Origin of the sequence: Teichococcus vastitatis, from assembly GCF_003604215.1 — a bacterium.
Lineage (GTDB): Bacteria > Pseudomonadota > Alphaproteobacteria > Acetobacterales > Acetobacteraceae > Pseudoroseomonas > Pseudoroseomonas vastitatis.
This window is the reverse complement of the sequence record NZ_QXGS01000007.1, coordinates 56650-111444: the sequence shown is the minus strand read 5'-3', so window position 1 is coordinate 111444 and position 54795 is coordinate 56650. Positions and strand designations below refer to the sequence as shown.

Below are 54795 nucleotides of genomic sequence, written 5' to 3'. Positions count from 1 at the left end.
CGGTCTCGAACACCTTGAGGCCGGCCGCGCGCAGGCGGGCGGCGACGGCCTCGGGCGGCAACGGCGCGGCGACGTCGACGTCATGCACCGGCCGGCCAGCCAGCGCGTCCCGCACGGCGCCACCCACCGCCCGGCTGTTCGGCAGCGCCGCCAGCACGGCGGCCGGGGCGCCGGCGCGCAGCCAGGCGGGAGGATCGATGCGGGCGGCGGGCGGATCGGGCTCGAGGCTCATGGGCGGCGGCAAGCCAGCATGGGCGACGGCGCGACGCAACCACGCATCCAAACTGCGGCTGCGACGTTTGCCGGACATGCCGCCCGGAAGCCTGAGCGGCACTAAAGAACAGGAGAGATTCCGATGGACGAGAACCGCGTCACCGGCGCCGCGCGCGAAGGCCTTGGCAAGGCGCAGGAGGCCGCAGGCGTCCTGACCGACAATGACGACTACCGCGCCCGCGGCATGTACAACCAGGGCGCCGGCACGGCCGAGAACGTGGTCGGCCAGCTTTGCGACAACGTCCGGGAGCAGCCGCTGACCTCGCTCGCGATCGCGGCCGGCATCGGCTACATCCTGGGCCGCCTGCGCATCCTGTGAGGCTGTCAGGCGGGGCTGAGGCAGGCCCCGCCCCTGGATTTCGCGCGGCCGATCCTTACCTGCAATTCATCCGGAACCAGGCAGGAACCGCCACATGCGACCCTTCCCTCGCCGCCGCCGCGCCGGCTTCCTGGCCGCGGCGCTTGTTCTCGTCGCCTCCGGCGCCGCCGCCCATCACGGGTGGTCCTGGGCCGAGGCGGACCAAGTCGAACTGACCGGCACGATTCGCGAAGTGTATATCGGCCAGCCGCATCCGAGGCTGCAGGTCGAGGCGCAGGACGGCTTCTGGACCGTGGAGCTGGGCAACCCCTCGCAAACCCGCCGCGCCGGCTTCACCGAGGATTCCGCCAAGGCTGGGGATCCGGTGACGGCGCTGGGCAACCGCTCGCGCGACGCGGGCGAGAAGCGGATCAAGGCCGTCCGCATTTCCGTGCGCGGGCAGCGCTACGACATCTATCCCGACCGCATCCGCGGCGGCTGACGCCCTGTGTGGCAGGCACTGGCCGAGTGGCCGGTGGCGGCGCTGATCCGACGCTCCGCCATCGCCTATCCGTTGGTCAACGCCGCGCACATCCTGGGCCTCGGCATGCTGTTCGGCGCCATCGCGACGCTGGACCTGCGGATGCTGGGGATGTTCCGGGCGCAGCCGGTATCGCTTCTGGCGCCGCCGCTCCGGCGCATGGCGGCCGGCGGGCTGACGCTGGCGGCGGTGACCGGCTTCCTGTTGTTCAGCACGCGCCCGCAGGCCTATCTCGGCAATCCGGCTTTCTTGCTGAAGCTGGGCCTGGTGGCACTGGGCGCGCTGAACGCCCTGGCGCTGCACCGGGCCGCCGCGTGGCGGACCGCTATGGCCGGCGGCGCGGTCGACATGCGGCTGAAGGTCGCAGCCGTCCTGTCGCTGGCCTGCTGGGTGGGCGCCGTGCTGGCCGGCCGGTGGATTGGCTTCCTGCAGTAGCCGTTCAGAACAGCGACAATTGTTGCCGCGTTCCGGCCTCCGCCGGCACGGAGAACTGGCCGCAATCCAGCGCCACCTGCCCCCAGCGCTCGAAGCCGAGACGCCGCGCGGCCACGCGGAACCGGTTGGCCAGCACCTCGGCATAGGCACCGCTGCCGGTCATCCGCTGGGCGAAATCGCCATCATAAAGCTTGCCGCCGCGGGTCTGCCGCACCAGCGCCAGCACTCGCTGAGCCCGGTCCGGCATGTGCGTGCGGAGCCAGGCCTCGAACAGCCCGGCGATTTCCAGCGGAAGGCGCAGCAGCACGTAGCCGGCCCGGGTGGCGCCGGCGCTGGCGGCGCGCTCCAGGATGCGCTCCAGCTCCATGTCGTTGACGGCCGGGATCATCGGCGCGGCCAACACGGCGGTGGGCACGCCGGCGGCGGTCAGGTCGCGCACCGCCTGCAACCGCCGCTCGGGCGAGGCGGCGCGCGGCTCCAGGATGCGGGCCAGCTTCGGGTCCAGCGTGGTGATGGACAAGCAGACGCGGATGAGGTTGCGTGCCGCCATGCGCCGTAGAATATCGAGATCGCGCAGCACGCCGGCCGATTTGGTGACGATGGTGGCGGGATGGCCGAAACGCTCCAGCACCTCCAGCACGGCGCGGGTCAGCTTCAGCTGGCGTTCCACCGGCTGGTAGGGATCGGTGTTGGAGCCGATGGCGATGGGCCGCACCTCGTAACCGGGCTTGCGCAGTTCCTTCTCCAGCAGCGCCGCCGCTTCCGGCTTGAACATGAGCTGGGTTTCGAAATCGAGCCCCGGCGACAGGCCAAGATAGGCGTGGCTGGGCCGGGCATAGCAGTAGATGCAGCCATGCTCGCAGCCGCGATACGGGTTCACCGCGCGGTCGAAGCCAATGTCGGGGGATTTGTTCCAGGCGATGATGCTGCGCGCCGAATCCCGCGTCAGGGTGGTGGGCAGCGGCGGCAGGGCTGCGAAGCTGTCTTCCAGCGTCTGCCAGCCATCATCGAAGGCCTCGGCCGAGAGGCGGTCGAAGCGCACCGGGGGATTGGTTGTGGCGCCACGACCCTTGCGTGCGCCTTCCAACAGGGCGCAGGCGGTGGTGCTCAGGCTTCCATCCGGCATCGCTGTTCCCCCTTCGTTCAGGAGGACACTGCCGGGATCGACGGCTTCAAGTCAAGAACAGAGAAAGAACACCCAAGCTCAGGCCGCGACGGCCCGCGCTTGAAACGGACAGCCGCCGCCTTTGCGGCGCCGGCGCGCCTCGGCGGCATAGCGGCCGGGGCGATGTTCATGCTCCTGGTTCGGCACCACGATGTTGCGGTGATAATCGCTCCAATCAGCCGCGCTCAGTCCATCCAGCGAATCGGTGTGGGCGGCGCCGGACAGCACCGCGTCGGAATAGGCGATCTGCGGCACCGGCTGCGCCTGCAGCAACGGCTCGGCCCGGCGGAACCCAATCGGCAGGCCAGTGCGGGTCAGCCGGATATTGGTGAACAGCGGGCCGAACCAGTGATCGGCCTCCACCAGCCCTTCATAGGGCTCATAGGCCGGATGACGCGGCACATTGGCCAGGGGCCGCAGCAACAGGCTCCAGCCCGGCGCGGTGCGCGCGGCAAGGCCGGTCCACATCTGCACCACGCCCGGCTCCTGCAACGCCGTCAGGAAGGGCGGTGCGTAGCCGCGCACATTCTCCGGCGCGGCGCCGTCGAAGCGCGCGGCGAAATGCGGAAACTGCGCGGCGCCCAGCGGCATCCAGTTCTCCAGCCCCTCGCAATGCCACCAGATTTGCGCGCCATCCCAGAACAATTCGAAATCCATCGGTGCGTGAAGGTGCCAGCCATAGCCGGCGGCGCTCGCCACCGCGTCGCAATGCCGCATGGCACGGATCGGCAGGCTGCCCAGCCCGGCGCGGTCGGCCCGCACCGGTAACGGCGCGGTGTCGATCATGCGGTGAAAGGTGACGCAGGGGACAGCATTGGCCATGCGGGCGGTCCGAGCTGGAGGAAGCGGAAAGGCCGGGGTCGGCTGACCCCGGCCCTGGCACTCAGAAGCGGCGCATGCCGGCGCCGAAGCGGACGCGATCGGCATCCGTCACTGACGCCACCGGCAGCACCGCCACGGCTGGCAACGGAACCGGGGCGCCGCGCGGAACCGCTGGCACAGCGCCGGGCGGCACCGCCGGGCGCAGAGCGGGGGCCCGCATGCCGGCGCCGAAGCGCACCCGGCCTGGATCGGTGACGGCATCCTGCACCAGGCCCTCACGGGCGATGTTGGGGAACAGCATGGAAGCAACTCCGCGAAAGAACGCGGCCAAAGCACGATGCCCCGGCATCCTGGGCAGGATCCGGGGCATCTCGTGGCGCGCGGCGTTAGGGATATGGCCAGGGCACGGCTCCGCCCTTGGCCGAGCGGCTTTTAATCCTATTCTTGATGAATGCAAGGACTTTTTTCTTTCGACTAATGTTTCGGCAGGACGCTGGATTTAACGCAGCGTTGACGATGTCGGATCCGCGTTCACGCGAAAAGCGAATGATGCGCCGCTAAGCTGCAGCAACAGATTGGAAACCACAGTGAGACCGCCTGATGATGACCAGCACCCTGCAGAACCCGGCGCAGTCCCGCCAAGGGATGGACGGTTTGATGCAGGTCTATGCCGCGGCGCGGCGCCTGATGCTGCATCGCGAACGCGCCCGGGCCTTGCAGGCGCGGCTGGACCGGGCGCCGGACGATCTCGCCGAGGCGATCGACCGGGACTTCATCGAGTTCGACCTGATGCGCGCCGAACGCCGCCTGCGGGACGCGCTGCGCGCCGCCGAGCCGCTGCTCGGCAACGGTAACCTGCTGCTCGACGATGACCAGGATTGATGACGTTCGCCCCTGCCGCTTCGGCAGGTGACAGCGGCGTTGCATGAGCTAGGCTTGCTGCATGGTCGGAATGCAGTGGGTCGAGGTCGGGCCGGGGAAAATTCCCGGGCCCGAGGCACCGTGGGCGGAGGTTCCGCCCACGGGTCCGCTTCTTCGCCTGGGGCTGATCGGCCCGATGGAGGCCTGGGCGCTGTCGAGCCAGCCGGTGCTGCCGCGCTCGCGCAAGGCACGCGGCCTACTGGCGGTGCTGGCCCTGTCGCTCGGCCGGCCGGTGCCGCGCAGCGTTCTCGCCGATCTGCTCTGGTCGCGGCGGGGCGCCGAGCAGCAGCGCGGCTCGCTGCGCCAGGCGCTGCATGAATTGCAGGCAACACTGGCCCCCGCGGCGGCACCGGCGGGCGCACCGCTGCTGCAGGCGGGCCGGGACAGCCTGCTGCTGCAGGCCGGCCCGATCTGGGTGGACGCGGCGGCGGTGCGCCGCCCCGATGCTTCCGCCGCGGCGCTGGACCTGTTGTGCGCGCCCCTGCTGCCCGACCTCGAGGATCTGGACCCGGCCTTTGATGCCTGGCTGGCGGAACAGCGCGACGCCCTGCGCGACGCCGCCGCGGGCCGGGCCGCCGCGCTGCTGGACGCGGCCACAACCCCCGATACGGCGCTGGACGCGGCGGAGCGGCTGCTGCGGATCGATCCGGCGCGCGAGGCCGGCTGGCGCGCGCTGATCCGGCTGCGGCTCGACCGCGGCGACCGCGCCGGCGCCTATGCGGCCTACCAGGCCTGCCGCGACCTGATGAGCCGGCGCTTCGGCATCGCGCCCTCCGCCGAAACGGAAGCGCTGGCCGAGGCGCTGCGCAGCGAGGCCGCGCCACAGGCGCTTTCCACCCCCGCCCCGCCCCGGCCCGCGCAGCGCGGCACCCGCCTCGGCATCGTGTCCCTGGTGCCGCTGGGAGAGGGCGTGGCGCCGCATCTCGGCACCGGCCTGGCCGAGGAAACCGGCGCCGCCCTGGCCCGCTTCCGCTGGATGTTTGTGGCCGACACCACCTCGCTGGCCGGACTGGCCGAGCGCGACGGGGTGGAGGCGGCGGCGCGTGCCCTGCGCCTCGACTACCTGCTGAGCGGCACCGTGCAGCGCGGCGGCGACACGCTGCGGATCACGCTGCGGCTGGCGGATCTGCGCGAAGCCGGCGAACTGGTCTGGAGCCAGCGCTTCGATCGCCCGGCCGGCGACCTGCTGGCCCTGCAGGACGAGATCGCCGCCGCCGTGGTGGCGCGCATCGATCCCGAGATCCTGTTGATCGAGGCGCATCGCGCTGTGGCCCGCCCGGCGCAGAGCGGCGCCTACGACCTGCTGCTGCGCGCCATTCCGGCGATCCACCGCCTCGACCGCGGCAGCTTCCTGCAGGCCGGGCGGTGGCTGGCCGAGGCGACGGCGCTGGAGCCCGACTACGCCCAGGCGCATGCCTGGCACGCCTATTGGCACCTGTTCCTGGTGGGCCAGGGCTGGGCAACGGACGAGGCGGACAGCACGCGGGAGGCAGAGCGGCTGGCCCGCCATGCCAGCGCGCTGGACCCGCTGGATGCCCAGGCCCTTACCGTACACGGCCATGTGCGCGCCTTTCTGCACCATGAGGTGGAGGTGGCGGCGGCGCTGCATGCCCGTGCCCTGGCGCTGAACCCGAATCTGGCCATGGCATGGGTGTTCTCCGGCATGGCGGAGAGCTATCGTGGGAGGCACGAAGCGGCGCTGGCGCAACTCGACCGCTATGCCGCGCTGTCGCCATGCCACCCGCACGCCTTCTTCTTCGACGCGGCGCGCGGCATCCCGCTGCTGTCGCTGCGCCGGCACGAGGCCGCGGCGGCGGTGGGCCGCGCCAGCACGGCGCTGCGGCCGCAATTCAGTTATCCGTACAAGACCTATCTGTCCGCCCTCGGCCATCTCGGCGAAGCCGCGGAAGCCGCGGCGGTGCGGAGCCGGCTGCTGGCGGTGGAGCCGGATTTCAACATCGCCAAGGCGCTGCGCCGGACGCCGCTGCGGCTGGACGCCGACCGGGCGCATTATGCCGAAGGGCTGCGCCTGGCCGGGCTCGGCTGAACCGCGCCGTCCTCCGCTCCGGGTCGGCTCGCGACGCTCCAGGATGGCGCCGCTCAGCGCACCGGTGCCGCAGCCAACGTCGAGCCATCGCGCCCCAGCCGCGATGCCGAGCCGCGCCACGACCTCCGGTGCCACGCGGCGGCTCCGACGGCCGACACGGGGTTCGTACAGCTCGCCCGCTGGCCGGCCCGCGGCAAGCAGATCCGCCACCCAAGCAGGTGGATCAGACGCCCAGCTTGTCCGCCGCGCCGCGCAGGAAACCGCCCAGCGCCGCGTGGAATTCCGGCTCGTCCAGCAGAAAGGCGTCATGGCCCTTGTCGGAGGTGATCTCCACAAAGGACACGTTGGCCGCCGCTTGGTTCAACGCCCGCACCAGGGTGCGGCTTTCTTCCGTGGGAAACAGCCAGTCGGACGAAAAGGAGGCCACGAAGAACCGCGTCTGCGTGCCGCGGAACGCCGCCGCGAGGTCGCCGCCATGCTCCGCCGCCAGGTCGAAGTAATCCATGGCACGGGTGATGGTGAGGTAGGAATTGGCGTCGAAGCGGTGCACAAAGGTGCTGCCCTGGTGGCGCAGGTAGCTTTCCACCTCGAACACGTCTTCCAGGAACGTCAGCGCCGATGCGCCGCGCAGGCGGCGGCCGAATTTCCGTGTCAGCGCCTGTTCGGACAGGTAGGTGATGTGCGCCACCATGCGCGCCACGGACAGGCCCTTGGCCGGCACCAGCCCCGGCTCCTCCCAGTAGCGGCCGCCGCGCCAGTCGGGATCGGAATGGATGGCGGCGCGGCCCACCTCGTCGAAGGCGATGTTCTGTGCCGAATGATGCGGCGCGGTGGCGATGGGCGCCGCGGCGAACACCATTTCGGGAAAGGTCGCGGCCCATTCCAGCACCTGCATGCCGCCCATCGAGCCGCCTACCACCGCCAGCAGCCTGGCAATGCCCAGGTGCCCCACCAGCTTCTTCTGCGCCCGCACCATGTCGCGGATGGTGACCGACGGGAAATCCGTGCCCCAGGGGCGGCCTTCGCCCGGCATCTCCTCCCGCGGGCCGGTGGTGCCCATGCAGCCGCCCAGCACGTTGGAGCAGATCACGAAGAAGCGGTCGGTGTCGATCGGCTTGCCGGGCCCGACAATGGCCTCCCACCAGCCGCCGCGGCCGGTGACGGGATGGCGCTCGGCCAGGTACTGATCGCCGGTCAGGGCGTGGCAGACCAGCACGGCGTTGCTGCGCGCGGCATTCAGCGCGCCATAGGTGCGGAAGGCCACGTCGAGGGGTGCCAGCACCGCGCCGCAATCCAGCGCCAGCCCATCAGGAAAATGGGCGCTCTGGTGCCGCAGTTCGGCGGCAGCCCCGGGCAGGGCGGTGGGGGATTTCGCCTCGGTCATCGCGGGCTTCCTTTAAAGCAAGCGGCGGCATCCGGAAATGCGGTGCTTGGCGTGGCAGCCCTGCGGTTCTATTGCTGAGCCGCCGCCATGCCCGACCAACCCACCCCTCCGGCGCCCGCCGACCTGGCCTCCCTGCGCGTCGAGATCGACCGCATCGACGATGCCCTGCACGACCTGCTGATGCGGCGCTCCGACCTGGTGGCGCACATGGCCTCGGCGCGGCTGAAAGGCAGCGCCCCGACCTTTCGCCCGGGACGGGAGGCCCTGATCCTGCGCCGCCTGCTGCGGCGCAACCAGGGTGCGCTGGCGCGCGGCGCCGTGGTGCGGCTGTGGCGCGAGATCATCGCCGCCTCCCTGGCGCAGCAGGGCCAGTTCACCGTCGCCGTGTCCGCCATGGCCGGAGAGGACGGCGTGGCCACCCGCCTGGCGCGCGCGCATTTCGGCCTGCTGACGCCGCTCCGCGCGCAGGCCACGCCGTTCCGCGCCCTGGCCTGCGTCGCCGGGGGCGAGGCCGCCGTGGCCGTGCTGCCCGCACCCGACGAGGCGGAACGGCCTGAGCCCGCCTGGTGGATGCAGATGGAAGCGCCCCGGCTGCGCGTCGTGGCCGCCCTGCCCTTCCTGGCGCCGCCCGACGCGCCGGCAGAAGGCTATGCCGTTGCCACCCTCTCACCCGAGCCTACCGGGCGCGACCGCAGCCTGCTGCGCATCGAGCCCGGGCCCGATCACACCCGGCCACGCATCGCCGCCATCCTGGCCGCCGCCGGGCTGCCGCCGCTCTGGCTGATCCGCCGGGAATCCCCCGTGCCGATGGCGCTGGCCGAAGTGCCCGGCTTCCTGTCGGAAGACGAGCCGCGCCTGGCCAGCCTGCCATTTCCCCGCCTGCAGATCCTGGGCAGCTATGCCGAGCCCGAGCCGGAAGAATGAACCGCGATGAGTGTTGCGCCGCGCCCCTCCATCCTGTCGATCGACCCTTATGTCGGCGGCGAGTCCAAGATCCCCGGCGTCAACCGGATCATCAAACTCTCCTCCAATGAGGGTGCCTTCGGCCCGCCCCCCGCCGCCATCGAGGCAATTACGCGCGCGGCGCGGGAGGCGCATCGCTATCCCGATGGCAACGCCACGGCGCTGCGCGAGGCGCTGGGCGCCCGCTTCGGGCTCGACCCGGCCCGCATCGTCACCGGCAACGGCTCGGACGAGCTGATCTCGCTGCTCTGCCTGGCCTATGGCGGCGAGGGCACCGAGTTCATCATGTCGGCCTATGGCTTCATGATGTACGACATCTCCGGCCGCGCCATCGGCTCGCGCGTGCTGAAGGTGGCGGAGAAGCCGGCGCCGGAGGGGGGCGGCACGGTGGCCGACATCGACGCGATGATCGCGGCCGCCGGCCCGCGCACCCGCATCGTGTTCCTCACCAACCCGAACAACCCCACCGGCGCCCTATTGCCCAACAGCGAGGTGGCGCGGCTGCGCGCCGGGCTGCGCGACGACATCCTGCTGGTGCTGGACAGCGCCTATGCCGAATACGTTACCGAACCCAGCTACGATCCCGGCCACGGGCTGGTGGATGCGGCCGGCAACACGATCATGCTGCGCACCTTCTCCAAGGTGTTCGGGCTGGGCGGCATGCGCGTCGGCTGGGGCTACGCGCCCGCCGACGTCATCGATGTGCTGAACCGCGTGCGCGGCCCGTTCAACGTCGCCAGCGCCTCCATGGCCGCCGCCATCGGTGCCCTGGCGGAGCCGGGCTGGGTGGAGAAGTCGGTGGCCCACAACACCGAATGGCGCGGCCGGCTGGCCACCGCGCTGCGCGCCGCCGGCGGTGACGTCTGGCCGAGCCACGCCAACTTCCTGCTCGCCGATTTCGGCACGGCCGGCGCGGCCAGGGCGGTCGACGCGAAGCTGAAGACGCGCGGCCTGATCGTGCGCGGCATGGGCGGCTACGGCCTGCCCCAGGCGCTGCGCTTCACCGTGGGCAATGCCGAGGAATGCCAGCTGCTGATCGACGCGCTGGGCGCGCCATCCGATGGCTGAGCCGATCTTCGAGCGCCTCTGCCTGATCGGGCTGGGGCTGATCGGCTCCTCCATTGCCCGCGTGGCGCGCGAACGCGGCGACATCGCCCGCACGGTGGTCGCCTGCGACCACGGCGTCGGCGTCGCGGCCCGGGTGCGCGAACTGGACCTCGCCGACGTGGTCGAGGTGGACGCCGCAACCGCCGTGCAGGGCTGCGATGGCGTGATCCTGTGCACCCCGGTCGGCAGCTTCGCCGGGCTGATGCGGCAGATCGCGCCACACCTGGCGCCCGGCACGGTGCTTTCCGACACCGGCTCCACCAAGGGCTCGGTGCTGCGGGACGTGCTGCCGCTGCTACCCGGGGGCGTGCATCTGGCGCCGGCCCACCCGATGGCCGGCACCGAGCATTCCGGTCCCGATGCCGGCTTCAGCGCGCTGTTCCAGGGCCGCTACGTCATCCTGACGCCGCTGCCCGAAACGCCGGCCGACGCGCAGGAGAAGATCGCCGAGTTGTGGCGCCGCGCCGGGGCGATGCTGGAAACCATGGACCCCGCCACGCATGACAAGGTGGTGGCCATCGTATCCCACCTGCCACACCTGCTGGCCTTCACCATCTGCTCCACCGCCGACGACCTGGCGCAGGAAACCCGCGAGCAGGTGCTGAAATTCGCCGCCTCCGGCTTCCGCGACTTCACCCGCATCGCCTCCAGCGACGTCGACATGTGGCGCGACATCTTCGTCAACAACCGCGAGGCACTGCTGGAGATGCTGGCGCGCTTCTCGGAGGACGCACATGCCCTGGGCCGCGCGGTGCGCTGGAACGAGACGCAATTCATCGAGGACCGCATCCGGCGTGGCCGCAAGATCCGCCGCAGCCTGATCGAGATCAAGCAGGCCTGAGCGGCGGCCGGGTCCGGCCGTGCAATGCCGCGCCCGCTCAGCGCGGCGACGGCCGCGCTCCGGCAGTGTCGCCGGCGGCGCTGCACGCCACCGGCTCAATCTCCACCCGCCGGTCCAGCACGTCGGAGGCGTCGTCGGTACCGGTGCCCACCAGGGGATAGCGGGCGCCGAACCCGACGGCGTGGATGCGGTCCCGCAGTTCCGGCCGTGCCGCCACCAGCCGTGCCCTCAGCGCCTCGGCCCGGGCCAGGGACAGGCGTTCATTCGCCGCGGCGGAGCCGGTCGGGCTCGCATGCCCCGCCAACTCCAGGCAGGCGGTGTGCTCGACTGCCTGTTCCGCGATCTGGCGAATCCACATGCGGTTGGTGGCACGCGAGCCCACCGTGGGCAACAGTGCCGTCGAGCCGGGCGGAAACAGGAACCGGATCGACAGCCGCTGGTGCCGCAGGCCGAACTCCACCAGCCGGCCGAAGGCCGCTTCCGCATCCGCCGGCCGCCCCAGGGCGCGGGTGGCCAGATAAACGCCGTTGTAGACGCGCATCTGGTCCCCGGCCGGCAGTTGCGCGGCCGCGACATACCGGTTGAAGGCTTCGTCGTACTGGCCGGCCTCGTAGGCCACCATGCCGGAGGCGACAAGCGCCTGCACGGTCAGGCCCTGCAGATACAGCGGGTCCACCGGCTCGCCCGGTCCGGCCGCGGTGGTGCGCAGATAGGCCGCGGCGGCCGTGTCCGGCAGCCAGCCCGGGCTGTCGCGGAAGAACGGTGCCGGCGTGGTGTCGATGTCCTCGGCGCGGACCCAAGCGGTGGCGCTGTCCACCACCCGCCCCGAACGCAGGTCAGCCAGCACTGCCTGGATCTGGAAGCCGTCGGGATGCGCGCCGCCGGGCTGCTCGGCTGCGGCGGCGATGCTGCCCAGCAGGGTCAAGGGCCGTTCCGCCACCGCGTCGGGGGTGAAGGTATGCGGCGTGACGTTCGGATGATCGCGGCGCGTGCGCTCCACCATCTTCGCCACGATGCTGCGGGTGGCTTCCGTTTCCGTGCCGGTGCCCTGGTCGATGAAGGGGTCGATGGCGATCGCGGTGGCGCCCTCGCCGGAGCCGGCGCGGCCCTGTGCCGGCGCGGGGACGCGGGCCAGCAGGCGGTGGGTCAGGCTGGCAACCGCCTGATCCAGGGGCATCGCCTGCGGAGCTTCGGGTGGTGCGGCACGATTCGTGACCGGCGCCGTGTTGTTGATGCCGGTCACCCGTGGATCGGCGCTGCAGCCGGCGGCCAGCAGCCCACCCAACAACAGAGCGGCCGTGGCCCGGGCCGAGCCCGCGCGCCAGTGCCGGCGCCCGCCGCCCGCGGGTCCCATTTGACCAAGTTCCATGGCGCTTCCCCCTTGAGATGTTCGCGGTAAAGCCAGCTCCGCGACAGACGGCCTTGTTCAGCAACGACGGGTGCCGAATTCGGTTGGAGTTGAAAGCCACGGCCGCTTATGCGCCGACGGCGCGCAACGGCCGCTGTGAGGCTGGGGATGACCGGATCCGGCGTCCGTCGCCAAGCGGCGGTGCGGCTGCCGCGGCGCCCTTTGCTCCGCCAGGATCACGGCGTCGCGGCCGGTTCTGTCCGGGCATCGGGCCCTGCGGCCGGGCCAGGGTCGGAGCTTCCGCCCGAGGAAAGTGCGCCGCGAAGCGGCGTCAGGCCACCAGCCGGATATGGCGGCCTTCCATGGCCTCCACCCTCAGCACGCCGATGATCTGGCCGAGATTGCCGGCCACAAGATGCAGCATGTCCAGCGGCATGGCATCCAGCGCGATCTCGGTGCGCAGGTAATCGCCCTCGCGCTGGCTGCGCACCCGGTCGGGCACCAGGTCGCGCTTGGCGAAGGGCTCCAGCACGCGGGACAACAGGCCGGGATAAGCCTCGGCCAGCACGGTGAAGCGGGCGGAGGTCAGAGCGGATGGGGAGTTGGACATGGTGGATGAGCTTCCGGAGCGGCAGTGAGCGGACGCGCGGGGTTCCTCCCGGCCGCTGCCCCCCGCAGGGCGCTCAGGCGGCCGGGCCGCTAATCACGATGCGGATGGCCCGGATTCGATCCATGCTTTCGACGATAAGCGCGCCGCACGGCGGACACAAGCGCCCCGGCGGCCTCTTTATGCCACCGGGTTGACGCTCAGCCCTGCGCCGGCCGCGCGCCCTCCGGGCCGGGCGGCGCCGGTGTGGCGTGGCGCAGGGGGTGGGCGGAATCCTCGAACATCAAGCGCTGGCGGTGCGCCGGGATCTCGATGCCCAGCTCGTCGAAGCGGCGCTTGATGCGGCGGTTGGCCTCGCGCATCACCTCCCAACGCTTGATCGGCTCGGTCTTGATGCGGACCTTGATGACCGGGCCGTCGGGCATCAGCTTGTCGACGCCCAGCACCTCCATCTCGTCGCGGATCGCCAGGCCCCACCTCGCCTCGGACCGCATCTCGGAACACACGCCGGTCAGGGCCTCGACCACCCGGTCGATGTCTTCCCGGTAGGCGACCTGCACGTCCAGCACGGCGAAGGAGAAGTCGCGCGTCATGTTGGTGACGCTGTTGACCGTGGAGAACGGGATGATGTGCAGGCTGCCATCCAGGTCGCGCAGCTTGATGGAGCGGATCGACAGGTGCTCCACCACCCCCGCCTTGCCACCGAGGTTCACCACGTCGCCCACCGTCATGGCGTCCTCGAACAGGAGAAACACGCCGGTGATCACGTCCTGCACCAGCTTCTGCGAGCCGAAGCCCAGTGCCAGGCCGATCACGCCGGCACCGGCCAGCAGCGGCGCCACGTTGACGCCGATCTCGCTGAGCAGGGTGAAGCCGACAAACAACAGGATCACCACCATCAGGGTGGTGCGCAGCATCGGCACCAGGGTGCGGACGCGGGCGCTGCGCGCCGCCTCGGCATCGCGCGACAGGCGCTCGATGTGGCGCTGCAGGGCGGCGTTGGCGACTTCCCAGACCAGAAGCGCCAGCGCCACGGTCATGCCGAAGGACAGGCCGGAGCCGAGCAGCCGGCTGCCCAGCGCGCCGGGGGCGAACCAGGCGAAGGCGGCCACGCCCCAGACCTCCAGCAGCGTCATCAGGGTCAGCACCGTCAGCAGGGCGGAAACCGAACCCTTCAACAGCGGCACGTAGCGATTGGCCCGGCTTTCCAGTCCGGGATGGCGCCCGGCCAGCCCGCTGGTGGCGCTGAACAGCCGCCCGAGCAGCCGGCGCAGCCCGAGATCCAGCAGCCGCGCCACCGCCAGCACCACCAGGGTGAGCGCGCTGGCGCGCAGCAGGCGGGTGAAGCCGTCCTGGATCTGCAAGGCCCACACCACCCACAGCGCCAGCAGGTACAGGATCGCCAGGATGTGCCAGATCTCGGCCAGCCTGTCGCGGAAGCGGCGCGCGGCGAGGCGGGCCCGGTTCGGCTGGTCGCCGGGGCGCAGCGCTGGAGCATGCAGCCATCGCGCCACCCGCACCCGGTTCTGCAGCACGATGACGCCGAGGAAGACGGAGATCAGCAGCAGAACCAGCCGCCGGATCGCGTCGTACACGCCCCAGGGCAAGCCGAACAGCAGCCCCGCTTCGGCCACCGCGTTGCCGCTGATCAGCACCACGGAGATGCGGTGCAGCCACAGCATCACATAGGCTGCCATGGCATCGCCGCAGGGCATCAGCCGCAGCCGGGCCGAAGCGGGGGAAAGCAGCATCCGGCCCAGCGCCATCACCACCCGCACGCCGAGATAGGCCTGCGCGCCGGTGAGCAGGATCAGCTCGGTGGTGGGCAGTGGCCGCAGCAGCGGGATCAGCCCGTAGGCCACGAGGCCGAAGGCGGCGATCGGCAGCAGATCCAGCAACAGGCGGCCGAACAGCAGCGGCACGCGGCGCAGCCGGGCCCAGCCCTGCACCCGTTCCGGCGCCAGCCGGTCCAGCGTCTGCCGCGGGCGGCCCAGCGCCCGGACCGCCATCCATTCGGCCAGCATGCCGAGCCCGATGCTCAGCGCCAGCTTCCAGGATGCATCCGCCACCCGCACATGCGTCACGGGGTCGCGAGCCTGGGCCGATAGCCAGTCCAGCAGGCCCGGCAGGTCGGTGATGGCGCGCACCGTCAGCACCACCTGTCCGCTGAGCCAGGACAGGTAGCGCGAGGCACCGGTCAGCAGCTGCCCGCCCAGCGTGTTGGGCGCCAGCAGCGGGGCCTCCGGCGTGGCGGCCGGCGCAGGCTGGGGCACCGGCGGCTGCGGAGTGGCAGGCGGGGCAGCGGGCGGAGCGGCGGCAGCAGGCGGTCCCGCCGCCGCCGCCGCCAGCGCCTCCAGGTTGCGCATCAGCTCGGCCCGGCGGGCCTCGTCGCGCAGGATCTCGAGCAGCCGCCGCGCCTCACCGGAGGCCGCGGCCGGCGCGGGTGCGGGAGCCTGCGCCGCGGCGGCGGAAGCCAGGCCGAGACACAGCAACAGGGTCATCAACAGGCGCATGGCCGTGTGCCAAGCCGAAGCTGCCGGCGCGGTCAAGCCTGCAGCCATATGCCGGCTTGCACGGCGGCGAAACGATGCCATCTCAGCTGCCATGGTGACCTTTCTTTCCATTCTGCTCGGCCTCGCCATGCTGGCCACGCTGGGCGTCATGTTTGCCGGCATGCTCGGCCTCGCGCGGGGTGAGGAGGGCGGCGGCGGCGCCCGGTCCAACAACCTGATGCGCTGGCGCGTCGGGCTGCAGGGCGTGGCGATCGCCTTGTTCGCGGCGCTGATGCTGGCGATGCGCGGCTGAGCGGGGAAGCGTCCCCCCTCACCTTGCCTCGCCCTGCCGGGCCGCCTAGGCTCCCCCTCCATAAGCGCGGAACCGCGCGCCGCGGGCCCCGCACGTGCCCCGGGAAACTCTTCAAGGACACGGCCTGGCGATGAAGCTCCTTGTCCCCGTCAAGCGGGTGGTGGATTACAACGTGAAGGTCCGCGTGAAGGCGGATGGCACGGGCGTCGAGACGGCGAACGTGAAGATGTCGATGAACCCCTTCGATGAGATCGCCGTCGAGGAAGCGGTCCGGCTGAAGGAAAAGGGGGCGGCGACCGAGATCATCGCCGTCTCGATCGGCCCGGCCCAGGCCCAGGAGCAGATCCGCACCGCCCTGGCCATGGGCGCCGATCGCGGCATCCTGATCGAGGCCGAGAACACCGAACCGCTGGGCGTGGCCAAGCTGCTGAAGGCCATCGTCGAGCGCGAAAGCCCGCAGCTGGTGATGATGGGCAAGCAGGCCATCGACGACGACATGAACGCCACTGGCCAGATGCTGGCCGCGTTGCTTGGCTGGGCGCAGGGCACCTATGCCAGCAAGGTGGAGCTGGCGGATGGCAGCGCCAAGGTGACGCGCGAGGTCGATGGCGGCCTGGAAACGGTCAGCCTGACGCTGCCGGCCATCGTCACCGCCGATCTGCGGCTGAACGAGCCGCGCTACGCGTCGCTGCCCAACATCATGAAGGCGCGCAAGAAGCCGATCGAGACGCTGAAGCCGGCCGATCTGGGCGTCGACGTCGCGCCGCGCCTGACCATTCTGAAGGTGGAAGAGCCGCCGAAGCGGCAGGCCGGCGTCAAGGTGGCCTCGGCTGCCGAGCTGGTGGCGAAGCTGAAGACCGAAGCGAAGGTGATCTGAACATGGCCGTTCTTGTTCTGGCCGACCGCAGCGGCGGCATTGTGTCGCAGCCAACCCGCTCCACGGTGGCGGCGGCGTCGCAGATCGACGGCGACGTGCATGTGCTGGTGCTCGGCGGTGCCGAGGCGGCCCAGGCGGCGGCGAAGCTGCCCGGCGTTTCCAAGGTGATCCAGGCTACCGGCCCGGCCTATGAGCACGGTCTGGCCGAGCCGGCGGCGGCGCTGCTGGTGTCCCTGGCGCCCGGCTACACCCACCTGCTGGCCCCTGGCAGCGCCATGGGCAAGAACATCATGCCGCGCGCCGCCGCGCTGCTCGACGTGCAGGTGATCACCGACGTCGCCGGGGTCGAGGGCCCCGACACCTTCCGCCGCTTCATCTATGCCGGCAACGCGCTGGCCACCGTGAAAACGGCCGATGAGAAGAAGGTCCTGACGGTGCGTGCCGCCTCCTTCGATCCTGTTCCGGCCGAGGGCGGCTCCGCCTCCGTGGAGGACGCGGCGGCGGCCGAGGATCCCGGCGTATCGTCCTTTGTCGGCGCCGAGATCGCGCAAAGCGAGCGGCCGGAGCTGACCGCGGCCCGCGTGGTCATCTCCGGCGGCCGGGCGCTCGGCTCGGCCGAGAACTTCGCCATCCTGGACAAGGTGGCGGACAAGCTGGGCGCCGCCGTCGGCGCCTCGCGCGCCGCGGTGGATGCGGGTTACGCCCCGAACGACCACCAGGTCGGCCAGACCGGCAAGATCGTGGCGCCCGAGCTGTACATTGCGGTCGGCATTTCGGGGGCGATCCAGCACCTCGCCGGCATGAAGGACAGCAAGGTGATCGTCGCCATCAACAAGGACGAGGACGCGCCGATCTTCCAGGTGGCCGATTACGGGCTGGTGGGCGACCTGTTCAAGATCATGCCCGAGCTGGAACAGGAACTGGGCTGAGCCATGGCGGAGAGCGGCTCCAGGGGGATCGGCCGGGTCGGCGTGATCGGCGCCGGGCAGATGGGCAATGGCATCGCCCATGTGGCCGCCGCCGCCGGCCTGCCGGTGGTGCTGGTGGATGTGAACGCCGCCGCGCTGGACAAGGCGCGCGCCACCGTGGCGAAGAACATGGACCGGCAGGTGGCCAAGGGCGGCCTCACGGCGGCCGAGAAGGACGCTGCGCTGGCGCGTATCGAGACCGGCACCGGCATGCAGCGGCTCGCCGATTGCGACATCGTCATCGAGGCGGCGACGGAGCGGGAGGAGGTCAAGCTCTCCATTTTCCGCGATGTCTGCTCCGTGCTGAAGAAGGAGGCGATCCTCGCCTCCAACACCTCCTCCATCCCCATCACCCGCCTCGCCGCCGCCACCGACCGACCGGACCGGTTCATCGGCATGCACTTCATGAACCCGGTGCCGGTGATGAAGCTGGTGGAGGTGATCCGCGGCATCGCCACCTCCGAGGAAACCTTCGAGGCGGTCGCCTCGCTGGCCTGGAAGCTGGGCAAGATCACGGCGGTGGCGCAGGATTACCCGGCCTTCATCGTCAACCGCATCCTGGTGCCCATGATCAACGAGGCGGTGCAGACGCTGCAGGAAGGCGTGGGCGACATCCGCTCCATCGACGCGGCGATGAAGCTCGGCGCCAACCACCCGATGGGGCCGCTGGAGCTGGCCGACTTCATCGGGCTCGACACCTGCCTGGCCATCATGCGCGTGCTGCATGAGGGAATGGGCGACAGCAAGTACCGTCCCTCGCCCCTGCTGGTGAAGTATGTGGAAGCGGGATGGCTGGGCCGGAAAACCGGCCGCGGCTTTTACGACTACAGCCAGGAGCCGCCGGCGCCGACGCGTTGACTGCCGCATGACCGTCGTGGCCGCCTTTCTCTACCGCGACGGCCATCGGGCCGGGACGGTGAAGCTCGACCAGCCATCCCCCTGCTCCGGCGACCGTTCGGAATTCGTCTGGATCGGGTTGCTGGAGCCCACGGAAGCCGAGCTCCGCACCCTGCAGGACACCTACGGCCTGCACCCGCTGGCCGTGGAGGATGCGCTGAAGGCGCATCAGCTGCCCAAGGTGGACGTGTATGGCGACCAGCTCTTCGTGGTCGCGCGCACCGCGCATCTGGAGAACGATCAGGTCGAGTACGGCGAAACCGCCATTTTCGTCGGCCGCAACCACATCATCACTGTCCGCCACGGCTCCGCCCGCCACCACGCCACCCTGCGCGCGCAGCTGGAAGCAGCGCCGAAGCTGCTGGCCCAGGGCGTCGACTACGTGCTGCACGGCGTGCTGGACTTCGTGGTGGATGGCTACATCCCGATCATGGAAACCATCGAGGAGGAGGTGCTGGAAATGGAGCGCTGCGCCCTCGACTCCATGCTGCAGACGGAAGCGGTGACCCGCATCTTCCACCTGCGCCGGCAGATGATCCGGTTCGGCCGCATCCTGGAACCGATGGCGGAACTGTGCAGCAAGCTGGTCCGGCTCGACATGCCCTGCATCGACCATGACGCGCGGCCCTATTTCTCGGACGTGCTGGACCATGTGCGGCGGGTGCAGACCCGGGTGGGCGGCCTGCGCGAGATCCTGACCTCGGTGTTCGAGATCAGCAGCCTGCTGGAACAGCAGCGCCAGGGCGCCATCACCCGGCAGCTGGCCGCCTGGGCCGCCATCCTGGCGGTGCCCACCGCCATCGCCGGCATCTACGGCATGAATTTCGAGAACATGCCGGAGCTGCGCTCACAATACGGCTACTTCGTAGTGCTCGGCGTCATCGCCACGCTGTGCGGCCTGCTGTACTGGCGGTTCCGGAAGGCGCGCTGGCTGTAGCAACGGTCGCAACCCGGTGCGCTGCACCGTGTTGCACAGCGGCAAAGGGGATCGCCGCCCATGCCGACCGCCCATGCCATTCCGGAGGAGCCCGGGCTCGACCATTCACTGGCCCTGTTGCAGGAAGGCTACACCTACATCTCCCGCCGGTGCGACCGGTTCAACAGCGACCTGTTCCTGACCCGCATCATGCTGACCCCCGTGGTCTGCCTGCGCGGCGCGGAGGCCGCCCGGTTCGTTTATGAGGGCGAGCGTTTCACCCGCCGCGGCGCCATGCCGCGCTCCGTGCTGCTGCTGCTGCAGGATGTGGGCAGCGTGCAGACCCTGGATGGCGCGGCGCACCGGCACCGCAAGGCGATGTTCCTCTCGCTGATGACGCCGGACGCGATTCCGCGCATCGGCACCCTTTTGGCCGGACATTGGCGCGACGCGGTGCGGCGCTGGGAGGGCGGCGGCGAGGTGGTGCTGCTGGACGCCCTGGCCGAGATCCTGACGCGCACTGCCTGCGACTGGGCCGGCCTGCCGGTGCCGGACGCCGACATCCCCGCCCTGTCTGCCGAACTGGCCGCCATGGTGGAGAATGCCGGCAGCCTGGGTCCGTCCTACCTCGTGGCGCTGCGGCTGCGCCGCCGGGCCGAGCGGCGGGTGCGTCACCTGGTAGAACGCCTGCGGGCCGCCGAGCTGGAGGCGCCGCCCGGTTCCGCCGCCCTGACCATCGCCACCCATCGCGACACCGATGGCGCCACCCTGCCCGCCGGGATCGCGGCGGTGGAACTGCTGAACATCCTGCGCCCGATCGTCGCGGTCGGCCGCTACATCACCTTCGCCGCCCTGGCGCTGCATCGGCACCCGGAATGGCGGGAACGCTTCGCGCAGGGTGACGAGGCCGACCTGGAACCCTTCGTGCAGGAAGTGCGGCGCCTGTACCCGTTCTTTCCGATGATCGGCGGTCGGGCCCGGCAGGCGCTGCGCTGGGGCGGGCACGATTTCGCGCCGGGGGACTGGGTGCTGCTGGACCTGCACGGCACCAACCACGATCCCCGCCTGTGGCCGGAGCCGGACCGCTTCCGCCCCGAACGCTTCCGCGGCTGGCAGGGCAATCCCTACACGCTGGTGCCGCAGGGCGCCGGGGACGTCGCCGCCACGCATCGCTGCCCCGGCGAATGGATCACGATCGCGCTGATGAAGGAGGCGGTGCGGCAATTGTGCCGCATGCGCTACACCGTGCCGCCGCAGGATCTGTCGATCAGCCTGTCGCAGATGCCGGCGGCGCCGGCCAGCCGCTTCGTGATCGGCGCGGTGCGGCCAAACTGATCACAGCAACCCCTCGCGCCGGAAGCTGAGATAACGGCCATTGCCGACGATCAGGTGGTCGTGCACCACCACGGCGAAGAACTGCCCGGCCTGCTTGATCTCCGCCGTCATCTCGATGTCGGCCCGGCTCGGCGTCGGGTCGCCGCTCGGGTGGTTGTGCACCAGGATCAGCGCGGTGGCGTGCAGCTCCAGCGCACGCTTCATCACTTCGCGGGGATAAACCGGGGTGTGGTTGACCGTGCCCTTGGCCTGCGCCTCGTCGGCGATCAGCCGGTTCTTGCTGTCCAGGAACAGGATGCGGAACTGCTCGATCTTCTCGCGCGAAATGGCGGCGTTCAGATAGGTGATCAGCCGGTCCCAGTTGTTCAGCACCGGCGCTTCCATCACTTCGGCCTTGGCCAACCGGAGCGCGGCGGCCTGCACCAGCTTCAGCGCCGCGACGCTGTGCGGGCCGAGGCCGCGGGATTCCATCAGCGTCTTCTGCGGCGCGGCCAGCACCGCGCCGAAGGAGCCGAACTGGTTGATCAGCGCCTTGGCGAGAGGCTTGGTGTCCCCCTGCTTGAAGGCGAAGAACAGCAGCATCTCCAGCAATTCGTAGTCGGCGAGCGAATCGGGGCCGCGCTCCAGCAGCTTCTCGCGCATGCGGGCCCGGTGGCCCTGCGGCCCGGTGCTGGCGAAGGGCTGTGCCGCCGCCGCATCCGCCGGCGGCCCATCGCCCGGGACGGATGCTTGGAATGGCAGCCGCTCCGGTCGCAGCGGGAACATGTCGTCCGCCTCGCCCGCCCCTCCGCGCAACAGGGCAAGCTCGCCCTTCAAGGGTGCTTCGGCAAAGCCGCGGGGGCGGTGCGACACCGCCTCGGGCTGGGGCGGGAGGGCGCCGTCGGGCGCCGCATCCCGCTTCGAGAAAGTTCTGGAAAGCCATCCGGCCACGGTGTTCACGCCCGTCCTGCACGCCGCTTCTGCAACGACAGCCGGACTATCACGTCAACTTGGTGGCGATTCAAGAATTTCCTGATCGCCTATCAGGTGAAATTCACCTTGGCATTCTCGCCGCTGGTGTCCGGCCGTCCGGTGACCAGCGATTGCGCATAGCCATAGGCGAAGCGCAGGGAGGACGAGATGCCGTCCCAGTATTCCGCGCCGTCGATGGTCACGGCGATCAGTGCAACCTCCGGGCTTTCGGCGCCTTCCGGCAACCAAGTGCGCAGCCCCTCGGTCCACAGCGCCTGCTTGCGGGCCGTGTCGGTCACCAGCCGTGCCTTGCCGGAGATCGAGACGTAATCCTGGTTCCGCGTGTCGGAATAACCCAGCAACACGCGCGGGTCGTTCTGGATCTCGGCCACCTTGGGGCTGTCGGCGCGGGTGAAGAACCACAGCGTCTTGCCGTCCGGGTCGGGCTTCTGGGTGCGCATCGGGCGGCCGCGCAGATGGCCCTCGCCATCGATGGTGGTGAAGATGGCGGTGCCGATCTCGGCGATCATGTCGCGCACCTTGATCCGCATCTCGTCGTCGTTGCGGGTGGTCTGCATGGCTGGGTCTCCACTGCCGTGTCGCGCAGAGAACCAAGCAGGGCGGCGACCGGTTGCCCCGTCCAGCAGCCCGTGACGTCACCGCAGCATTTCAAAGAGGATGCTCACGGTTCCGTGATGCGCTAAAAGGCGGCATGCGCCGATTTCTGTTCATCCCCGTCTCGCTGCTGCTGTCCGGCTGCGGACCCTTGCTGCCCGAGTCCTGGGTGCCCGACCTGTCGGCGCTGTGGGAGCCGACCCCGCCGGAGGCCGAGCCGGATCCCCCCGGCTCCCTGGCGGCCCGGGCGCCGGCCGATGGCACGCCCGCCCTGCGGCTGACCTGGGCGCAGGGCAGCGCCACGGCGCTGCTGGTGTCGCAGAATGGGGAGCGGCGACTGTGGCGCAGCGGCGGCGGAGTGGTGGTGGCCACCGACGGCGCCCGCGTCACCGCCACGGCCGGGCTGCGCGAATGGATCGCCGGCACCCGGCTGGACGGCTCCGACCCGCTGGACGAGCCGCTGGCGCTGCTGGTGCAGTCCGCCTCGCTGCGGCGGCAGGTGGATTTCATGCGAAACGACCGCTCGCCGGACCGCATGCGCTTCGGCGTGGCGCTGAGCTGCCGGCTGGGTGCGACGCAGCAGGGGCCGGTGGTGCTGGTGCGCGAAACCTGCCGCGGCGGCGGCAACAGCTTCACCAACCGCTACTGGGCCGATCCTGCCACCGGCGGCATTTTCCGCTCGGAACAATGGGTGGGGGAGATCGGTGCCATGCGGCTGGACGTGATCACGCCGCCCAGCTGAGTCCGGCGCGGCGCACCCGCCAAGCGATGAAACCGAGCCACAGCAGCTGAACCAGCAGCGGCGGCACCACCACCAGCGGCTTGAGGCCCGGGCCGAGGCGCAGGAACAGCAGCGCCAGCCCGAGGTGGAACAGCACGAAGCCGCCATGCACCGCGGTGATGGTGCGAACCCCGAGGCCGCTGCGCTGCGCCATCTGGTACAGGTGGGTCCGATGCGGCGTGCTGATCCGCTCGCCCCTGCAGGCGCGGCGGATCAGGGTGAAGCCGGTGTCGAACAACAGAGCGAAGATCAGCAGCGGCACCAGCAGGAAGGAGAGCTGCGTGGCGTCCAGCTGGGCCGCCGCAACGCCCAGCACCGCCAGCACGAAGCCCAGAAACTGGCTGCCCACATCGCCCATGAAGATCCGCGCCGGATGCAGGTTGAACGGCAGGAAGCCGGCGATCCCGCCACCCAGGATCAGCGCGGCGGCGTAGATGAACCAGCCATTCTGCACCACGGCGAGGTAGGCAAGCCCGCCGCACACCACCAGCATCGTGCCGCCGACCAGGCCATCCATGCCGTCCATGAAGTTCACCGCGTTGGTGCAGGCGACGATCCAGAACAGCGTCAGCACCGGCCCGAGCCAGCCCAGTTCCACCACGCCGATCCAGGGCAGCGCCAGGCGCTGCACCACCAGCCCGCTCATCAGCGCCACCAAGGCGGCCAGCGCCTGCGCCGCCAGCTTCACCACGAAGCGGAAGTCGCGAATGTCATCCAGCAGCGCCACCATGGCGATCGCGATGGCGGCCAGGATCACGCCGACGAAGCCGCCCTCGGCCATGCGGGCGAACTGCGCCACGTCGTACAGCACGGCCATGCCGATAATGAAGGCGGAGACGATGCCGACGCCGCCGCCCTTCGGCGTCGGCCGCACATGCGCCTTGCGGTGGTTCGGGTGGTCGAGGATCGGAAACGCGATCATCAGCCGCACCACGAGCGCGGACAACAGCGCCAGGGCCAGGGCGAAGCCCAGATGCTGCAGAAAGGCGGTGGAGGTCATGCGGCAGGTTAACCTGGAACGGGAGCGGGCGCCGTTCCCCTAGCGGAAGCCGGGCGCCGGGGTAAGCCCGGGCGGCGCATCCGCGCCGGCGTGGCGCCGCTCAGCGCAGCCGCGCCTGCTCCAGGCTGGCATAGATGTCGCCGGAATTGGCCGCGGTCGGCAGCGCCTCCAGCCAGCGCGCCATGGCGCCGGCATGCACCGGCCTGTCCAACACGAAGCGCATCTCCTCGCCCAGGCAGGCATTGAAGCGGTAAGGACCGAGCGCCGCGATCATGCGCAGCGCGTCCAGCGCCACCGCCCGCTGCAGGGTGGTGAACTCGAAGCTGAGGCTGCGCACCGGGCAGGACAGGCCGGACAGCGCCTGCGCCTCGAAGCCTTCCACGTCGATCTTGATGAAATCCGGCGCGCCATGCGCTTCGGCCAGGCTGTCCAGCGTGGTCACCGGCAGGGTCACGGCGCCGTCCCAGTGCTGTTCCCGCCAGCTCGGCGCATGCTGCGCCGCCGCCATGAAGGCCTCGGACGCCGTGGCCACGGTGGGATTGGCGCTGTTCAGGTGCAGTCGCGCCTCCCCCTGCTCGCCGCCCACCAGGGCGCGCACCAGCGCCACCGCGGGGTCGCGGCCAAACAGTCGCCGCAGCAGGCGCTGCAATCGCGGCTGCGGCTCCACCGCCACCGCCCGCGCACCGAGCCGGCGGAAGCCCGCGGTGCGGTCGCCGACATGGGCCCCGATGTCGAAGCCCAGCTCCCCCTGCCCGAGGAAGCGGCGCAGGAATCCATCCAGCGCCGCCGCCCGGCCCGGCGCGTAATAGGTGCGCAGCGAGCGCCCGATGGCGGCGGCATTCGGCGCCAGGCTCAAGAGAGAAACACCAGCGCCGTGCCGCCGGCCGCTTCGGGCGGCACCATGAGGCCACCGGGGATGTCCCGCAGCGCCGCGCCGGCGATCCGGCGAATGGCGACATTGCCGTCATCGGTGCGCAGGGTGCAGCCGGCCAGGAAGGGCAGCGCGGGAATGGCGACGCCCGGCAGCACCGCCGGCAGCGCCTCCGGCGGCAGGATGCGCACCCGGCTCTGCGGCAGCGGCAGGACGTAGCCGCCGGCCGGGTCGGGCTCGAAGGCGTGGCCGGTCAAGCGGGAGAAACCGGTGGCGCTGCGGGCGGGCTGCGGCGTGGCGAGGATCACCTCCTCCAGCGCCACGGCGCGGTTGGCGTGGTCCAGCCAGCGCTCCTGCCACATCAGCTCCGGCGTGTGGTGCTGCACCAGCTGCACCCGGCCTTCCGGCGCATCCGGCAGCGGCAGGCGGGAGAACCGCGCCAGCGCCGGGTTGCCGTCCTCCACTGGCCGCTGCAGCGGCATGATTCCGGGAATGTCGAGCCCGGCCCGGCGCAGCCGTTCCAGCTCCGCCGCCGCATCCTCCATGCCGAAGGCCAGGATGTGCATCCCGGTGTAGCGGTCCAGGAAGCGGCCCAGCCCGTTGTCGAAGCCCGACGGGTCGAGGATCGCCAGCAATTCCAGGTAGCCCTGGCGCAGCATGGCGCAGCGGTTACCGGTACCGAAGGGCTCCACCGGCGCATCCGGGCTGCGGCGGCCGGATTGCCGGTTCGCCGGCGTCAGGATGAAGCCCAGCCGTTCATAGGCCGCCCACAGCGCCGGGCCATCGGCGGTGCAGAGGCCGATATGGTCCAGGCCGGAGGCGCCGCTCATGCCCCGGGAACCTGCTCGTATTTCGCCAGGCGCCATTCGGCCGGCTCGGCGGCGGCCTCGTCGTGCCAGCGCTGCATCAGCGGGTGGGCGCGCATCGCGGCCACGTAGTCGCGGCTCATCGCCTGCAGCTCCGGCTCCCAGGTCAGGAAGCGGAACACCACGGGGGCGAACATGGCGTCGGCCGCGCCGAAGCGGCTGCCGAACAGGAACGGGCCGCCCGATCCCAGCAGCGCCTCGCGCCAGATCGCCTCGATCCGGGCGATATCGGCCAGCACCTCGGGCGTGCGGTTGCGGCCGGGAAAGCGGTTCAGGATGCTCATCGGCATGGCGGTGCGGAGCGCGCGGAAGCCGGCGTGCATCTCGGCCGCCATCGAGCGTGCCGCGGCGCGCTGCACCGGGTCGGAAGGCCATAGGCGCGGCTCGATCTCAGCGCAGTATTCCAGGATGGAGAGGCTTTCCCAGACGCGCGCGCCGCGATGCTCCAGGTAGGGGACCAGCCCGGCAGGGGTGGCGTCCTGGATGGCCCGGGTGCTGCCGCCGGCCAGCGGGATCACCACCTCCTCCACCTCCAGCCGGGCCAGCTGCACGGCCAGCCAGCCGCGTAGCGACCAGGAGGAATACATCTTGGTGCCGATGACGAGACGGCCTTCCGCCATGGTGTCGCTCCCTGTCGCTGCTCCGGGACCGCCAAGCTACGGCGCCGCGCGGCGGCGGGGAAGCCGCCTCCCGCCTCTACTCGGCCGGCACGCCCTTGGTGGTGCTGTACTCGAAATGCAGCGCTTCCCCGGGGAAGACCTGCGGGTGGATGGCATGCGCCGCCATCGCCGCCTCGGAAAAGCCCTGCAGGATCAGCTTCAGCTTGCCCTGGTAGGTGGCAATGTCACCGATGGCGTGGATGCCCGGGATGGAGGTGGCGCAGGTGGCGGGGTTCACCACCACATGGCTGCGTTCCAGCCCGAGACCCCAATTGGCGATCGGCCCCAACTCCATGGACAGGCCGAAGAACGCCAGCAGGTGGTCGGCCGGCACCATCCGCTTCTCGCCCTTCATGGTCGCCAGCTCGACCTGCGCCAGCTCGCCATCCCGGCCATGCAGCGCGTGCAACTGGTAGGGGATGGCGAGGTCGATCTCGCCGCGCTCGGCGGCGGCCTCCATCTGCGCCACGCTTTCGGGGGCGGCGCGGAATTTCGGCCGGCGATGCACCACGGTGACGCGCTTGGCGATGTCCTTCAGGCTCAGCGCCCAGTCCACCGCGGAATCGCCGCCGCCGGCGATCACCACGCGCTTGCCACGCAGCTCCTCGCGCCGCGCCACCATGTAGCGCACGGCACCGCTCGCCTCGTAGGCCGGAAGGTCGTTCAGCGGCGGGCGGTTGGGACCGAAGGCGCCGGCGCCGGCGGCCACGATCACCGCCGTCGCGCGCACCACCTCATCCTTGCTGGTGCGCAGCTCGAAGCCGCCATCCTGCAACTGCATCAGGGCATCGACCCGGCGGCCCAGCAGGTAGATCGGTGCGAAGGGCGCCGCCTGCTCCTCCAGCTTGGCCACCAGGTCGGCGCCGGCGATCGCCGGATAGGCCGGGATGTCGTAGATCGGCTTCTCGGGGTAGAGCGCGGCGCATTGCCCGCCGATCGCTTCCAGCGTGTCGATCACCACGCATTTCATGCGCAGCATGCCGCATTCGAACACCGCGAACAGCCCGGTCGGGCCGGCGCCGATGATGGCGACATCGGCGCTGATGGCGGCATGGACGGCGGAAGTCTCGGGCATGGCGGCTTCTCCACGTCTGGGCAGGGCGGGCATAGAGGCTTTGCGCCCCGCGGGCAAAGGGTTGCCCACAGTGGTGGCGGGCCCTGCCGGCGCGGCGGCCGGCCATGCCATGCTCCCTCCCCCCTGTCCTGTCACCGTTGCGCCGCCTGGTGCTGGCGCACGGGCTGGCGTCCTTCGTGTTCAACGCGGCGGTGCTGGCGGGGGCGGTGAACATCGCCGCCGGCCTAGCGAACCGGGCGCTCAGCCCCCGGGCAGGCGCGCCACCGTGCCGGGATCTTCCGCGCCGCCGAAAAAGCGCCGCAGCGCCTCGGCGAAGGCCGGCTCCCGCGGCTCGGCGCGGTGGAACAGCGTCATGGAGGAATGGAACTTCATGTTGTCCGGGCTGCCGAAGATGGCGTGGGCCGAGCGCCCTTCCACCCCGTTCACCAGCCCCGTGCAGTCCAGCAGGCGCGGTCCCAGCAACCTGTGGGCCAGATAGGCCCGTGCCTCCTCCAGCGAGGCGATGGCATAGCGCTGCGCCATCGGGCTGTGGCCGAGCCCGGCGATCTGCGGAAACACGAACCACATCCAGTGGCTCTGCTTGCGGCCCGCCGCCAGCTCGCGCCGCACCTGCGGCAGCACCGGGTCCTGGGCCTGGACGAATCGCTGGAGGTCGAAACGGTCGGTCATGGGCTTTCATCTGGCCTCGCCGCCGGCCCCTGCAAAGGCCGGCGCGGGGCCGATGGCGGCGTCAGTCGCCCAGCGTTTCCAGCAGCTCGCACAGCGTGGCGCAGCGCGGCGCCAGCTCGCGCCACAGGATGTGCTCGAACTCGGCATGGGCGCCCGCCCCGGCGCCGCCGAGGCCATCCAGCGTGGGGATGCCCATGGCGGCGGTGAAGTTGCCATCCGAGCCGCCGCCGCGATGCTGCTTCGGCAGGTCGTAGCCGATGCGGCCGGCGATGGCCCGCGCCTGCTCGTAGAGCGCCAGCACGGCCGGCGTTTCCACCATGGGCGGGCGGTTCATGCCGCCGGTGATGCGAACCTCGGTGCCGTCCGGCTGCGGCCCGGCCAGCGCCTGGATGGCGGCCACCAGCTCCTCGCCCTTCGCCACCGTGGCGACGCGGATGTCCACCTCGCAGCCGGCCTCGTTGGGGATCACGTTGGGCCTCGTGCCGCCCCAGACTGGCGCGCAATTGGTGGTGGTGCCGGCGTCGAGGTCCACCATGCCGTGGATCGTGGTGATGAGGCGCGCCAGCGTCACCACGGCGCTGCGGCCATCCTGCCAATTGCCGCCGGAATGCGCGCTCTGGCCCTTCACCGTCACCACCATGCGGCCGGTTCCCTTGCGCGCGGTGACGCAGCACTTGTCGGCGCCGCCGGCGGGCTCCGGGATCAGCACGGCGCAGGCGCCCGATGCCTCGCGCTCGATCAGCTCGCGGCTGGTCGGGCTGCCCACCTCCTCGTCGGAGGTCAGCAGCAGGGTGATGGGGGCTCGCGTCGCCACCTTCTGCCGCAGGATCTCCCGCACCGCATGAAAGGCGAAGAAGGAGCCGGCCTTCATGTCGTAGATGCCGGGGCCGAACGCCTTGTCGCCCTCGACCCGGTAGGACAGCACGCCATGGTTCCACACCGTGTCGAGATGGCCGGCCACCAGCACCGGGCGGCCCTGCCCGCCCCGGGGGCCGGGAATGCGCGCCACCAGGTGACCGCCATAGCCGTCCCGCCCCGGGATGCGCTCCAGCACGGCGCCCACCGCTTCCAGCTCGGCCGCCACCGTGTTCATCAGCGCATCGATGGCGGCGGCGTCGGTGGTGGGCGTCTCGTGCTCCACCCAGCCGCGCAGTTCCGCGAGCAGGGTTTCGCTGGTGCCGATCTGGGTGGCGGGCATGGCCTGGTCTCCGTTGCGGGTCAGGCCCGGCTTTGTCGCGCCCCCGCCCCTGCTTGTCCATCCGCGTGGCGGGCGGTAAGCCGGAAATGCGGCGCTCGGGCGCCGCGGGGGCGGGCCTTCACCGAGCCCCAGCCGCCGGCCGCCTCGGCCCGGATGCCCACCCCCCTCCGCTGCGGCACTTCGCCAGGGTTCCACAGGGCCAGGGTTCGATAGGGTTTGTTCTCATGAAGCGTGTTTGCGTGTTCTGCGGCTCCAATCCCGGCCTCAACCCGGCCTATGCCAATGCGGCGCGGGCGCTGGGCCGCGCCATCGCGGGACGCGGGCTCGGCTTGGTTTACGGTGGCGGCCATGTCGGGCTGATGGGCATCGTCGCCGACGCCGCCATGCGGGAAGGCGCCGAGGTGATCGGCATCATCCCCGAGACGCTGATGCGGCGGGAGGTCGGGCACGGCGCCATCACCGACCTGCGCGTCGTGTCCACCATGCATGAGCGCAAGGCCATGATGGCCGACCTGTCGGACGGCTTCGTGGTGCTGCCCGGCGGCATCGGCACGCTGGAGGAGGCGGTGGAAGCCTTCACCTGGACGCAGCTGGGCATCCACGACAAGGGCCTCGTCTTCCTCGACACCGCCGGATACTGGAAGCGCCTGGGCGCGGTGTTCGACCACATGGTGACCGAGGGCTTCCTGCACGAGAAGCACCGCGCGCTGGCCACCCTGGCCGCCACGCCGGAGGACGCGCTGGACGCGCTGGCCGGCTTCACCCCCGTCACGGTGGAGAAATGGGCCGAGAAGACGCAGCGCTGAGCCCCACGCCGTGATCCCCATCCCCCCCGAGGCCCGCGGCGCCACCGTGGCGCTGGGCAATTTCGACGGCGTGCATCGCGGCCATCACGCCGTGCTGCGCGCCGCGCACGCCGCCCGCCCCGAGCTGAAGCTGGTGGCGCTGACCTTTGAGCCCCACCCGCGCGAGCATTTCCGCCCCGACGACCCGCCCTTCCGCCTGACCCTCGCCCCCGCCAAGGCCGCTGCGCTGCGCGCCTGCGGCGCCGCGCAGGTGGTGGCGCTGCCCTTCGACGCCGCCTTCGCGCTGATCACCGCCGAACAATTCGTGGAGCAGATCCTGCACCGCGACCTGGACGCGAAGCACCTGGCCTGCGGCGGCGACTTCGCCTTCGGCCACCGCCGCGGCGGCGACGTGGCCTTTCTGGCCGAGCATGCCGAGCGCCTCGGCATGGGGCTGACCGTGGTGCCGCATGTCAGCGACGAGTCCGGCCCGATCTCCTCCACCGGCATCCGCCGCGTGCTGCAGGATGGCTACCCCGAGCGGGCGGCGCGGGCGCTGGGGCGCGAATGGGAGATCCGGGGCGTGGTCAGCCATGGCGACAAGCGCGGCCGCACCATCGGCTTTCCCACCGCCAACATCCCGCTCGGGCGGCACCTGGAGCCGGCGCGCGGCGTCTACGCCGTTCGCGTCCGGTTGCCGGACGGGCGCGTCATCCCCGGTGTCGCCAATATCGGCCTGCGGCCCACGGTGCAGGGCACGGAAAGCCGGGTGGAGGCGCATCTGTTCGATTTCGGCGAGGATCTGTACGGCCAGGAGATCGGCGTCGCCCTGGCGCATTTCCTGCGCCCCGAACAGCGCTTCGCCGGTCTGGCCGAGCTGACGGCGCAGATCGCCGCCGATGCGGCGCAGGCGCGCGCTTTGCTGGGCTGACCGGCCGCGGCTGCGTATCCTTTCCTCAACCCGCGGCAGCGGAGTCATGGGAGGATCGCACATGCTGAAGCAGATCGAGGCCGGAGTGCTGCGCATCGCGTATCGCGAGCAGGGCGACCCCGGCGGCTGGCCAGCCATCCTGTTGCACGGCTTCCCCTATGACGTGCACGCCTATGACGCCGTGGCGGAGCGCCTGGCGCGGGACGGCGCGCGAATCATCACCCCCTGGCTGCGCGGCTTCGGCCCGACGCGCTTCCTGTCCCTGGACACGCCGCGCTCCGGCCAGCAGGCGGCGCTGGCGGCCGACCTGCTGGCGTTGATGGACGCGCTGGACATCCCGCGCGCCACCCTCGCCGGCTATGACTGGGGCGGCCGCGCTGCCTGCATCCTGGCCGCCCTGTGGCCGGAGCGCGTGGCCGGGCTGGTGACGGGGGACGGCTACAACATCCAGAACATCGCCGGTGCCGCCCACCCCCAGTTGCCGGAGCGCGAATTCCGCCACTGGTACCAGTTCTACTTCCATGGCGAGCGCGGTGCCGCCGGGCTGGCGCAGCACCGGGCGGAGCTCTGCCGGCTGCTCTGGCGCCTGTGGTCGCCGGACTGGCGCTTCGACGAGGCCACCTTCCACCGGTCCGCGGCCGCCTTCGACAATCCGGACTTCGTGGCCGTGGTGCTGCATTCCTACCGCCACCGCTTCGGCCTGGTGGAAGGCGACCCGGCGCTGCAGCCGATCGAGCACAGGCTGGCGGCGCAGCCCGCCATCGGCGTTCCCTCCATCAGCCTGGATGGCGGCAGCGACGGGGTGGCCCGCCCGGGCGGCAGCGCGGAGGACGCGGCCCGCTTCACCGGTCCCTTCCGGCATCGCAACCTGCCGCATGTCGGCCACAACATCCCGCAGGAAGCGCCGGCCGCCTTTGCCGAGGCGGTGTCGGAAGTGCGGCGGATGGTGGGAGCATAGGGCTGCTTCCGGTCGCGGCGGATCAGCACGGCGGGGCGCTGGGCGGCCGCTTCCAAGCTGCTTGACCTTGCTCCGCCCGCGCCGCAAAACCCGCCCATGGTCCCTGTGCCGACAGGCCCGCAGACAATGATGCCGGGTGCGCGAATTCTCAGCCCGGTCCCCTGAACCCACTCCGGGCGGCAGGGGGCCGGGTTCAGCTTCGCGCCCTTCCCTCTACGGCCTGAGGCCGGCCGAGCCGGCCGGCATGGACATATCGATGACCGACGCCCCGCCTGCCCCGCGCGATTACCGCGGCACCGTTTTCCTGCCGCAGACCTCCTTCCCGATGAAGGGCGACCTGCCGAAGCGCGAGCCCGGCTGGCTGGAGCGGTGGGGGACGATCGACCTCTGGGCCCGCCTCCGCGCGCAGTCGGCTGGCCGCGAGAAGTTCGTGCTGCATGACGGCCCGCCCTATGCCAACGGCGCCCTGCACATCGGTCACGCGCTGAACAAGATCCTGAAGGACGTGATCAACCGCGCCGCGCAGATGAGCGGCCGGGACGCCGAGTACATCCCCGGCTGGGACTGCCACGGCCTGCCGATCGAGTGGAAGGTCGAGGAGGAATACCGCAACCCGAAGGGCAAGCATGGCGGGCAGGACAAGGATGCCGTCCCCGTGCTGGAGTTCCGCGCCGAGTGCCGCGCCTATGCGGCCCACTGGCTGGACGTGCAGCGGGAGGAGTTCAAGCGCCTCGGCGTCGCCGGCGACTGGGCCGGCCGCTACGCCACGATGGACTTTGCCTCCGAGGCCGCGATCGCCGGCGAGATCGGCAAGTTCCTCCTGAACGGCTCGCTCTATCGCGGCCTGCGGCCGGTGATGTGGAGCCCGGTGGAGAAGACCGCGCTGGCCGAGGCGGAGGTCGAGTACCACGACCACAGATCGGCCATCCTCTACACCGGCTTCCCCATCCTGAAGGCGGCGGCCGAGGATCTGGTCGGCGCCGAGGCCGTGATCTGGACCACCACCCCCTGGACCATCCCGGCCAACCGCGCCCTCGCCTATGGCGGGGAGATCGACTACGCGCTGGTGGTGGTCGATGCCGTGGCGGAGGGCGTGGAGCTGGTCCGCCCCGGCCAGCGCTTCATCGTGGCCGAGGCGCTGATCGGCGCCTTCGCCAAGGAAGTGGGCCTCGCCGCCTTCAGCGTGACGCGCGTCTTCAAGGGCACCGAGCTGGCCGGCGCCGTCGCCGCCCACCCGCTGCGTGACTGGAGCCAGGCGGCCCAGGAGGACGTGGTCGGCTACCAGTTCGACGTGCCGCTGCTGGAAGGCGAGTTCGTCACCACCGATGCCGGCACCGGCCTCGTCCACATGGCCCCCGCCCATGGCGAGGACGATTTCCGCCTGACCCGCGCGCACGGCATCGCGGTGCCGGAATGCGTCGGCGATGACGGCACCTACACCGTGCAGGCGCCGGGCTTCACCGGGCTGCACGTGTTCAAGGCGCATGACGCGGTGTGGGCGGCGCTGACCGAGACGGGGCATCTGGCCGGCCGCGGCTTCATCACCCACAGCTACCCGCATAGCTGGCGCTCCAAGAAGCCCATCATCTTCCGCGCCACGCCGCAATGGTTCATCGCCATGGACGATGCCAACCAGATCCGCGCCAAGGCGCTGCAGGCCATCGCGGACACGCATTTCGTCCCCGACATGGGCCGCAACCGCATCGGCTCCATGGTGGCGGCGCGGCCGGATTGGTGCATCTCCCGCCAGCGCGCCTGGGGCGTGCCGATCGCCGTGTTCGTCGAGAAGAAGTCGGGCCAGGTGCTGCGCGACCAGGCGGTGCTGGACCGCATCGACGCCACCTTCCGCGCGGAAGGGGCGGATGCCTGGTACAAGCCCGGCGCCGCCGCCCGCTTCCTCGGCAACGACCGCAACCCGGACGACTACGAGCAGGTGATGGACATCGTCGATGTCTGGTTCGAATCCGGCTCGACTCATGCCTTCGTGCTGCGCGACCGCGGCCTGCCGGTGCCGGCTGACCTTTACCTGGAGGGCTCGGACCAGCATCGCGGCTGGTTCCATTCCTCGCTGCTGGAAAGCGTCGGCGCCAATGGCCACGCGCCGTTCAAGGCGGTCCTGACGCATGGCTTCGTGCTCGACGAGACCGGGCGCAAGATGTCAAAGTCGCTCGGCAACGTCACCGCGCCGCAGGAGGTGACCAAGCAGTACGGCGCCGACATCCTGCGCCTGTGGGTGATGAACTCCGACACGGCGGACGACCTGCGTATCGGCAAGAACATCCTGGCGCAGCAGGCGGAGCTGTACCGCCGCATCCGCAACACGCTGCGCTGGCTGCTCGGCAACCTCGACGGCTTCGAGGAAGGCGAGACGCTTCCCGTTTCCGAGCTGCCGGAGCTGGAGCGCTGGGTGCTGCACCGCCTGGCCGACCTGGATGCCCGGCTGCGCAAGGCGGTGGCGGACTATGACTGGAACGGCGTCTACCCCGAGATCCACGCCTTCTGCGCCACCGACCTGTCCGCCTTCTATTTCGACATCCGCAAGGACAGCCTGTACTGCGACGCGCGCAACAGCCTGCGGCGCCGCGCCGCCCGCACCGTGCTGGACGCGCTGCACCGCTGCCTGTGCGCCTGGCTGGCGCCGGTGATGCCCTTCACCGCCGAGGAAGCCTGGCTGGCCCGCTTCCCCTCCGAGGACGGTTCGGTCCACCTGCAGGGCTTCCCCGCCATTCCCGCCGAATGGCGCGACGAGGCCCTAGCCGCCCGGTGGAGCACGGTGCGCGACATCCGCCGCGCCGTGACCGGCGTGCTGGAAAAGGCACGCGCCGCCGGCGAGATCGGCTCCTCGCTGCAGGCGGCGCCGGTGCTGCACCTGCCGCCGGAGCAGATGGAGTTGCTGTCGGCCGAGGGTTGGGCGGAGCTGTGCATCACCTCCGGCATGACCCTGTCCGATGCCCCGCCGCCGGCCGGGGCGCAGCCCGCCGAGGGCCAGCCCGGCGTCGCCGCGCGCTTCGCCGCGGCGGCCGGCAGCAAGTGCGAGCGCTGCTGGCGGGTGCTGCCCGAGGTCGGCCGTTCCGCCGCGCATCCGGGCCTGTGCCTGCGCTGCGAGGCGGTGGTGGAGCCGGCATGAGCCTGAAGCTCGGCCTGCCCATGGCGGCCGGCCTGCTGGTCGCCGACCAGCTCAGCAAATGGTGGATCTTGGAAGGGCTGCGCCTGCCCGAGCGCTTCCAGGTCAGGCTGGTCGACCTGTCCGGCCCCTGGGGCGCCGCCGGCTTCGACTTCACCATGGTCTGGAATCGCGGCGTCACCTTCGGGCTGCTGGCGGGCGAGGCGTTGTGGCACAGGCTGGCGCTCGCCGCGCTGGCCCTGCTGGTGGTGGGATTCCTGCTGCGCTGGATGGCGCGGGCCGAGAACCGGCTGACGGCGGTGGCGCTGGGCGGCATCATCGGCGGCGCCGTCGGCAACGTCATCGACCGGATCCGCTTCGGCGCCGTGGTGGATTTCGTTGATGTCTGGATCGGCTCCTTCCACTGGTATGTGTTCAACCTGGCCGACGCGGCCATCGTGCTGGGCGTCGTCGCGCTGATGGCGGACGCCTTGTTCCGGCCACGCGCCACCGCTAAGGAAACGCCATGAGGCAGCCTCCCCACCGGGCGCGCGGCGCCGCGCCATCCTGTCGCTTCGCGGCCCTCCTGTGCGGTCTGGCGCTGGCCGGCTGCGGTTCCGACACCGCCCGCAGCCTGGGCTTCACCCGGGACGCGCCGGACGAATTCACCGTGGTGACCCGCGCGCCGCTGTCGCTGCCGCCGACCCTGGGGGAGCTGCCGCGGCCGCGCCCTGGCCTGCCGCGGCCCCAGGAGCTGCGCGGCCCCGCCGCCGGCGAGGCGGCGCTGGCCCCCGCCTCGGTGTATGGCGTCGGCGCCAGTTCCACCCCCTCCGCCTCGGAGCAGGCGCTGCTGGCCCAGGCCGGCGGCAGCGCGCCGTCCGGCATCCGCGCCCTGGTGGATGAGGAAAGCCTGCGGCTGGAAACCGCCGACCGCTCCGTGGTGGACCGGCTGATGTTCTGGCGCGACGCGCCGCCGCCCGGCACCGCGGTGGACCCGACGCGGGAAGCGCAGCGCCTGCGCGAGAACGCCGCGCTCGGCCGCGAGCCGGTGGAAGGCGAAACCCCGATCATCCAGCGCCGGCGCCAGGGCCTGTTCCAGGGGCTGTTCTGAGCAGCGCCGCGCCCGATGCGGCGCCGCCCCCTGTTGCGAACGGGGCCGCGCCGCCATCTGATGACACCATGTGCCCGATCAGCCGCCGGGCGGCCCTCACGGCCGCCGCCACCCTCCCTGTGCTTGCCGCCCTGCCGCCACAGCAGGCCCGCGCCGCCGCACCCGCTCCCACACCGGCCCCGACACCGGCGCCCCTGCCAACAGGAGAGCGGCCGCTGTTCGGTGCCAGCCTCTGGACCCTGCCTAACGGCCTGACCGTGGTGCATGCCGAGAACCGCCGCGCTCCGGTGGTCGCGCATTACGTGTTCTACAGCATCGGCGGCGGGGATGATCCGGCCGGGAAATCGGGCCTGGCGCATTTCCTGGAACACATGATGTTCAAGGGCAGCGCCAACGTGCCCTCCGGCGCCTTTTCGCGGCGCGTGGCGCGCGAGGGCGGCCAGGACAACGCCTTCACCTCGCGCGATGTCACCGCCTATCACCAGCATGTGGAGGCGACGCGCCTGGCCCTGGTGGCCGGCATGGAGGCCGACCGCATGGCCTCCGCCCTGTTTCCCGCGGCCGAGATCGAGGCCGAACGTCAGGTCGTGCAGGAGGAACGCCGCCAGCGTACCGAAAGCACGCCGCGCGGCCGCTTCCGCGAGGCCTGGGATGCCGCCTTCTGGGGTCCGCAGCATTGGCGCGGCCGGCCGCTGATCGGCTGGCCGGACGACATCGCTTCGCTGTCGCGCGACGACATGCTGGATTTCTTCCGCCTCGGCTACACCCCCGCCAATGCCACGCTGGTGGTGACCGGCGCCATCTCCCGCCAGGAGCTGGAGCGCCTGGCCGTGGAGGATTATGGCGCCATCCAGGGCCGCCCGGCGCCGTGGCCGAAATCCCGTCGCGGCCGCGCGCCCGTCCCGGCCAGCCCGCTGGAGGACCGCCTGGTGCGGCGCGAGCCGACTGTGCAGGAAGCCGCCTTTATGCGCGGCTGGGTCGCCCCTTCCCTGCTGGAGGGCACCGATGCGGCGCGCCATGCGCACCCGCTGGAGGTGCTGTCGCACCTGCTGGGCGGCGGCCAGGGCTCGCGCCTGTTCACCGCGCTGGTGGCATCCGGCCTCGCCGTGTCGGCCGGCTGTTCCTATGACGGCGATTCGCTCGGCACCGGCACCTTCGACATCTTTGTCACGCCGCGCCGCGACACGCCCACCGAGAAGCTCGAACAGGCGGTGCAGGCGGAGATCGCGCGTCTGCTCGACGGCGACCTGACTGAGGCGGAGGTGGCGCGCTCGATCCGGCAGCTCACCGCCGGCACGCTGCTGGCGCTGGACAGCCTGGGCACCGCGCCGCGCATCCTGGGTGTCGGCATCGCCACCGGCATGCCGCTGGAGGCCATCGAATACTGGCCGGCGCATATCCGGGGCGTGACCCTGGCGCAGGTGCAGGAGGCGGCGCGCGCTGTGCTGGCTCGCCCTTCCATGAGCGGTTGGCTGCTGCCGGAAGGCGCGGCATGAGCGGCAGCGCCGGCTTTTCTCTGCCCATCCAGGTGGTGCAGGGCGGTGGCCTGACCGCGTGGCTGGCCGAGGACCATTCGGTGCCGGTGGTCAGCCTGTCCTGGTCCTGGCCCGGCGGTGCCGCGCTCGACCCGCAGGGACAGGAAGGCGCCGCCCGCCTCGCCGCTTCCCTGATGACCGAAGGCGCGGGCGAGCTGGATGCCAACAGCTTCGCCGACGCGCTGCGCGACGAGGCGATCGGGCTGGATTTCAGCGCCGACCGCGATGGCTTCGAGGGCAGCTTCCGCGCCCTGACCCCGGCCCTGCCGCAGGCGGTGCGACTGGCACGGCTGGCCATGACGGCGCCGCGCTTCGATCCGGCCGACATCGCGCGGCTGCGGGCCCGTGCCATTGCCTCCGCCCGGCAGTCGTTGGAAGGGCCGCGCGGCCGCGGCGCCCGCGCCTTCTGGGCGGCCGCCTACCCGCAGCACCCGGCAGGCCGGCCCACCAGCGGCACCGAGGAAAGCCTCGCCGCCCTGACCGCCGAGCAGCTGCGCGCGCCGTTGGGCCGGCATCTCAGGCGCAACAGCGGGCTGCTGATCGCGGCGTCCGGCGCCATCACCGCCGGACAGCTCGCCGCGCTGTTGCCGGACCTGTTCGGCGCCCTGCCCGAGGCCGCGGCCGAGCCCTTGCCGCCGCTGCCGGAGCTGCATGATTTCGGCACCCAGGTGGTGCCGGTGGCGGCGCCGCAATCGGCCATCATCTTCGGCCAGCCCGGCATTCCGCCCCGCGACCCCGATTGGGAAGCGGCGCAGGTGATGCTGCGCATCCTGGGCGGCGGCGGCTTCACCGCGCGGCTCACCCGCTCGATCCGCGAGGAGCGCGGCCTGACCTATGGCATCGGCATCGGGCTCGATTCGCTGTTCGGCCGGGGCGTGGTGGTCGGCTCCTGCGCCACCGCCAATGCGCGGGTGGCGGAGCTGCTCAGCGTGCTGCGGGCCGAATGGGCGCGCATGGCCGCCGAAGGTCCGACCCAGGAGGAGATGGACGAGGCCGTCGCCTATCTGACCGGCAGCCAGCCGCTACAATTCACCGACAGCCGCCGCATCGCCGGTACGCTGCTGGCGATGCGGCGCAACGACCGGCCGCTGGACTGGCTGACGCGGCGCCCGGAACGCCTGGCCGCCATCACACGCAACCACGCCGCCGGGCTGGCAAAGCGTTTGCTGCAACCGGAGGCGCTCTCGGTCACAGTGGCGGGGCAACCGGAAGGGTTGTGAGTCGTTGGGCTCGGGCTTGAGCCTGACGAACGGGAAGGATCGCATCGCATGACGCCGGACGCGCGGAACGCTGCCTGGGGCAAACTCGCCTCGCTCGCTGCCAGGCCTGATGCGGGCGCCATCCGCGCGCTGTTCGCCAGCGATCCGAAGCGGTTCAACCGCTTCCACCGTCAGGGCTGCGACATCCTGATGGACTTCTCCAAGACTGCCATCACCGAGGAGGTGCTGGCCTCGCTGCTGGAACTGGCCGAGGCCTGCCAGGTGATGGCGAAGCGCGACGCCATGGCGGCGGGCGAGCTGGTCAACTCCACCGAAGGCCGCGCCGTGCTGCACATGGCGCTGCGCGCGCCGCGCTCGGCCGGCTTCAAGGCGCGGCACAGCGACGGCTCGGTGGAGGATGCCGGTGCCAGCGTCGAGGAAACGCTGGCGGCGATGGAGCGCTTCACCCATGCCATCCACACCGGCGACATCCGCGGCGCGACGGGCGAAACCTTCACCGATGTCATCAACATCGGCATCGGCGGCTCCGATCTCGGCCCGTTCATGGCCGGCCGCGCGCTGTGGACGGTGCGCTCGCCGATGCGGCCGCTGTTTCTGGCCAACGCCGATGCGCACAACTGGGAAGCCATCCGGCCGCGGCTGAACCCGCACCGCACGCTGATGCTGGTAGCCTCCAAGACCTTCACCACCGCCGAGACCATGGCCAACGCCCATGTGGTGCGCGGCTGGCTGGAGCGGAACTTGGGCGAGATGGGCGCACGCCGGCACATGGCCGCGCTGTCCACCAACCTGGATGCGACGGCGGCCTTCGGCGTGCCCTCCGATCGGGTCTTCGGCTTCCGCGACTGGGTGGGCGGCCGCTTCTCGCTCTGGTCGGCGATCGGCCTGTCGATCGCGCTGAGCTGCGGCTGGCACGAGTTCCGCCAGCTGCTCGATGGCGCCCGCGCCATGGACGAGCATTTCCTGTCCGCCCCACCCGACCGCAACCTGCCGCTGCTGCTGGCGCTGGTCACCGCCTGGCACGTCAACGGGCTGGGGCTGAAGGCCCATGCGGTGCTGCCTTATGACCACCGGCTGTCGCGCTTCCCGGCGCATCTGCAGCAGCTGGAGATGGAAAGCCTCGGCAAGCGGGTGACGCTGTCCGGCGCGCCGGTGCAGCGCGAAACCGGCCCGGTGATCTTCGGCGAGCCGGGCACCAATGCGCAGCACTCCTTCATGCAGCTGCTGCACCAGGGCACCACGCCGGTGCCGGCCGATTTCGTGCTGGTGGCCAACCCGAACCATCCCTATGCCGAGAATCACCGCCTGCTGCTGTCCAATGGGCTGGCCCAGGCGGAGGCGCTGCTGCGCGGCCGCACCGCCGACGAGGTCGCGGCCGAGATGCGCCGCGCCGGCAGGCCCGAGGATGACATCCAGCGCCTGCTGCCGCACCGCGTCTTTCCGGGCGACCGTCCCAGCACCACGCTGCTGATGGACCGGCTGGATGCCTTCACCCTGGGGCAGCTGATCGCGCTGTACGAGCACAAGGTGTTCTGCCTCGGCGCGCTGTGGGACATCGACGCCTTCGACCAGTGGGGCGTGGAGCTGGGCAAGCAGCTGGCCGGCTCGATCCTCCCGGAGCTGGCACCCGGCGGCAGCATCGGCGAGCACGATGCCTCCACCACCGGGCTGATCGGCCGAATCCGCGAGTTGCAGGCGCTGAAGAGCTAGCGCCGCCGCGCCGGGTTTGATCGCCGGGGTGGCTGCATCGCGGCCGCCGCCGCGCTAGATCCCGCCCATGAACCGCATCCGCCTGCTTTCCGCCACCACGGCCGACCGCATCGCCGCCGGCGAGGTGGTGGAGCGTCCGGCCGCCGCGGTGAAGGAGCTGGTGGAGAACGCGCTGGATGCCGGCGCCCGTCATCTCCGGATCAGCCTGGAAGGCGGCGGCGTGTCCCGCATCCTGGTGGAGGATGACGGCGCCGGCATGTCGGCGGCCGATCTGGCGCTGGCCGTGGAGCGCCACGCCACCTCCAAGCTGCCCGAGGAAGCGGCGCTGTTCCGCATCGCCACGCTGGGCTTTCGGGGCGAGGCGCTGCCCTCGATCGGCGCCGTGGCCCGGCTGGTGCTCACCAGCCGCCTGCCCGGCGCGGAGGCGCACAGCCTGGCGGTGGAAGGCGGGCTGAAGGGCGAGGTCCGGCCGGCTTCCGGCGCCCCCGGCACCCGGGTCGAGGTGCGGGACCTGTTCTTCGCCACCCCCGCCCGCCGCAAATTCCTGAAATCGCCCGGGACCGAGGCCGGCCACGCGGTGGAGGCCGTGCGCCGCCTGGCACTGGCCTGGCCCGAGGTCGCCTTCCGCATGGAGGTGGAAGGGCGGATCGTGCTGAACCTCGCCGCCGCCGATCGCGCCACCCGGCTGCACGCCCTGCTGGGGCCGGATTTCGCCGGCGCCTGCGTCGCGGTGACCGGGGCGTGGAGCGACCTCGACCTCGCCGGCATGGCGGCGCTGCCGACGCTGACGCGCGCCACGGCGGCGGAGCAGCACTTGGTGGTGAACCGCCGCCCGGTGCGCGACCCGCTGCTGCGCGCCGCGCTGCGCGTCGCCTACCGGGACCTGATCGCCTATGGCCGGCATCCGGTGGCGGCGCTGTTTCTGGACCTGCCGCCCGAGCTGGTGGACGTCAACGTGCATCCGATGAAGACGGAGCTGCGCTTCCGCGACGCCGGGGCGGTGCGCGGCGCGCTGATCTCGGCGTTGCGGCGGGCCCTGGCGGTGGGCGCCGGGGAGCAGCCGGGCGCACCGCCCCCGGCCCCGGCCGACTGGTCCGCCACCGAGGTCGATGCGGGCGAGCTGGCCGGCTTCGCCGAAACCCAGCCGGCGCTGGACGGCCCTCTGCCCTCGCCCGGTTTCCAGGCGCAGCGCCCCGCGGCCTGGCAGCCCGGGCTGCGCCTGCCGCCTTCCACGCCACGCCCGGAGGCCGCGCCGCCGCCGCCGGCCCGGTCGGATGACGGACCGCTCGGCCGCCCGGTGGCGCAGTTGATGGACACCTACATCCTGGCCGAGGCGCCGGACGGTGCCCTGGTTCTGGTGGACCAGCACGCCGCGCATGAGCGGCTGACGCATGAGGCGCTTCGGGCCCAGCTGCTGGAGGGCGAGGTGCGCAGCCAGCCCCTGCTGCTGCCCGCCGTGGTGGACCTGCCGGCGCAGGAGGCGGAGCGGCTGCGGGAAGCCGCGCCCACCCTGGCGCGGCTGGGGCTGGAACTGGAAGGCTTCGGCCCCGGCGCGGTGCTGGTGCGCGCCCTGCCGGCGCTGCTCGGCAATCCCGACCCGGCGCCGCTGCTGCGCGACCTCGCCGCCGAACTGGCGGAATGGGAGGAAACCACTGCGCTGGAGCGCCGGCTCGACGCCGCGGTGGCGCGGCTGGCCTGCCACGGCTCGATCCGCGCCGGGCGCCGCCTGAAGCCGGAGGAAATGGCCGCCCTGCTGCGGCAGATGGAGGCGACGCCGCGCGCCTCCACCTGCTCGCATGGCCGTCCCACCTGGCTGCGCTTCGGCAAGGCCGAGTTCGAGCGGCTGTTCGGCCGCCGTTGAGGGCGGCCGGCCGGGCTCAGAAAAGCGCCGAGGGCGCGACCGTCGATCCGCTGCCGCCCTGCACCTTCAACGGCTGCACGGCGAAGGCGAATTCATGCTGTCCGCGCTGCGCCAGCACGTCGAGCTTCATGTTCTCCAGCAGGTGCACGCCATGCACGGCCAGCGCCAGCTGGTGCACCGGCAGGCTGGCATCCGGCATCGTCTTGGAGGGCGAGCACTCCACCGGCCAGTTGTCCGATCCCATCAGCATCGGGTTCTGCCGCAGGACCCATTCCGCCGCCGCCACGCCGAGGCCGGGGCAGGATCGCACGTAGCGCGCATTGTCGCGGCCCCAGAGCAGGCCCCACCCGGTGTGGATGATCACCGCGTCGCCTTCCTCGATGCGGGTGTTCTGCCGCCGCAGCGCCGCTTCGAGGTCGTCGGGCGTGATCTCGTAGGTATCCGGCAGAGTGGCTACCCCCTTCAGGGCGGCCACATCGATCAGGACGCCCCGCGTGAAGATGGTGCCCACGGTGTCGACACCCATCTCGGCGAAGCCGCCGCGCCCGGCGATGCGCGGGATGTTGACGCAGTTGTAGCCTTCATCGCCGATCGTCTGATGGGGAAAGGCATCGAGCTGGGTACCGACCTGGCCGATCTCGGCGACCACCAGCTCCTCGTTGGAGCCGCGCCGGTTGGGTTCCGGGTTCATGAAGGTCCGCTTGAGGTGGACGTCGAACCGGCGCGTGCCGAAGAAGGGCATGGTCTGGTTCAGCGTCTGCCCGCACTCGACGATCTCGCCCGTGCGGATCAGCTGCGCCGCGCGTTTGGCGCGTTCCGGCGTCATCATGTTCATCGAGCCGCGCCGGTCGGCGGCGCCCCAGCGCGAAGGGCAGCGCTGATCGGCGGCGGGCGGGCTCCAGCCGGCAGAACTCCCCTGGGCGCTGGCGGACGAGGCCATGAGCCCGTGCGCGCCGGCGCAGCCCATGCAGAAGCCACCGAAGACCGCCTGGCGGCGGGTCAGTCTCGACATGCTTGTTTCCTCCCGGATCGCGGGCGACAGCGCCGGGATCGATATCCCGGCGTCCGGCCGATCCGCCGGAAGCATGGGCAAAACCGGAAGTTGTGCCTAGGTGGAAACAAGCCGGGGGACGATGCGGGGGCGGCAGGGATCTGTGCCTTGGCCATCGCCGGCCGTGAACAGTCGCACGCCGCGCCCTTGCCAGTCCCTTCGATCCGCGCGAGCCTCCGCGGCAAAGCTTCCGCCCCGTGGCGGAAACCAGGAAGGGCTGCGAAGTCCGCGAGAAAAGGTTCAGGGGGATCACCGCATGAATGCGCCGCACCGCCGGGCTCCCGCTCCGGCCCGTTTCTGCCGGTCGCGCCGGGCGGCATGAACTACGTCTTTGAGTTCAGCGCCGTGTTCGAGGCCTGGGATGAATTGCTGGCGGGGCTGATCCGCACCGTCTGGCTGTCCGGCGCCGCCATGGCGATCGGGTTGGTGGTGGCGATCCTGGGCGCGCTGGGCAAGACCGGCGGGCCGCGCCCGCTGCGCTGGCTGATCGACGCCTATATCGAGCTGATCCGCAACACGCCCTTCCTGATCCAGCTTTTCGTGATCTTCTTCGGCCTGCCGGCGATCGGCCTGCGGCTGGAGGCCGACCAGGCCTCGCTGCTGGCGCTGGTGGTGAATGTCGGCGCCTACGGCATCGAGATCATCCGGGCCGGCATCGAGAGCATCCATCATGGCCAGATCGAGGCCGGCCGGGCGCTCGGACTGAAGAACCTACAGATCTTCCGCCTGATCGTGCTGAAGCCGGCGTTGCAGGCGATCTATCCGTCGCTGACCAGCCAGTTCATCCTGCTGATGCTGAATTCCTCCGTCTGCTCGGCGATCGCGGCAAGCGAGCTGACCGGCGCGGCCAACGACATCCAGGCACGGACCTTCCGCTCCTTCGAGGTCTACTTCGTCGTCACGGCTTTGTATCTTGTCCTGTCGGTGATGTTCTGGGGCATCTTCGCCTGGATCGAGCGCAGCTTCCTGCGCCAGCCGGCACCGCGCTGAGGAACGCCGGCCATGCGCACCCTCGGCTCCGGCGACATCCTGTTCATCCTCCTGGCGTTGCGCTGGACGCTGCTGCTGTCGCTCGCCGCCTTTGTCGGCGGCAGCCTCGGCGGCCTGCTGGTGGCGCTGATGCGCAGCGGCACGATCAAGGCGCTGCGCTGGATCGCCTTCGGCTACATCAAGCTGTTCCAGGGCACGCCGCTGCTGATGCAGCTGTTTCTGGCCTTCTTCATTCCCGGCATCTTCGGCTTCAACGTCGATCCCTGGGGCGCCGCCGCGCTCGGCCTGTCGCTGCATGCCAGCGCCTTTCTCGGCGAGATCTGGCGCGGCGCCATCGAGACGGTACCGAAGGGGCAGTGGGAAGCGTCCGCCGCGCTCGGCCTGCGCTACTGGCGGCAGATGCGGCTGATCGTGCTGCCGCAGGCGCTGCGCGTCGCGATCCCGCCCACCGTGGGCTTCCTGGTGCAGCTGATCAAGGCGACCTCGCTCGCTTCCATCATCGGCTTCGTCGAGATCACCCGCGCGGCGCAGGTGATCAACAACGCGGTGTTCCAGCCCTTCACCATCTTCGGCCTGGTGGGGCTCGCCTACTTCGTCATCTGCTGGCCGCTCTCGGCCTACAGCAAGCGCATGGAACAGCGGCTGGCCCTGGCCCGCCGCTGAACGGCCACAGGAGGAAACAGGAATGACCCATCGCTTCACCCTTACCCGCCGGGGAATCGCGGCGCTGGCACTGGGCACCACTCTGGGCGCCACGCTGGGCGCCGTGCCGCTGCCGGGCCTGACCCGCTCCGCCGCCGCGACGCCGGAGGAGATCAAGAGCCGCGGCCGCATCATGGTGGGCGTGCTGACCGACTACCCGCCCTTCGGCGGCACCGACAGCAACCAGAACCCGGCCGGCTACGACGTGGACGTCGCCCGGCTGCTGGCCAAGGAGCTGGGCGTCGAGCTGCAGCTGGTGCCGGTGACGGGGCCGAACCGCATTCCCTTCCTGCTGACCAACAAGGTGGACATGCTGGTGGCGACCTTCGGCATCACGGAGGAGCGCTCCAAGCAGGTGCTGTTCTCCAACCCCTACAGCGCCTTCACCACCTATATCCTGGCGCCGAAATCCACCGCCATCAAAGGCCCGGACGATCTGAAGGGCGTGCGCGTCGGCGTGGCGCGCGCCAGTACGCAGGATTCCGCGCTGGTCGCGGTGGCGCCGAAGGAGACGCGCATCATGCGCTTCGACGACGATGCCACCACCACCCAGTCCATCATCTCCGGCCAGGTGCAGGCGATCGGCGCCAGCAGCACCGTGCTGGCGCAGCTCACCCAGAACTACGCCAGCCTGCAGATCGAGCCGAAATTCACCCTGCGCGCCCAGGCCAACGGCATGGCCTTCCGCAAGCAGGACGCGGCGCTGCGCGACTGGAGCAATGGCTTCATCGCCAAGCTGGTGGAAAGCGGCGAGCTGAACCGCATCCACGAAACGTGGTTCAAGGCGAAGATGGACCCGTTGCCGCCGATGCCGCAGTTCTGAAGCGCTGCCCGGGGGGGACGGGATTTCTCCTTCCCCGAATGGCCCCGGGCAAGCTTTTCGGACCGGCGACGAACCTCCGGGCGCTTCGCGTGTTGAGCAGGAGCGGTGGCTGGAAGGCCCCGAACGGCTTTCCCGCAGAAGGGCATTCCATGAAACCACCCCGCTTCGCCAAGGCGGCCAATGCCGGCCTCGGCCGCATTGAGGCCGCCACCTCCCTCGATACGCCGGGCTATGCGGTGGAAACCGCGATGGCACGGCCCGCCCAGATCGCGGGTTCACCCGCGCAGAGGCTGGGCAATGCCCTGCACGGAACCTGGTTCGGCCATCCCATCCACCCGATGCTGGTGACGCTTCCGCTCGGCAGCTGGACGCTGGCCTTCGGGCTGGACCTGCTGGCGGCGCTCGGCTTCCGGACCCGAGCCACGGAACGCACCGCCGACACTGCCCTGCGGGCCGGCGCCGCCGGTGCGGTGGCCGCCGCCGCGGCCGGAATGGCCGATTGGCAGCACACCAACGGCCGCGACCGCCGAGTGGGCACGGTGCATGCGCTGGTGAACGGCACGGCACTGGCCCTGCACGTCGCCTCCATCGCCCTGCGCGGGCGCGGGCAGCTGCGCGAAGGCCGGATGGCGAGCGCTGCCGGCTGGGCCTGCATGGTGGTGGGTGGCTATCTCGGCGGTCACATGGTGTATCGCCGCCGCATCGGCGTGGACCAGGCGGACCGCAGCCCGGAGCCGCGCGACTTCCAGCCGGTGCTGCCGCTGGCCGAGCTGGAGGAGAACCGGCCCCGGCGGGTCGAGGTGTGGGACGGGATCGAGCGCAAGACCATCGGCATCGTGCTGGTCCGGCAGGGCGCGCGCGTTCATGCGATGGGGGCACGCTGCTCCCACATGGGCGGCCCGCTGGACCAGGGCTGGGTGCTGGGGGGCACGCTGGTCTGCCCCTGGCACGGGTCGCGCTACGACCTGGAAACGGGATGGCCGGTCAGCGGCCCCTCGACCTGCCCGCAGCCGCGCTACGCCGTTCGGCTGCAACACGGCATGGTCGAGATCCGGCGGCAGCAGGAGCCGGGCGACGAGGTGGTCACCACCGCCCGGCCGGCCCATGCCCCCATGAGCGCGCCGGACGCCCGGCTGCGGCAGGCGCCGCGGGATCAGGCGCCCCAGGCCCGCAAGGCCGACGAGGTCCTGTTCGAGCACCACCAGCTGATCCGGCGGTTGTTCGAGACCATCCTGGCCACTCCCGGGGAGGACCCGCAGCGGCGCGACCTGCTGCGGACCCTGGCCTCCGAGCTCGAGATCCACGAGCACGTCGAGGACCATATCTTCTACCCGGCCGTGCATCCGGTGAGCGAGGACGTGCCGATCGCGCATTCCGAGCACCGGCAGCTCTCCGACCTGCTGGCCGAGACGTTGAAGCTGAACACGGCCAGCCCCGAATTCGAGGAACACCTGCGCGCGCTGTACGCCGCCATGGATCACCATGCGGGGTCGGAGGAGCGCTCCATGTTCCGGGAAGCCCAGCGGCTCGGCGACGCGCGGCTGCGCGAGCTGGGACAGGCGCTGGAGGAGATGCTGGAGGACCAGAGGACGTCCCGCGCCCGGCGCGCCTTCCGCGACCTCAAGATCCGGCTGCTCGAAGGCTTCTAGGGCGGAGCATGGCCGGCGGCGCGCCGGAAGGCTGCCGGGCCTGGCGGGGCGAAGGGAGCGTTGATCCCCTCCGCCCCCGGCATCACCCGCGCAGCGTCGCGCCGGTCGCCTTGCCCACGGCGGCGACGATCTTCGCCGCCACCGCCTCGATCTCCGCATCGGTCAGGCTGCGCTCGCGCGGCTGCAGCGTCACCTCCAGCGCCAGCGACACCTTGCCTTCCGGCAGCCTGTCGCCGGCATAGCGGTCGAACAGCGCCACCTCGGTGATCAGCGCCCGGTCGGCGCCGCGCGCGGCGCGGGCGAGGTTTTCCGCCGGAACGGCGGCATCCACCAGGAAGGCGAAATCGCGCCGCAGCGGCTGGAAGGCCGGCAGATCGGGCGCCGATTTCTTGCGGCGCTTCGGCTCGGGAATGGCATCCAGGAACACCTCAAAGGCCACGGCGGGACCCGTCAGGCTGAGGGCCTCGCGCAGCTTCGGGTGAAGCTCGCCAAAGGTCGCCAGCACCGTCCGCGGCCCCTGCCGCACCACGCCCGAACGGCCGGGATGGTAGAAGCCCATCGGAACGGCTTCGGGCGCGTCCGCCGTGACGGACAGGGCCGCCATCGGCACGCCCAGCGCCAGCAGCACCGCCAGCGCGTCGCCCTTGGCGTCCATGGCGTCCACGGCGCGGGCCGGCACCGCCCAGTGGCGCGGCGTCTCGCCGGTGCGCAGCCCGGCGGCGACCGCCAGCTGGCCTTCCGGCGCGATGCCGCGATACGCGGCGCCCAACTCGCTCAGCGCCAGATCCGGATAGCCGCGGGCGATGTTGCGGGCCGCCGCCAGCGCCAGGCTGGCCACCGCGGTCGGCCGCATCTGGTCCAGGTCGGCGGCGATCGGGTTCTCCAGCCGCAGGGCGTCCGGCGTGTCGCCGAACAAGGCCGCCACCTTGTGGTCCAGGAAGCCGAAGGACACGCAGTCCAGCATGCCGCGCGCCGCCAGCGTCCGGCGGGCCAGCGCGGCGCGCGCCTGCTTCGGCGTCAGCGACGGCGGCGGCACGGGCGAGGACACCGGCAGCGAGGCGGGGGGAATGCGGTTCAGCCCGGTGATGCGCAGCACCTCTTCCAGCAGGTCGCATTCCGGTTCCACCGCCGCGCAGCCCTCGGCGGCGGCGCGCGCGCGGTCGGCCGGCAGGCCGGGCGCCTGGGCCAGCGCGCCCGACCCGGCGACGTCGTTGCGCCAGGACGGCACGGACACCGTCACCTTCTCCGCGTCGCGCGCCACCACGCCGAAGCCGAGCCGCTCCAGGATGCCCACCGCCGCATCGGGCGCCACGTCGGCGCCGCCCAGGCCGGCGATGCGCTCGAAGCGCAGGCTGGCCTGGCGCTGCCAGGCCGGCTCGGCGCCAGCCCCGGTGATCTCCGATGCCTCGCCGCCGCACAGTTCGATCACCATCGCGGTCGCCGCTTCCAGCGCGTCCGGCAGCAGGGCGGGATCGATGCCGCGCTCGAAGCGCTGGCGCGCGTCGGAGCGCAGCTCGTGCCGCCGGCCGGACAGCGCGATGCGCACCGGGTCGAACAGCGCGCATTCGATGAACACTTCCGTGGTGTTCTCGTCCGAGCCGGATTGCTCGCCGCCCATGATGCCGGCGAGCGATTCCACCGCCGCGCTGTCGGCGATCACGAGATCCTCCGGCGTCACGGCGATCTGCTTGCCGTTCAGCGCCAGATAGCTCTCGCCGGTGCGGCCGTGGCGCAGGAACAGCGTGTCGCCGGTCACCTTTTTCGCGTCGAACACGTGCAGCGGGCGGCCAAGGTCGTAGGTGAAGAAATTGGTGATATCAACCAGCGCGTTGATCGGCCGCTGGCCGATGGCCACCAGCCGGTCCTGCAGCCATTTCGGCGAGGCACCGTTGCGCAGCCCGCGCACCGCGCGGCCCAGCACCCAGGGGCAGGCTTCCGCGTCCTCCACCACCCAGCGCAGCGGCGAGGGATACACCCCCGGCACCTTGTCCGGCGCGAAAGGCTTCAGCGTGCCGAGCCCGGCGGCGGCGAGGTCGCGCGCGATGCCGCGGATCGCCAGCGCGTCGCCGCGGTTCGGCGTGATGGAGATTTCCACCACCGGATCGTCGAGCCCGGCCCAGGTGACATAGGGCACGCCCACCGGCGCGTCGTCCGGCAGGTCGATGATGCCCTCGTGGTCGTCGCCGAGGCCGAGCTCGCGCGTCGAGCACATCATGCCCTCGCTCTTCACGCCGCGGATCTCGCCCACCTTCAGCGTGATGCCGGTGCCGGGAACAAAGGCGCCGGGCAGGCCCAGCACGCCCTTCATGCCGGTCCGCGCATTGGGCGCGCCGCACACCACGGAGAGCAGCGTGCCGGAGCCGTCATCCACCGTCAGGGCGCGCAGCCGGTCGGCATTGGGGTGCTGCGCCGCCTCGACCACCCGGGCGATGCGGAACGGCGCCAGCGCGGCGCCGCGGTCCTCGACGCCCTCGACCTCCAGCCCGATGCTGTTCAGCGCGCCGAGGATCTCCTCCAGCGGCGCCTCGGTCTCGAGGTGCCGCTTCAGCCAGCTCAAGGAAAACTTCATCGCTCAGACGCCTTCGGCCAGCGTGGCGGGGGACAGCACGGGGGCGCCGTAATGGCGCAGCCAGCGGATGTCGCTGTCATAGAACGGGCGCAGGTCGGGAATGCCGTGCTTCAGCATGGTGATGCGCTCGATGCCCATGCCGAAGGCAAAGCCCTGCCACTCGCGCGGGTCGATGCCGCAATTGGCCAGCACCCGGGGGTGGACCATGCCGGAGCCCAGGATCTCCAGCCAGTCGCCGCCTTTCCCCAGCTCGCCGGTCTTCCGGTTCCAGCCGATATCCACCTCCATGGAGGGCTCGGTGAACGGAAAGTAGGAGGCGCGGAACCGGACCGGCAGGTCGCGGATGTCGAAGAAGGCCCGCAGGAAGTCGATCAGGCAGCCCTTCAGATGCGCCAGCGTGATGCCGCGGTCGATCACCAGCCCTTCCACCTGGTGGAACATCGGGCTGTGCGTGGCGTCGTGGTCGGCCCGCCAGGTGCGGCCGGGCACGATAACGCGGATCGGCGGCTCCTGCCCCAGCATGGTGCGGATCTGCACGGGTGAGGTGTGGGTGCGCAGCACGGGGCGGCGGCCATCCGCGCCGGCGGGAACGTAGAAGGTGTCGTGGTCCTGCCGCGCCGGATGATGGTCGGGAATGTTCAGGGCGCCGAAATTGAACCAGTCGCCCTCGATATCCGGGCCTTCCGCCACGCCGAAGCCCATGGCGCCGAAGATGGCGGTCAGTTCCTCGACGGTGCGGGTGATCGGGTGCAGCGCACCGCTCTCGGGGCCGGTCGGGGCGAAGGGGCGCGGTGGCAGCGACACGTCCAGCCGCTCGGCGGCGAGGCGCGCTTCCAGCGCGGCGGCGTCGAGTGCCACGCGGCGGCTCTCGATCGCCGCTTCCAGCACGCCCTTCAAATGGTTCACTGCCGCGCCGCGCTCCTTGCGCTGCTCGGCCGGTACGGCGCCCAGCCCTTTCAGCAGCGCGGTGACGCGGCCGCTCTTGCCCAGCGTCGCGACGCGCACCGCGTCCAGCGCGCGCAGGTCGCCGGCCGCCGCCAGCGCCGCCTCGGTCTCGGCCTGCAGCCCGGCAAGGTCATCCGTCATGCTCTCGGTCCCATCGAAACCCGGATACGAAAAAAGCCGCCTGACGCCCGGGCCCTTGAACAAGGGACCCGGACGGAGGCGGCTCTGTTCCTCAGCGACCCCTGCGGGCCGCCCAGATCACGCTGCGGCGTCGGCCGGCAGCGCCGCCTTGGCCTTCTCGACCAGGGCGCCAAAGGAGGTGGCGTCATCGAAGGCGATGGCGGCCAGCACCTTGCGGTCCAGCTCGATGTTCGCCGCCTTCAGGCCGGCGATGAACTTCGAGTAGGTCAGACCATGCTCGCGCACGGCGGCGTTGATGCGCTGGATCCACAGGCTGCGGAACTCACGCTTTTTGTTGCGGCGGTCGCGATAGGCGTATTGCAGCGCCTTCTCGACCCGCTCCAGAGCGGGACGGTAGCCGGTGGAGGAACGGCCCACATAGCCCTTGGCGAGCTTGAGGACCTTCTTGTGACGGGCATGGGCGGTAACGCCGCGCTTCACACGTGCCATGGTTCAGATCCTTCCTTACCGGGCCGAACCGTAGGGCATCCACTGCTTCACCGTGTCGCCATCCTGCTTGTCCAGCACGAAGGTCCCGCGGTTCTGCCGCTTCATCTTGTTGGTCTTGGCGGTCAGCATGTGGCGCTTGTTGCCGACGCCGGCCTTCACCAGGCCGGAGGCCGTCAGCCGGAAGCGCTTCTTCACGCTCGACTTCGTCTTCATCTTGGGCATTTGGATCTCCTGAACACGGAAGTGCCCGGCCTTTGGAGGCGCGGGCACGGAACCGCGGCCGGGCATGCCCTACAGGCCCGGACGCGCGGAAAGAAGGCGGGCCTATAGCCGAGGTTCCGTGAGGCATCAAGCGCCGCGCACCGCCCCCTTCCGTCCCACCGGGTCAGCTCATCACCCTGCAGGCCCAGGCCAGTTGCCAGCGCGGCCGCCGACTGATCCGCACGAAAGGGATCATGGCCCTCGTTGGGGAAAAACCAGCCTGCCGCCAAGGCGGTGCAGCCGGATACGGCACGAACCAGAAAAGCCGGTTGTTCAGCGCCGGAGAGAGCAACCGATCACGTTGCCCAAACGTCGTGGGGCCCCGAAACAAACTGCGCGGGTTCCGCGGAATGCTGCGAAGACGTTCGCAGCGGAGTTGGAGGCCGCCGCTGATCGGGTGAAGCAGAACGGCCGGGCGATACGCATGGCCGCTTGAGGAATCGCCGGGTGAGGTCCAGCCTCGCTGCCGCCAATCCATTCCCTGCGGAAGCCAGAATGACATTACCTGTCGCCATTCACCGCCGGATCGCGGCCACGCTGCTGCCCTTCATGCTGGCGCTGGCATCCTGCGCCGCGCCGGAAGCCCTCCCGCCGCCCTCCCGCCAGGCCGTGCTGGACGCGGTGCTGCGGCAACAGGTGGACAGCGGCAAGGTCGCCGCCATCGCCGCGCTGGTGGTCCGCCAGGACGGCGAAGTGCTCTACAGCGGCAATGCCGGGCCGTTGCGGCCCGGCAGCCCCGGGACGCTGGGGCCGGACAGCATGTTCCGCCTGGCCAGCATGACCAAGCCGGTGACCTCGGTGGCGGTGCTGCAATTGGTGGAACAGGATCGGATCGGGCTGGACGACCCGATCGGCCGGTGGCTGCCGGAATTCGGCACGCTGCGCGTGCTGGCGCCCGATGCGAACCCCGGCGGCCGCACCGTGCCGGCGCAGCGCCAGCCCACCGTGCGCGACCTGCTGCGCCACACGGCCGGCTTCTCCTACACCTTTCTCAACCGCCCGGGCGTGGTGGAGGCCTATCGCCGGCTCGGCGTGGATGATGGGCTGGCCGAGTCGCGTCGGCGCCTCGGCGACAACATGCGCCGGCTCGCCCGGGCGCCTCTGGCCCTGCAGCCCGGCAGCGCGTGGCATTATTCGCTGGCCACCGACGTGCTCGGCGCGCTGGTCACCCGCGTCAGCGGATTGCCGCTGGACGCCTATGTGGCAAACCACATCAGTGGTCCGCTGCGGATGACCAGCTTCAGCTTCCGCGTGCCCGAGGCGGCGCTGCCGCGCATGGTGACGGCGATGTATCCGCGCCCGTCCGGCGAGCTGCGGCCGATGGCGAGCCCGCAGGTGGTGCCCTATCCGTCCACCGGCGGCCGCTGGACCGCCGATCCGAACCGCGCCTTCAGCGATGCCGCCTATCCCTCTGGTGGCGCCGGCGCCTCCTCCACCATCGCCGATTATGCCCGCTTCGCCCGCATGCTGCTGAATGGCGGCGAGCTGGAAGGGGTGCGCATCCTGAAGCCGGAGACGGTGGCGGAGATGACCCGGCCGCAAACCGGCGGCATGTCCGTGGACCTGCGAGGCGCCGGCTATGATTTCGGCTACGGCGTCGCGGTGCTGATCGATCCGGTGGCGGCCAAGACCCGACAGGGCGCTGGAACCTATGGCTGGGGCGGCATCTACGGCACCGGCTTCTTCGTCGATCCGGCGAACCGCATCGTCACGGTGGTGATGACCCAGACGGCGGTGAATGGCGGTCCCGCGGCCAATGCGGTGCGCGAGGCGGTGTACGGCACCCTGCCCTGATCCCCGGACGCCGCGGAACCGGTGGCGGGGCCGGATGCCCGGCATGCGCGGTGCCGGGTTCCGCCCCCGCCCCTCCCTACCTATATTGCCGCGCGTGTTGATCCCCTTTCGCAAGATGCACGGCCTCGGCAACGACTTCGTGGTGGTGGATGGCCGCCACGGCGCCCTGCCGCTGAGCCCCGCCCGCATCGCCGCCATCGCCGACCGCCACCGTGGCATCGGCTGCGACCAGTTCATCACGCTGGAGCCGGCCGCCGCCGGCGCCGACGTGTTCATGCGCATCCACAATCCCGACGGCTCCGAGGCCGGGGCCTGCGGCAACGCCACGCGCTGCGTCGCCTCCCTGCTGATGGCCGAAACCGGGCGCGACGCCGTGACGGTCCGCACGGTGAGCGGCGAGCTGCCGGGCGAGCGGCTGCCCGGCGGCCGCATCCGCGTCGACATGGGCCATCCCCGCTTCGGCTGGGAGGATGTGCCGCTGGCCGAGGCGATGGATACCGCTCACCTGCCGCTGGCGCTCGGCCCGGTGGCCGATCCGGCCGCCTGCTCCATGGGCAACCCGCACGCGACCTTCTTCGTGGACGACCTGGATGCGCTGGACTGGCGGGCGCTGGGGCCGCAGCTGGAGCAGCATCCGTTGTTTCCCGACCGCGCCAATATTGGCTTCGCCCAGGTGGTGGCGCCGGATCATCTTCGCGTCGCCATCTGGGAGCGCGGCGCCGGCCCGACGCTGGCCTGCGGCTCCGGCGCCTGCGCCACGCTGGTGAACGCGCACCGGCGGGGGCTGGCCATCCGCCGCGCCCGCGTCGAGCTGCCCGGCGGCGTGCTGGAGCTGGAATGGCGGCTGGATGGCGCGGTGCTGATGACCGGTCCGGTGGCCACGGCCTTTCTGGGCCAGATCGACCCCGACAGCTTCCCGGCATGAGCGGATC

The 54795-nt window shown here is 71.1% G+C and carries 54 protein-coding genes (2 of these 54 cut by a window edge); 32 read left to right on the top strand and 22 right to left on the bottom strand.

Annotated elements, in window-relative coordinates; all coding sequences use genetic code 11:
* A protein-coding gene (locus D2K64_RS11960) for a CCA tRNA nucleotidyltransferase (RefSeq protein ID WP_120008643.1) crosses the window boundary here: on the bottom strand, positions 1-232 show its 5' end (the start). Its footprint begins 980 nt before the window's first position; the window shows 232 of its 1212 coding nt (coding positions 1-232); the start codon lies at positions 230-232; the stop codon falls past the left edge of the window.
* 123 nt (positions 233-355) lie between these two features.
* Between D2K64_RS11960 and D2K64_RS11955 the strand changes: the two genes are divergently transcribed.
* The 3 genes from D2K64_RS11955 to D2K64_RS11945 all read left to right on the top strand — a co-directional run bounded on the left by D2K64_RS11955 (position 356) and on the right by D2K64_RS11945 (position 1547).
* Positions 356-592, top strand: a complete 237-nt coding sequence (locus D2K64_RS11955) for a CsbD family protein (protein WP_120008592.1) — start codon at positions 356-358, stop codon at positions 590-592.
* A 94-nt stretch (positions 593-686) separates the two neighbouring features.
* Positions 687-1073 carry a DUF6152 family protein gene (locus tag D2K64_RS11950; RefSeq protein WP_120008591.1) on the top strand — a complete coding sequence of 129 codons (387 nt, stop codon included), beginning with the start codon at positions 687-689 and terminating at the stop codon, positions 1071-1073.
* A 6-nt stretch (positions 1074-1079) separates the two neighbouring features.
* Positions 1080-1547 (top strand): DUF2214 domain-containing protein, encoded by a 468-nt coding sequence (locus tag D2K64_RS11945; protein WP_120008590.1) that lies wholly within the window; start codon positions 1080-1082, stop codon positions 1545-1547.
* A 4-nt stretch (positions 1548-1551) separates the two neighbouring features.
* Here the strand turns inward: D2K64_RS11945 and D2K64_RS11940 are convergent, their stop codons facing one another.
* The 3 genes from D2K64_RS11940 to D2K64_RS11930 form a co-directional block, all read right to left on the bottom strand.
* Positions 1552-2673 carry a PA0069 family radical SAM protein gene (locus tag D2K64_RS11940; protein ID WP_120008589.1) on the bottom strand — a complete coding sequence of 374 codons (1122 nt, stop codon included), beginning with the start codon at positions 2671-2673 and terminating at the stop codon, positions 1552-1554.
* A 78-nt stretch (positions 2674-2751) separates the two neighbouring features.
* Complete coding sequence (locus D2K64_RS11935; protein ID WP_120008588.1) at positions 2752-3534, bottom strand: DUF6065 family protein; 783 nt, start codon at positions 3532-3534, stop codon at positions 2752-2754.
* A 61-nt stretch (positions 3535-3595) separates the two neighbouring features.
* Positions 3596-3835: a hypothetical protein gene (locus D2K64_RS11930; RefSeq protein WP_120008587.1), complete on the bottom strand. Its 240-nt coding sequence runs from the start codon at positions 3833-3835 to the stop codon at positions 3596-3598.
* 299 nt (positions 3836-4134) lie between these two features.
* Here D2K64_RS11930 and D2K64_RS11925 point away from each other — a divergent pair, with 299 nt between their 5' ends.
* A complete protein-coding gene (locus D2K64_RS11925) occupies positions 4135-4416 on the top strand; it encodes a hypothetical protein (protein ID WP_120008586.1) in 282 nt (93 codons plus the stop codon).
* A 61-nt stretch (positions 4417-4477) separates the two neighbouring features.
* On the top strand, positions 4478-6502 hold the full coding sequence (locus tag D2K64_RS11920) for a BTAD domain-containing putative transcriptional regulator (protein WP_157985822.1): 2025 nt from the start codon (positions 4478-4480) through the stop codon (positions 6500-6502).
* 223 nt (positions 6503-6725) lie between these two features.
* Here D2K64_RS11920 and metX read toward each other — a convergent pair whose 3' ends face one another.
* Positions 6726-7886: a homoserine O-acetyltransferase MetX gene (gene metX / locus D2K64_RS11915; RefSeq protein WP_120008584.1), complete on the bottom strand. Its 1161-nt coding sequence runs from the start codon at positions 7884-7886 to the stop codon at positions 6726-6728.
* Between the two features lie 87 nt (positions 7887-7973).
* Here metX and D2K64_RS11910 point away from each other — a divergent pair, with 87 nt between their 5' ends.
* From D2K64_RS11910 to D2K64_RS11900, 3 genes are read left to right on the top strand one after another with little or no spacing between them, the layout of a single operon-like run.
* Positions 7974-8810, top strand: a complete 837-nt coding sequence (locus D2K64_RS11910; RefSeq protein WP_120008583.1) for a chorismate mutase — start codon at positions 7974-7976, stop codon at positions 8808-8810.
* Positions 8811-8816: 6 nt separating this feature from the next.
* Positions 8817-9917, top strand: a complete 1101-nt coding sequence (hisC, locus tag D2K64_RS11905) for a histidinol-phosphate transaminase (protein WP_120008582.1) — start codon at positions 8817-8819, stop codon at positions 9915-9917.
* Entirely contained in the window at positions 9910-10797 is an 888-nt protein-coding gene (locus tag D2K64_RS11900) for a prephenate dehydrogenase/arogenate dehydrogenase family protein (protein ID WP_120008581.1), read from the top strand. Before hisC ends, D2K64_RS11900 begins: the two co-directional genes overlap by 8 nt.
* A 37-nt stretch (positions 10798-10834) precedes the next feature.
* Here D2K64_RS11900 and D2K64_RS11895 read toward each other — a convergent pair whose 3' ends face one another.
* The 3 genes from D2K64_RS11895 to D2K64_RS11885 all read right to left on the bottom strand — a co-directional run bounded on the left by D2K64_RS11895 (position 10835) and on the right by D2K64_RS11885 (position 15265).
* The gene (locus tag D2K64_RS11895) at positions 10835-12151 is read right to left on the bottom strand and encodes an OmpA family protein (protein WP_120008580.1); all 1317 of its coding nucleotides are present in this window, start codon (positions 12149-12151) and stop codon (positions 10835-10837) included.
* Between the two features lie 325 nt (positions 12152-12476).
* Positions 12477-12755, bottom strand: coding sequence for a hypothetical protein (locus tag D2K64_RS11890; protein WP_120008579.1), 279 nt, complete (start codon positions 12753-12755; stop codon positions 12477-12479).
* 197 nt (positions 12756-12952) lie between these two features.
* Positions 12953-15265 (bottom strand): mechanosensitive ion channel domain-containing protein, encoded by a 2313-nt coding sequence (locus D2K64_RS11885; protein WP_120008642.1) that lies wholly within the window; start codon positions 15263-15265, stop codon positions 12953-12955.
* A gap of 91 nt (positions 15266-15356) precedes the next feature.
* On the opposite strand from D2K64_RS11885, the gene D2K64_RS11880 reads away from it, so the two are divergent.
* The 6 genes from D2K64_RS11880 (at position 15357) to D2K64_RS11855 (ending at position 20550) form a co-directional block, all read left to right on the top strand.
* Positions 15357-15557, top strand: coding sequence for a twin transmembrane helix small protein (locus D2K64_RS11880; RefSeq protein WP_120008578.1), 201 nt, complete (start codon positions 15357-15359; stop codon positions 15555-15557).
* 130 nt (positions 15558-15687) lie between these two features.
* Positions 15688-16434, top strand: coding sequence for an electron transfer flavoprotein subunit beta/FixA family protein (locus tag D2K64_RS11875; protein WP_120008577.1), 747 nt, complete (start codon positions 15688-15690; stop codon positions 16432-16434).
* A gap of 2 nt (positions 16435-16436) precedes the next feature.
* On the top strand, positions 16437-17363 hold the full coding sequence (locus tag D2K64_RS11870) for an electron transfer flavoprotein subunit alpha/FixB family protein (RefSeq protein ID WP_120008576.1): 927 nt from the start codon (positions 16437-16439) through the stop codon (positions 17361-17363).
* A gap of 3 nt (positions 17364-17366) precedes the next feature.
* Positions 17367-18260, top strand: coding sequence for a 3-hydroxybutyryl-CoA dehydrogenase (locus tag D2K64_RS11865; RefSeq protein WP_120008575.1), 894 nt, complete (start codon positions 17367-17369; stop codon positions 18258-18260).
* 7 nt (positions 18261-18267) lie between these two features.
* Positions 18268-19236 (top strand): magnesium/cobalt transporter CorA, encoded by a 969-nt coding sequence (gene corA / locus D2K64_RS11860; RefSeq protein WP_120008574.1) that lies wholly within the window; start codon positions 18268-18270, stop codon positions 19234-19236.
* Between the two features lie 60 nt (positions 19237-19296).
* Entirely contained in the window at positions 19297-20550 is a 1254-nt protein-coding gene (locus tag D2K64_RS11855; protein WP_120008573.1) for a cytochrome P450, read from the top strand.
* On the opposite strand, the gene radC is transcribed toward D2K64_RS11855, so the two are convergent.
* A complete protein-coding gene (gene radC / locus D2K64_RS11850; protein WP_238384151.1) occupies positions 20551-21489 on the bottom strand; it encodes a RadC family protein in 939 nt (312 codons plus the stop codon).
* Positions 21490-21572: 83 nt separating this feature from the next.
* On the bottom strand, positions 21573-22079 hold the full coding sequence (locus D2K64_RS11845) for a pyridoxamine 5'-phosphate oxidase family protein (RefSeq protein WP_120008572.1): 507 nt from the start codon (positions 22077-22079) through the stop codon (positions 21573-21575).
* Between the two features lie 134 nt (positions 22080-22213).
* Between D2K64_RS11845 and D2K64_RS11840 the strand changes: the two genes are divergently transcribed.
* Entirely contained in the window at positions 22214-22858 is a 645-nt protein-coding gene (locus tag D2K64_RS11840; RefSeq protein WP_120008571.1) for a YjbF family lipoprotein, read from the top strand.
* Here D2K64_RS11840 and D2K64_RS11835 read toward each other — a convergent pair.
* The 7 genes from D2K64_RS11835 to D2K64_RS11805 form a co-directional block, all read right to left on the bottom strand.
* A complete protein-coding gene (locus tag D2K64_RS11835) occupies positions 22842-23897 on the bottom strand; it encodes a glycosyltransferase family 4 protein (RefSeq protein WP_120008570.1) in 1056 nt (351 codons plus the stop codon). The genes D2K64_RS11840 and D2K64_RS11835 overlap by 17 nt on opposite strands.
* Before the next feature lie 100 nt (positions 23898-23997).
* Complete coding sequence (locus tag D2K64_RS11830) at positions 23998-24753, bottom strand: FkbM family methyltransferase (RefSeq protein WP_120008569.1); 756 nt, start codon at positions 24751-24753, stop codon at positions 23998-24000.
* A complete protein-coding gene (locus D2K64_RS11825; protein WP_120008568.1) occupies positions 24750-25598 on the bottom strand; it encodes a VOC family protein in 849 nt (282 codons plus the stop codon). The genes D2K64_RS11830 and D2K64_RS11825 overlap by 4 nt, the downstream gene beginning before the upstream one ends.
* On the bottom strand, positions 25595-26254 hold the full coding sequence (locus tag D2K64_RS11820) for a glutathione S-transferase (protein ID WP_120008567.1): 660 nt from the start codon (positions 26252-26254) through the stop codon (positions 25595-25597). The genes D2K64_RS11825 and D2K64_RS11820 overlap by 4 nt, the downstream gene beginning before the upstream one ends.
* Positions 26255-26330: 76 nt before the next feature.
* Complete coding sequence (locus tag D2K64_RS11815; protein WP_120008566.1) at positions 26331-27368, bottom strand: NAD(P)/FAD-dependent oxidoreductase; 1038 nt, start codon at positions 27366-27368, stop codon at positions 26331-26333.
* A gap of 240 nt (positions 27369-27608) precedes the next feature.
* A complete protein-coding gene (locus D2K64_RS11810; RefSeq protein ID WP_120008565.1) occupies positions 27609-28037 on the bottom strand; it encodes a DUF1810 domain-containing protein in 429 nt (142 codons plus the stop codon).
* A 61-nt stretch (positions 28038-28098) separates the two neighbouring features.
* Positions 28099-29235: a M20 family metallopeptidase gene (locus tag D2K64_RS11805; RefSeq protein ID WP_120008564.1), complete on the bottom strand. Its 1137-nt coding sequence runs from the start codon at positions 29233-29235 to the stop codon at positions 28099-28101.
* Positions 29236-29459: 224 nt separating this feature from the next.
* On the opposite strand from D2K64_RS11805, the gene D2K64_RS11800 reads away from it, so the two are divergent.
* From D2K64_RS11800 to mutL, 10 genes are all read left to right on the top strand, one after another.
* Entirely contained in the window at positions 29460-30041 is a 582-nt protein-coding gene (locus tag D2K64_RS11800; protein ID WP_120008563.1) for an LOG family protein, read from the top strand.
* Between the two features lie 10 nt (positions 30042-30051).
* Complete coding sequence (locus D2K64_RS11795) at positions 30052-30951, top strand: bifunctional riboflavin kinase/FAD synthetase (RefSeq protein ID WP_120008562.1); 900 nt, start codon at positions 30052-30054, stop codon at positions 30949-30951.
* Positions 30952-31012: 61 nt separating this feature from the next.
* Positions 31013-31909 (top strand): alpha/beta fold hydrolase, encoded by an 897-nt coding sequence (locus tag D2K64_RS11790; RefSeq protein WP_120008561.1) that lies wholly within the window; start codon positions 31013-31015, stop codon positions 31907-31909.
* Positions 31910-32165: 256 nt separating this feature from the next.
* Positions 32166-35036, top strand: a complete 2871-nt coding sequence (ileS, locus tag D2K64_RS11785; RefSeq protein ID WP_120008560.1) for an isoleucine--tRNA ligase — start codon at positions 32166-32168, stop codon at positions 35034-35036.
* Positions 35033-35542 (top strand): signal peptidase II, encoded by a 510-nt coding sequence (lspA, locus tag D2K64_RS11780; RefSeq protein WP_120008559.1) that lies wholly within the window; start codon positions 35033-35035, stop codon positions 35540-35542. Before ileS ends, lspA begins: the two co-directional genes overlap by 4 nt.
* Entirely contained in the window at positions 35539-36123 is a 585-nt protein-coding gene (locus D2K64_RS11775; RefSeq protein ID WP_120008558.1) for a DUF3035 domain-containing protein, read from the top strand. The genes lspA and D2K64_RS11775 overlap by 4 nt, the downstream gene beginning before the upstream one ends.
* A 68-nt stretch (positions 36124-36191) precedes the next feature.
* Positions 36192-37619 (top strand): M16 family metallopeptidase, encoded by a 1428-nt coding sequence (locus tag D2K64_RS11770; protein ID WP_120008557.1) that lies wholly within the window; start codon positions 36192-36194, stop codon positions 37617-37619.
* Complete coding sequence (locus D2K64_RS11765; protein ID WP_120008556.1) at positions 37616-38878, top strand: M16 family metallopeptidase; 1263 nt, start codon at positions 37616-37618, stop codon at positions 38876-38878. The genes D2K64_RS11770 and D2K64_RS11765 overlap by 4 nt, the downstream gene beginning before the upstream one ends.
* Positions 38879-38926: 48 nt before the next feature.
* Positions 38927-40588 carry a glucose-6-phosphate isomerase gene (gene pgi / locus D2K64_RS11760; RefSeq protein ID WP_120008555.1) on the top strand — a complete coding sequence of 554 codons (1662 nt, stop codon included), beginning with the start codon at positions 38927-38929 and terminating at the stop codon, positions 40586-40588.
* Positions 40589-40655: 67 nt separating this feature from the next.
* Positions 40656-42449, top strand: coding sequence for a DNA mismatch repair endonuclease MutL (mutL, locus tag D2K64_RS11755; RefSeq protein WP_120008554.1), 1794 nt, complete (start codon positions 40656-40658; stop codon positions 42447-42449).
* Between the two features lie 16 nt (positions 42450-42465).
* Here mutL and D2K64_RS11750 read toward each other — a convergent pair whose 3' ends face one another.
* Complete coding sequence (locus D2K64_RS11750) at positions 42466-43461, bottom strand: cyclase family protein (protein WP_157985821.1); 996 nt, start codon at positions 43459-43461, stop codon at positions 42466-42468.
* Positions 43462-43818: 357 nt separating this feature from the next.
* On the opposite strand from D2K64_RS11750, the gene D2K64_RS11745 reads away from it, so the two are divergent.
* The 4 genes from D2K64_RS11745 (at position 43819) to D2K64_RS11730 (ending at position 47664) form a co-directional block, all read left to right on the top strand.
* Positions 43819-44490 (top strand): amino acid ABC transporter permease, encoded by a 672-nt coding sequence (locus D2K64_RS11745; RefSeq protein WP_120008552.1) that lies wholly within the window; start codon positions 43819-43821, stop codon positions 44488-44490.
* Between the two features lie 12 nt (positions 44491-44502).
* Positions 44503-45153: an amino acid ABC transporter permease gene (locus D2K64_RS11740; protein ID WP_120008551.1), complete on the top strand. Its 651-nt coding sequence runs from the start codon at positions 44503-44505 to the stop codon at positions 45151-45153.
* A gap of 22 nt (positions 45154-45175) precedes the next feature.
* Complete coding sequence (locus tag D2K64_RS11735; protein WP_120008550.1) at positions 45176-46015, top strand: transporter substrate-binding domain-containing protein; 840 nt, start codon at positions 45176-45178, stop codon at positions 46013-46015.
* 149 nt (positions 46016-46164) lie between these two features.
* Complete coding sequence (locus tag D2K64_RS11730) at positions 46165-47664, top strand: DUF2231 domain-containing protein (protein WP_162306182.1); 1500 nt, start codon at positions 46165-46167, stop codon at positions 47662-47664.
* Positions 47665-47746: 82 nt separating this feature from the next.
* On the opposite strand, the gene pheT is transcribed toward D2K64_RS11730, so the two are convergent.
* The 4 genes from pheT to rpmI all read right to left on the bottom strand — a co-directional run bounded on the left by pheT (position 47747) and on the right by rpmI (position 52030).
* Complete coding sequence (pheT, locus tag D2K64_RS11725; RefSeq protein WP_120008548.1) at positions 47747-50233, bottom strand: phenylalanine--tRNA ligase subunit beta; 2487 nt, start codon at positions 50231-50233, stop codon at positions 47747-47749.
* Between the two features lie 3 nt (positions 50234-50236).
* Complete coding sequence (gene pheS / locus D2K64_RS11720) at positions 50237-51319, bottom strand: phenylalanine--tRNA ligase subunit alpha (RefSeq protein ID WP_120008640.1); 1083 nt, start codon at positions 51317-51319, stop codon at positions 50237-50239.
* Positions 51320-51436: 117 nt separating this feature from the next.
* On the bottom strand, positions 51437-51808 hold the full coding sequence (rplT, locus tag D2K64_RS11715) for a 50S ribosomal protein L20 (protein ID WP_120008547.1): 372 nt from the start codon (positions 51806-51808) through the stop codon (positions 51437-51439).
* 15 nt (positions 51809-51823) lie between these two features.
* Entirely contained in the window at positions 51824-52030 is a 207-nt protein-coding gene (gene rpmI / locus D2K64_RS11710; protein ID WP_120008546.1) for a 50S ribosomal protein L35, read from the bottom strand.
* Positions 52031-52564: 534 nt separating this feature from the next.
* Here rpmI and D2K64_RS11705 point away from each other — a divergent pair.
* The 3 genes in view from D2K64_RS11705 to mtaB are tightly spaced (at most 43 nt apart) and all read left to right on the top strand, a layout consistent with a single transcriptional unit that may run on beyond the window.
* Positions 52565-53863 carry a serine hydrolase domain-containing protein gene (locus tag D2K64_RS11705; protein WP_120008545.1) on the top strand — a complete coding sequence of 433 codons (1299 nt, stop codon included), beginning with the start codon at positions 52565-52567 and terminating at the stop codon, positions 53861-53863.
* Between the two features lie 43 nt (positions 53864-53906).
* Entirely contained in the window at positions 53907-54788 is an 882-nt protein-coding gene (gene dapF, locus D2K64_RS11700; protein WP_202910639.1) for a diaminopimelate epimerase, read from the top strand.
* Positions 54785-54795 carry the start of a tRNA (N(6)-L-threonylcarbamoyladenosine(37)-C(2))-methylthiotransferase MtaB gene (mtaB, locus tag D2K64_RS11695; RefSeq protein WP_120008544.1) on the top strand. The gene runs 1273 nt beyond the window's last position, so 11 of the gene's 1284 nt are visible here — the first part of the coding sequence; its start codon is at positions 54785-54787; its stop codon lies off the right edge, out of view. The genes dapF and mtaB overlap by 4 nt, the downstream gene beginning before the upstream one ends.

What these genes read in the sequence shown, in the direction of transcription:
- dapF (WP_202910639.1), top strand. Translation starts at nt 53,907, where the DNA reads ATGCGCGGTGCCGGGTTCCGCCCCCGCCCCTCCCTACCTATATTGCCG.
- rplT (WP_120008547.1), bottom strand. Translation starts at nt 51,808, where the DNA reads ATGGCACGTGTGAAGCGCGGCGTTACCGCCCATGCCCGTCACAAGAAG.
- pgi (WP_120008555.1), top strand. Translation starts at nt 38,927, where the DNA reads ATGACGCCGGACGCGCGGAACGCTGCCTGGGGCAAACTCGCCTCGCTC.
- D2K64_RS11840 (WP_120008571.1), top strand. Translation starts at nt 22,214, where the DNA reads ATGCGCCGATTTCTGTTCATCCCCGTCTCGCTGCTGCTGTCCGGCTGC.
- rpmI (WP_120008546.1), bottom strand. Translation starts at nt 52,030, where the DNA reads ATGCCCAAGATGAAGACGAAGTCGAGCGTGAAGAAGCGCTTCCGGCTG.
- D2K64_RS11935 (WP_120008588.1), bottom strand. Translation starts at nt 3,534, where the DNA reads ATGGCCAATGCTGTCCCCTGCGTCACCTTTCACCGCATGATCGACACC.
- D2K64_RS11800 (WP_120008563.1), top strand. Translation starts at nt 29,460, where the DNA reads ATGAAGCGTGTTTGCGTGTTCTGCGGCTCCAATCCCGGCCTCAACCCG.
- D2K64_RS11845 (WP_120008572.1), bottom strand. Translation starts at nt 22,079, where the DNA reads ATGCAGACCACCCGCAACGACGACGAGATGCGGATCAAGGTGCGCGAC.
- hisC (WP_120008582.1), top strand. Translation starts at nt 8,817, where the DNA reads ATGAGTGTTGCGCCGCGCCCCTCCATCCTGTCGATCGACCCTTATGTC.
- D2K64_RS11810 (WP_120008565.1), bottom strand. Translation starts at nt 28,037, where the DNA reads ATGACCGACCGTTTCGACCTCCAGCGATTCGTCCAGGCCCAGGACCCG.
- D2K64_RS11880 (WP_120008578.1), top strand. Translation starts at nt 15,357, where the DNA reads ATGGTGACCTTTCTTTCCATTCTGCTCGGCCTCGCCATGCTGGCCACG.
- D2K64_RS11765 (WP_120008556.1), top strand. Translation starts at nt 37,616, where the DNA reads ATGAGCGGCAGCGCCGGCTTTTCTCTGCCCATCCAGGTGGTGCAGGGC.
- D2K64_RS11745 (WP_120008552.1), top strand. Translation starts at nt 43,819, where the DNA reads ATGAACTACGTCTTTGAGTTCAGCGCCGTGTTCGAGGCCTGGGATGAA.
- D2K64_RS11920 (WP_157985822.1), top strand. Translation starts at nt 4,478, where the DNA reads ATGGTCGGAATGCAGTGGGTCGAGGTCGGGCCGGGGAAAATTCCCGGG.
- D2K64_RS11740 (WP_120008551.1), top strand. Translation starts at nt 44,503, where the DNA reads ATGCGCACCCTCGGCTCCGGCGACATCCTGTTCATCCTCCTGGCGTTG.
- D2K64_RS11825 (WP_120008568.1), bottom strand. Translation starts at nt 25,598, where the DNA reads ATGAGCGGCGCCTCCGGCCTGGACCATATCGGCCTCTGCACCGCCGAT.
- D2K64_RS11910 (WP_120008583.1), top strand. Translation starts at nt 7,974, where the DNA reads ATGCCCGACCAACCCACCCCTCCGGCGCCCGCCGACCTGGCCTCCCTG.
- D2K64_RS11940 (WP_120008589.1), bottom strand. Translation starts at nt 2,673, where the DNA reads ATGCCGGATGGAAGCCTGAGCACCACCGCCTGCGCCCTGTTGGAAGGC.
- metX (WP_120008584.1), bottom strand. Translation starts at nt 7,886, where the DNA reads ATGACCGAGGCGAAATCCCCCACCGCCCTGCCCGGGGCTGCCGCCGAA.
- ileS (WP_120008560.1), top strand. Translation starts at nt 32,166, where the DNA reads ATGACCGACGCCCCGCCTGCCCCGCGCGATTACCGCGGCACCGTTTTC.
- D2K64_RS11925 (WP_120008586.1), top strand. Translation starts at nt 4,135, where the DNA reads ATGATGACCAGCACCCTGCAGAACCCGGCGCAGTCCCGCCAAGGGATG.
- lspA (WP_120008559.1), top strand. Translation starts at nt 35,033, where the DNA reads ATGAGCCTGAAGCTCGGCCTGCCCATGGCGGCCGGCCTGCTGGTCGCC.
- D2K64_RS11875 (WP_120008577.1), top strand. Translation starts at nt 15,688, where the DNA reads ATGAAGCTCCTTGTCCCCGTCAAGCGGGTGGTGGATTACAACGTGAAG.
- corA (WP_120008574.1), top strand. Translation starts at nt 18,268, where the DNA reads ATGACCGTCGTGGCCGCCTTTCTCTACCGCGACGGCCATCGGGCCGGG.
- D2K64_RS11770 (WP_120008557.1), top strand. Translation starts at nt 36,192, where the DNA reads ATGTGCCCGATCAGCCGCCGGGCGGCCCTCACGGCCGCCGCCACCCTC.
- D2K64_RS11930 (WP_120008587.1), bottom strand. Translation starts at nt 3,835, where the DNA reads ATGCTGTTCCCCAACATCGCCCGTGAGGGCCTGGTGCAGGATGCCGTC.
- D2K64_RS11835 (WP_120008570.1), bottom strand. Translation starts at nt 23,897, where the DNA reads ATGACCTCCACCGCCTTTCTGCAGCATCTGGGCTTCGCCCTGGCCCTG.
- D2K64_RS11730 (WP_162306182.1), top strand. Translation starts at nt 46,165, where the DNA reads ATGAAACCACCCCGCTTCGCCAAGGCGGCCAATGCCGGCCTCGGCCGC.
- mutL (WP_120008554.1), top strand. Translation starts at nt 40,656, where the DNA reads ATGAACCGCATCCGCCTGCTTTCCGCCACCACGGCCGACCGCATCGCC.
- D2K64_RS11790 (WP_120008561.1), top strand. Translation starts at nt 31,013, where the DNA reads ATGCTGAAGCAGATCGAGGCCGGAGTGCTGCGCATCGCGTATCGCGAG.
- D2K64_RS11890 (WP_120008579.1), bottom strand. Translation starts at nt 12,755, where the DNA reads ATGTCCAACTCCCCATCCGCTCTGACCTCCGCCCGCTTCACCGTGCTG.
- D2K64_RS11815 (WP_120008566.1), bottom strand. Translation starts at nt 27,368, where the DNA reads ATGCCCGAGACTTCCGCCGTCCATGCCGCCATCAGCGCCGATGTCGCC.
- D2K64_RS11805 (WP_120008564.1), bottom strand. Translation starts at nt 29,235, where the DNA reads ATGCCCGCCACCCAGATCGGCACCAGCGAAACCCTGCTCGCGGAACTG.
- D2K64_RS11885 (WP_120008642.1), bottom strand. Translation starts at nt 15,265, where the DNA reads ATGCGCCTGTTGATGACCCTGTTGCTGTGTCTCGGCCTGGCTTCCGCC.
- D2K64_RS11950 (WP_120008591.1), top strand. Translation starts at nt 687, where the DNA reads ATGCGACCCTTCCCTCGCCGCCGCCGCGCCGGCTTCCTGGCCGCGGCG.
- D2K64_RS11855 (WP_120008573.1), top strand. Translation starts at nt 19,297, where the DNA reads ATGCCGACCGCCCATGCCATTCCGGAGGAGCCCGGGCTCGACCATTCA.
- pheS (WP_120008640.1), bottom strand. Translation starts at nt 51,319, where the DNA reads ATGACGGATGACCTTGCCGGGCTGCAGGCCGAGACCGAGGCGGCGCTG.
- pheT (WP_120008548.1), bottom strand. Translation starts at nt 50,233, where the DNA reads ATGAAGTTTTCCTTGAGCTGGCTGAAGCGGCACCTCGAGACCGAGGCG.
- D2K64_RS11735 (WP_120008550.1), top strand. Translation starts at nt 45,176, where the DNA reads ATGACCCATCGCTTCACCCTTACCCGCCGGGGAATCGCGGCGCTGGCA.
- D2K64_RS11705 (WP_120008545.1), top strand. Translation starts at nt 52,565, where the DNA reads ATGACATTACCTGTCGCCATTCACCGCCGGATCGCGGCCACGCTGCTG.
- D2K64_RS11895 (WP_120008580.1), bottom strand. Translation starts at nt 12,151, where the DNA reads ATGGGACCCGCGGGCGGCGGGCGCCGGCACTGGCGCGCGGGCTCGGCC.
- D2K64_RS11870 (WP_120008576.1), top strand. Translation starts at nt 16,437, where the DNA reads ATGGCCGTTCTTGTTCTGGCCGACCGCAGCGGCGGCATTGTGTCGCAG.
- D2K64_RS11900 (WP_120008581.1), top strand. Translation starts at nt 9,910, where the DNA reads ATGGCTGAGCCGATCTTCGAGCGCCTCTGCCTGATCGGGCTGGGGCTG.
- D2K64_RS11865 (WP_120008575.1), top strand. Translation starts at nt 17,367, where the DNA reads ATGGCGGAGAGCGGCTCCAGGGGGATCGGCCGGGTCGGCGTGATCGGC.
- D2K64_RS11955 (WP_120008592.1), top strand. Translation starts at nt 356, where the DNA reads ATGGACGAGAACCGCGTCACCGGCGCCGCGCGCGAAGGCCTTGGCAAG.
- D2K64_RS11820 (WP_120008567.1), bottom strand. Translation starts at nt 26,254, where the DNA reads ATGGCGGAAGGCCGTCTCGTCATCGGCACCAAGATGTATTCCTCCTGG.
- D2K64_RS11775 (WP_120008558.1), top strand. Translation starts at nt 35,539, where the DNA reads ATGAGGCAGCCTCCCCACCGGGCGCGCGGCGCCGCGCCATCCTGTCGC.
- D2K64_RS11750 (WP_157985821.1), bottom strand. Translation starts at nt 43,461, where the DNA reads ATGTCGAGACTGACCCGCCGCCAGGCGGTCTTCGGTGGCTTCTGCATG.